General features: G+C 35.4%; 35 protein-coding genes, 2 pseudogenes and 1 riboswitch. Of the genes and pseudogenes, 19 read left to right on the forward strand and 18 right to left on the reverse strand.

What is annotated here, in order from left to right; all coding sequences use genetic code 11:
- From BW942_RS15365 to BW942_RS15380, 4 genes are all read left to right on the forward strand, one after another.
- The coding region (locus BW942_RS15365) for an integrase core domain-containing protein (protein ID WP_139325930.1) at nt 1-295 on the forward strand (295 nt) is incomplete at its 5' end.
- Nucleotides 296-349: 54 nt separating this feature from the next.
- Entirely contained in the window at nt 350-577 is a 228-nt protein-coding gene (locus tag BW942_RS15370; RefSeq protein WP_000130601.1) for a hypothetical protein, read from the forward strand.
- 142 nt (nt 578-719) lie between these two features.
- Nucleotides 720-1796, forward strand: a complete 1077-nt coding sequence (locus BW942_RS15375) for a hypothetical protein (RefSeq protein ID WP_001170562.1) — start codon at nt 720-722, stop codon at nt 1794-1796.
- Nucleotides 1797-2255, forward strand: coding sequence for a GNAT family N-acetyltransferase (locus tag BW942_RS15380; protein ID WP_001239008.1), 459 nt, complete (start codon nt 1797-1799; stop codon nt 2253-2255). It abuts the gene before it with no gap.
- A 216-nt stretch (nt 2256-2471) separates the two neighbouring features.
- Here BW942_RS15380 and BW942_RS15385 read toward each other — a convergent pair whose 3' ends face one another.
- From BW942_RS15385 to BW942_RS15405, 5 genes are all read right to left on the reverse strand, one after another.
- Complete coding sequence (locus BW942_RS15385; protein WP_082279649.1) at nt 2472-3332, reverse strand: hypothetical protein; 861 nt, start codon at nt 3330-3332, stop codon at nt 2472-2474.
- Nucleotides 3333-3872: 540 nt separating this feature from the next.
- Complete coding sequence (locus BW942_RS15390) at nt 3873-4640, reverse strand: DUF1554 domain-containing protein (protein WP_000636960.1); 768 nt, start codon at nt 4638-4640, stop codon at nt 3873-3875.
- Nucleotides 4640-5455: a fibronectin type III domain-containing protein gene (locus BW942_RS15395; RefSeq protein ID WP_000836523.1), complete on the reverse strand. Its 816-nt coding sequence runs from the start codon at nt 5453-5455 to the stop codon at nt 4640-4642. The genes BW942_RS15390 and BW942_RS15395 overlap by 1 nt, the downstream gene beginning before the upstream one ends.
- 4 nt (nt 5456-5459) lie before the next feature.
- Complete coding sequence (locus BW942_RS15400; RefSeq protein ID WP_082279650.1) at nt 5460-7028, reverse strand: hypothetical protein; 1569 nt, start codon at nt 7026-7028, stop codon at nt 5460-5462.
- Nucleotides 7025-9274 carry an adenylate/guanylate cyclase domain-containing protein gene (locus BW942_RS15405; RefSeq protein ID WP_000133839.1) on the reverse strand — a complete coding sequence of 750 codons (2250 nt, stop codon included), beginning with the start codon at nt 9272-9274 and terminating at the stop codon, nt 7025-7027. Before BW942_RS15405 ends, BW942_RS15400 begins: the two co-directional genes overlap by 4 nt.
- Nucleotides 9275-9421: 147 nt before the next feature.
- Here BW942_RS15405 and BW942_RS15410 point away from each other — a divergent pair, with 147 nt between their 5' ends.
- Together BW942_RS15410 and BW942_RS15415 are read left to right on the forward strand one after the other, a co-directional pair.
- Nucleotides 9422-10432, forward strand: coding sequence for a mechanosensitive ion channel family protein (locus BW942_RS15410; RefSeq protein ID WP_001104369.1), 1011 nt, complete (start codon nt 9422-9424; stop codon nt 10430-10432).
- A gap of 48 nt (nt 10433-10480) precedes the next feature.
- Complete coding sequence (locus tag BW942_RS15415) at nt 10481-11317, forward strand: LA_0991 family prenyltransferase-like protein (RefSeq protein ID WP_000499930.1); 837 nt, start codon at nt 10481-10483, stop codon at nt 11315-11317.
- On the opposite strand, the gene BW942_RS15420 is transcribed toward BW942_RS15415, so the two are convergent.
- Complete coding sequence (locus tag BW942_RS15420; protein ID WP_000846138.1) at nt 11310-12008, reverse strand: fatty acid desaturase CarF family protein; 699 nt, start codon at nt 12006-12008, stop codon at nt 11310-11312. The two genes, BW942_RS15415 and BW942_RS15420, sit on opposite strands and share 8 nt — an antisense overlap.
- Nucleotides 12009-12073: 65 nt before the next feature.
- On the opposite strand from BW942_RS15420, the gene BW942_RS15425 reads away from it, so the two are divergent.
- The 7 genes and pseudogenes from BW942_RS15425 to BW942_RS22245 form a co-directional block, all read left to right on the forward strand.
- Entirely contained in the window at nt 12074-12538 is a 465-nt protein-coding gene (locus BW942_RS15425) for a DUF2721 domain-containing protein (RefSeq protein ID WP_000243208.1), read from the forward strand.
- 743 nt (nt 12539-13281) lie between these two features.
- Entirely contained in the window at nt 13282-14427 is a 1146-nt protein-coding gene (locus BW942_RS15435) for a DUF4303 domain-containing protein (RefSeq protein ID WP_001071872.1), read from the forward strand.
- A 377-nt stretch (nt 14428-14804) separates the two neighbouring features.
- On the forward strand, nt 14805-16778 hold the full coding sequence (locus tag BW942_RS15445) for a WGR domain-containing protein (protein ID WP_001016431.1): 1974 nt from the start codon (nt 14805-14807) through the stop codon (nt 16776-16778).
- A gap of 102 nt (nt 16779-16880) precedes the next feature.
- A complete protein-coding gene (locus BW942_RS15450; RefSeq protein WP_001015838.1) occupies nt 16881-18386 on the forward strand; it encodes a WGR domain-containing protein in 1506 nt (501 codons plus the stop codon).
- Nucleotides 18387-18514: 128 nt separating this feature from the next.
- On the forward strand, nt 18515-20641 hold the full coding sequence (locus BW942_RS15455) for a WG repeat-containing protein (RefSeq protein ID WP_001982459.1): 2127 nt from the start codon (nt 18515-18517) through the stop codon (nt 20639-20641).
- 1048 nt (nt 20642-21689) lie between these two features.
- Nucleotides 21690-21788: riboswitch (TPP riboswitch) on the forward strand.
- A gap of 121 nt (nt 21789-21909) precedes the next feature.
- Nucleotides 21910-23397 (forward strand): phosphomethylpyrimidine synthase ThiC, encoded by a 1488-nt coding sequence (gene thiC / locus BW942_RS15460; protein ID WP_082279654.1) that lies wholly within the window; start codon nt 21910-21912, stop codon nt 23395-23397.
- Nucleotides 23398-23531: 134 nt separating this feature from the next.
- Nucleotides 23532-23738 (forward strand): annotated as a pseudogene (locus BW942_RS22245) (tetratricopeptide repeat protein); the annotation flags it as partial.
- Between the two features lie 24 nt (nt 23739-23762).
- Here the strand turns inward: BW942_RS22245 and BW942_RS21825 are convergent.
- Nucleotides 23763-23900 (reverse strand): annotated as a pseudogene (locus BW942_RS21825) (RNA-binding protein); the annotation flags it as partial.
- Here BW942_RS21825 and BW942_RS22250 point away from each other — a divergent pair.
- The gene (locus BW942_RS22250) at nt 23853-23975 is read left to right on the forward strand and encodes a hypothetical protein (RefSeq protein ID WP_000251564.1); all 123 of its coding nucleotides are present in this window, start codon (nt 23853-23855) and stop codon (nt 23973-23975) included. The pseudogene BW942_RS21825 and the gene BW942_RS22250 sit on opposite strands and share 48 nt — an antisense overlap.
- A 24-nt stretch (nt 23976-23999) precedes the next feature.
- Here the strand turns inward: BW942_RS22250 and BW942_RS15475 are convergent, their stop codons facing one another.
- On the reverse strand, nt 24000-25427 hold the full coding sequence (locus tag BW942_RS15475; protein ID WP_001081802.1) for an Lcl C-terminal domain-containing protein: 1428 nt from the start codon (nt 25425-25427) through the stop codon (nt 24000-24002).
- Nucleotides 25428-25792: 365 nt separating this feature from the next.
- On the opposite strand from BW942_RS15475, the gene ppnP reads away from it, so the two are divergent.
- On the forward strand, nt 25793-26113 hold the full coding sequence (gene ppnP, locus BW942_RS15480; RefSeq protein ID WP_000077234.1) for a pyrimidine/purine nucleoside phosphorylase: 321 nt from the start codon (nt 25793-25795) through the stop codon (nt 26111-26113).
- A 1396-nt stretch (nt 26114-27509) separates the two neighbouring features.
- On the opposite strand, the gene BW942_RS15500 is transcribed toward ppnP, so the two are convergent.
- The 6 genes from BW942_RS15500 to BW942_RS15525 form a co-directional block, all read right to left on the reverse strand.
- The gene (locus tag BW942_RS15500) at nt 27510-28367 is read right to left on the reverse strand and encodes an SDR family NAD(P)-dependent oxidoreductase (protein ID WP_000841176.1); all 858 of its coding nucleotides are present in this window, start codon (nt 28365-28367) and stop codon (nt 27510-27512) included.
- 9 nt (nt 28368-28376) lie between these two features.
- Nucleotides 28377-29138, reverse strand: coding sequence for an ABC transporter permease (locus BW942_RS15505; protein WP_082279651.1), 762 nt, complete (start codon nt 29136-29138; stop codon nt 28377-28379).
- Entirely contained in the window at nt 29135-30070 is a 936-nt protein-coding gene (locus BW942_RS15510; protein ID WP_001982953.1) for an ABC transporter ATP-binding protein, read from the reverse strand. Before BW942_RS15510 ends, BW942_RS15505 begins: the two co-directional genes overlap by 4 nt.
- Before the next feature lie 370 nt (nt 30071-30440).
- Complete coding sequence (recD, locus tag BW942_RS15515; RefSeq protein ID WP_000503851.1) at nt 30441-32294, reverse strand: exodeoxyribonuclease V subunit alpha; 1854 nt, start codon at nt 32292-32294, stop codon at nt 30441-30443.
- Complete coding sequence (locus BW942_RS15520) at nt 32276-35416, reverse strand: UvrD-helicase domain-containing protein (RefSeq protein ID WP_001103176.1); 3141 nt, start codon at nt 35414-35416, stop codon at nt 32276-32278. Before BW942_RS15520 ends, recD begins: the two co-directional genes overlap by 19 nt.
- Entirely contained in the window at nt 35406-38804 is a 3399-nt protein-coding gene (locus BW942_RS15525; RefSeq protein WP_000028769.1) for an exodeoxyribonuclease V subunit gamma, read from the reverse strand. The genes BW942_RS15520 and BW942_RS15525 overlap by 11 nt, the downstream gene beginning before the upstream one ends.
- A gap of 104 nt (nt 38805-38908) precedes the next feature.
- Between BW942_RS15525 and BW942_RS15530 the strand changes: the two genes are divergently transcribed.
- From BW942_RS15530 to BW942_RS15540, 3 genes are all read left to right on the forward strand, one after another.
- Entirely contained in the window at nt 38909-40357 is a 1449-nt protein-coding gene (locus BW942_RS15530; protein ID WP_000202873.1) for a RecQ family ATP-dependent DNA helicase, read from the forward strand.
- A gap of 708 nt (nt 40358-41065) precedes the next feature.
- Nucleotides 41066-43591, forward strand: a complete 2526-nt coding sequence (locus BW942_RS15535) for an extracellular matrix-binding protein Lp95 (protein ID WP_002084608.1) — start codon at nt 41066-41068, stop codon at nt 43589-43591.
- Nucleotides 43592-43933: 342 nt separating this feature from the next.
- Entirely contained in the window at nt 43934-44476 is a 543-nt protein-coding gene (locus BW942_RS15540) for an SRPBCC family protein (RefSeq protein ID WP_002145501.1), read from the forward strand.
- 382 nt (nt 44477-44858) lie between these two features.
- Here the strand turns inward: BW942_RS15540 and BW942_RS15545 are convergent, their stop codons facing one another.
- Nucleotides 44859-45137, reverse strand: a complete 279-nt coding sequence (locus tag BW942_RS15545) for a DUF3800 domain-containing protein (protein ID WP_000876132.1) — start codon at nt 45135-45137, stop codon at nt 44859-44861.
- 615 nt (nt 45138-45752) lie between these two features.
- Complete coding sequence (locus tag BW942_RS15550) at nt 45753-47852, reverse strand: thioredoxin domain-containing protein (protein ID WP_170870528.1); 2100 nt, start codon at nt 47850-47852, stop codon at nt 45753-45755.
- 66 nt (nt 47853-47918) lie between these two features.
- On the opposite strand from BW942_RS15550, the gene BW942_RS15555 reads away from it, so the two are divergent.
- Nucleotides 47919-49592, forward strand: coding sequence for a TolC family protein (locus BW942_RS15555; protein ID WP_000291493.1), 1674 nt, complete (start codon nt 47919-47921; stop codon nt 49590-49592).
- 985 nt (nt 49593-50577) lie between these two features.
- On the opposite strand, the gene gltB is transcribed toward BW942_RS15555, so the two are convergent.
- Entirely contained in the window at nt 50578-55074 is a 4497-nt protein-coding gene (gltB, locus tag BW942_RS15560; RefSeq protein WP_082279652.1) for a glutamate synthase large subunit, read from the reverse strand.
- A gap of 421 nt (nt 55075-55495) precedes the next feature.
- Nucleotides 55496-56821, reverse strand: coding sequence for a hypothetical protein (locus tag BW942_RS15565; protein ID WP_000016317.1), 1326 nt, complete (start codon nt 56819-56821; stop codon nt 55496-55498).
- Between the last annotated feature and the right edge of the window lie 850 nt (nt 56822-57671).

A 57671-nucleotide genomic window follows, 5' to 3' on the forward strand; every position in this document is an offset into this window, starting at 1 on the left:
TTTAGTTTTTCATTCGGATCGAGGATCCAATTATTGTTCGTACGAAACTCGAAGGTATCTGTTAAATAATAAACTCAGAAGGAGTAATAGTAGAAAGGGAAATTGTTGGGACAACGCAGTCGCTGAGTCCTTCTTTGGTTCTCTGAAAAGAGAAATGGAATATAATTACTTTTATAAAATTCAAGAAGCCGAAGAATTACTTTTTGATCATATAGAGGTTTATTATAATAGACACAGATCTCATTCGTCATTAGACTTTGTGAGTCCTGTGCAATTTGAAGTAAATGCTGCGTAAAAATGTGTCCAATAATTCGTCACTAGGTTAGGATTTGCGAGTGAAAAGCTAAGTATGACTGATCTTGAGACTTTTACTGCAATTGCACTTACTAATGAGCCTTTTAATTTAATAGAAGATATTGTCAAAATAAAGCTATTCGGTAAAGATCAAGAAGGCGCTTCAGAAGAAGATTATTATGAATCATATTTCAATGTAGATCTTAAAAATCAATGTGTTTGGTGGAATGAGAAAGATCCCAGTTATAGAGGTTCTTTAATTAGGGGATTGGCAAAATCCTAGGTCATAACAGCTACCAATACAACTACGCCTAACTGTCGGCTCTGACGCGGCGCTTCGAGATTGCTCCGCAACGCTCGCTCGGCTTGTAAGACGTTTGCTAAGACTCACTCAAACGTAGAGGAGACTTTTTCGTTAGACTACCATGCAAAAACTTTTCAGTATTAAAGATTACATACTAAATCATGAGATTCAAAAGTTAATTATTGAGTATAACCTAAAATTAAAAGAGGAAATTATCACAGAAATATTCCTTTTTATTAGTAAATTTTCAGAAGATCTAGACAACGAGCATCCAATTTCCCGGCATATCAAAGCAAATGGAATATATAACATACTCAATTTATTTCACCAAGGGTTAGTGATAAAAAGTTGTAAAGAAACAATTGGCTTAGGTCGTGAAATAGAAGGAAAACTTCGATTAAAGGACAAATTTTACTCAACCTTTAATGAGTTACTAATTTCTTACTACTTTATACAAAATAATCAGTCTGTTCGATTATTGCCAACGGGAACCAATAAGACTCCCGATATAGAAGTTAATTATCACGATTTCAAAAAAATAACGTTAGAGATCAAAACACTTGGGGCGAGCAGTATCAATAAAAATAGGAGAGATCTCTCTGATTTACTATCGCAAGTCATTTCAAGATTTGCATTAAAAAATAAGATTTCAAATATCAGATTCTTACCTTCTGATTTTATCGATGACATTGTTAACGGAAAAGTAATTGAAGACATTATTGCAAAATATGATTCATATTGTGACTGGCTATATGATTTATTGAATAGACAATTTAAAAAAGACAACTTATTTATTAAAATCCCATTGATAGGACATATCGATTATTTTTCATCAAGAGAAAAATTTGAAGGAATGAATGGGGAGATTATTGGCTTTTCGCGAAACTCTGAAAGTGACTTCATAAAAATTATTAAAAATGGTATTCAAGAAGCTGTAGCTCAATTATTTAATTATGAATCTCCCAATTGTATAATTTTTTGCGATTATCTTCCTCACCCTCATTTGATTCGCTCCATTCCATTGGATCTGAAGAATCAATTAGAGGGTCTTTGTTTTATTACATTTATATTTGATCGATATCCGAAAATTATTGCAAAGTATTTTCCTTTTCAAAGAAAGGAATCCACAAAGTATTTAAGAAATTTTTTTGCAAATTTACAGTCATTCAACGAAAAAATATTTTTGCACGTCGACTAATTGCGGCTTCCCGCGTCACCGAGGTATCTAGAAATGCATGTTCACGTCCGCAAAGCTCGCTCCGACGACCAGATACAGCTATTCCCGCTCGTTTCGGATTTTGCCACGTCTTTCCTACCAGATCCTTCTGCCTTCGCAAAAGCATTTGTCCAAATACTTCAACAAGACGATGCTGCGTTACTCGTAGCCGTTCACGATTCTCATCTGGTTGGCTACTGTCTGGCCTTCGATCATTTCACCTTCTACGCCAATGGTCGTGTGACCTGGATTGAGGAAATTATGGTTCAACCTGCGCTACGAAGAAAGGGCATCGGTCACATGCTGATGAAGGAAGCTGAAGCATGGGCTACGACTCGCAGTTCTAAGCTTGTCGCCTTAGCAACACGCAGGGCGAGTGAATTCTATGCCAGGATTAGCTACGCGGAGTCGGCTATCTACTTTCGCAAGATTTTAGAGTGACCCAGGAACTGCAACCCTTCGCTCGCCGAAATAGTTCTTCTACAAAAGCTTCGGGGCTGCGAGATAAGAAAAATATTCGTCAAGACCGGCGTGGTAATCTTTCGCCTCGACGATTGTTTTTAAAGATTCCAAATACCCGTTCATTCATTCGCTCGGGAGTGAACGTCGTATTACGACCACACTCGGAGACTACAACTTTTCTTTTGGATCGTTTTTTTACCGGAATGTTTCAATTTTCCAGTCGGCTTCCCGAATGGAACCTTCTCCCTCCGAAGTAGCATAGATATCTCCATCGAAAACGAACCTTGAAATCGATTTATCCTCTAAGACAAATCGATCCTTGTAAATTTCAAAGTATCGGAAATTCGTACCCCGATAGGATTCTGCCAAAAGATATCGATTCTTTCCCAAAGGAAGAAAATCAAAATCCGAATTGGAAACAAAAAAACAATCTACAATCTTCGATTCTCGAACCAAACACAATTCTCTAACATCCACGGTAGTCTCGTTCGAAAAAGCGGAATAAAGAATCACCTTCGTGCGAACATCGACAAAATGATCCATAAGCAATCGGATGGAAAATTCAGGATAGGCGACTGTTCTTAGTCTGATTTGTTTTTTCAATTCGGAATTCAAATCGGATCGTGTTATTTGCGATTCCGGTCGAATCAACTTCCGCCCTTCATTCGGGAAACAATCCTCCCAAGCGTCGCTCCTTCTAACTTCGTATAACGTGCGTTTGGTTAGAATGGGTCTACTCTTTAGCAAAATTTCCGCTTCCGCAACCCGAATCCATTGCCTACACGCCTCACAAGTGAAAAACGGATCCCGATACCAAATCGGATATCGAATCCTTAGAATCTGTTTTTCCGGATGATACGAATAGTCTCGGCCCTCGATCTCTATGGCAAAGGGAAGATTCTTATTTCCAGAAGCGGTAAATATTTTTCTAGAATCGAGATCAATTTTTTGGCAAGAATAAACGAATAACCCGAACGAAATCATCAACAAAAATGACTTTTTTACCATCCGAATATTGTGGAATTTCTCGTATCTGAATATGAGATTGTGTTTCATAAACTAAATCATTCCTAATTCTTCTTTAACAGCATAGTGATTTTTTCGCTCTTAAAAATTTCTTTCTGCGGAACTTCTATTCCAATGTCTTCGTACTATAAACCGTCTAATTTCTCAATGGGTAAAATAAAATTTCAGACTTTCATATAGTTTAGAATTACATTATACGAATTCCAATCACGAAAAATGAATATTTAAAAATTCATAATATGACTTAATCTGTGGATACTCTCACAAATCTAGATTTACGATAAAACTTTGAAACTCACACTTTTAGAAAAAATTCCCCAATTTCTCTTACGACCCTGCTCACGTTAAAAAAGAAAATTGGCAATAAACTCTTCCTAAGCTTGATAAATTTTTCATTAGCAACAGCGCATAACTTCATCTACACGCCACGTCCCCGCAGCTCTCGCGAAATTATTTCATTCTTTAATTTCAAAAAAACATTTAGTATTTATAATATACTCAATCTAATACGTTCACTGCTTTACTCATTCTCCAAACAAACCGCTCCAAGCTCATTCGTGTTTAATTCTTTTATTGCCTTACACAGACTAGTTTTCTAGAAATACTACAATCCAAAGTAAATCCTGATGCGATAGAAGCATTAGAAATTGTATTTCCGCTACCAAACTGCCCATTACTAATGACAGTTCCATCCGTCCAGTTGGCACAGTGATCCGGACTGGAAATCCAATTATCCTCTATTCCGGTCCACCAAGTAGTAGCCGCGTTAGAATCAATTGAACTGAGAGAAGGAAAAACTACAATCCCCGCAGAATTAGTGGTAAACACTTTTACGGGAGAAGTAACCGTTCCCTTATAATAATCCTGATTGGGCAATAGAACCCAATTCACATTTTCTGCAGAGTTTGTACAATTGGGAGTAGCATTACAAGCTCTTCGTATAGGAGCCAACGTCGAAGCAATCAAAGCCTTATAGTCAGTTCCATTTCCGGGCAAAGAAGTAAAGTTTGTATTTTTTTCGTTCGTACAAATAGTATCGGCTCCCGTCACAGTACCCGCGCCTATCTGCCCAGTTGTTCCTGTAACGGCAACAAAAATATATTTCAATTCAAGATTAGGATCGGAAACGTTATTTGTATTGTTTGCATTTAACAAAGGCAATAACAAAAGGTTCGAATTAAAATTTGGAAACGGAACCGAACAACGAGATACAAAACAAAACACAATTAAAAAAGAATATATTATTTTTTGAATATTTTTAATACAATTACCAAAAACATAAATCCAATTCCATAAAAAAGGAATCTTTCTAAAGAAACCAATTTTTTGCACGATCATTATAGCTCCTTTCGAAAACTAATTTCGAACCTTCCCAAAGAAAACAAAACGTTTGATTGCTGATAAGAATCATTTCCTCTGGACATACTTTCCGGTTTGGATTCTATCAAAACGGTAGTAGAATGAAAAGAACGTTTTTCCAACCATACGTTTAAGCCGTAGCTCAAAATAGCTAAAAGACCTATACTCACCTGATTATTTTGATGCCTTTCGTATTCTTTTTTATCTCCATCTCTTTGCTGAAGAAAATAGATCGATACCGGTAAAGGCGCATAAAAAGAAACTAATGTTAAAAACGCAGGATCATTTGTGGCGGATTGTGCAAAAGAATTACCCGCAACTCTTTCCGCGTTACCCGCAACTGCAAGCGCACCAAACCACAAAAAAATCAAAGAAGCCTTGATATATTCTTTTCTTTCTATCGGTAACAAACCAGGAACCCATATCTTCCAAGTAGAAACTCCCGCTGCAGTCAACTTTTTTTCCGCTTCCACCACACTTTTAGGTTTATCTTGTTCCACTTGAAAAGAAGACCACTGACTCCAAGAGGATGGTTTTCCAAAACGATTCAGAGCGGAAATTCTAAATTCGTATTCACCCGCAGGAATTAAAAATTCTAAACTACTAGTGACCGTTTTTTCTTCGGCTACAAGAATTTCAGGATTGGAAATTTTTCTAACTTCCACCTTATAACCGTTATTTCCCTTTACTTCGTTCCATTCTATATAATAGGTATACTTTCTTTCTTCTGAATATGCAGAATAACTAATAAATAAACAAAAAAGAACCGAAATTTTTAAGACTATAGATTTCAATCCGTCACTCCCCTTTTTTACCAGTTGTTTTCGTTTCGGGAGCGGCTAAGTCCTCTCTCAAAACAATCGTAAATTCAGACTTAGTTTGATTGGATTCGTTTCCTTCTTGAATCAAAGCCCACCTAAACTTTCCAACGTCCAAAATACCAAGATCTGTTAAACGAAAGGATTCTCCGTTTACAGATCGTTTGAATATAGACTTCCCGTTTTTTCCATAAAGATTTAGATTCCATTTTTCCATCTTAGAATTAGAGTTATGTTTCCATTTAAATACGATCGAATTACGCCCTGTCATATCCACAATCCCACCATGAATAGGATATACCAATTTAGGAATTCTCTCTATCTTATTTCCGTTGAGATCAACTTTAGAAACATTTTCTTTTTGAACCGTTTTTTCTATAGAAATAGTTTCAGAGCTTATCATAGACTTTATATTTTCTACAGAAAAAGATCTAACTTCCGATACAGAAGACGTACCTGATAAATTAGAAAAAGTTTTTACTCTCCAATGATACTTACCTACAGACAAAGGAATCGAAATTGAAGTTTTAAAAACCGTAATTTGTTTGAGTTCAGATTTAAAATCAGAGGATTGCGAAATTTCTAAAATATAACCGGTAGCCAACTGAGAAGGTTTCCAACGAAAAGATTGTAACGTATTTCCTTCCAGAGTTGTATTTTTCAAAGGAAACAACAAGGCCACAGGAGGATTGGGTAAAATTCTGAATTTACGAACTTCTGAAAATTTTTTTCTATCGGAAGAAATGAGTCTCCAATAATAAATCCCCTCCGGAAAACTCTCTTCTGTAAAATCTCCCTTAATTTCCTTTTTAAAAATCAAAGAATTAAAATTTCGATTTAACGAAATTTCTAATAAACCGACAAAGTGAGAATCAGACTTCCAACGAAACTTGATTTTGGCCTCTCCGCTTTCGGGAAAGATCCGATCATTATCTACAGGCTCCAGTAACTTCCATTCTAGCCGGATTGGTATAAGCGTATCTTTTCCTACTCTAACATTTTCTCCTTCCTGGATCAAACTTACATTTCCTTCTGGACCAATCCATTTTAGGTTTCCTTTAGTAGATTCCACCACGTATTCCGCGCTACTTTCGTTTCGCGTTATGCGAAATATACCGTGTTCATCACCGGACTTTAAAACGTTTTTTCCGGAAATCAAACTCATAGAATGATCTGTTTGTATTTTTACAGAACCTTCTTCCAATTTTAAAAGTTCATCTCCTTCCTTAAGATGAATTACGATCATAGATCTAGGATCTAACTCAAACTTAGTTCCAGATTTTAGAGTAACGATCGCTTCTGAAAGCTCGTCGGTTCTGACAGAATCTTGATTAAAAATAGGAAAGTTCTGTTCCACATCTTGCCAAATCATATGATCCGAAAATTTTCTCTGAGCGGTTCTGTATTTAAAAGTGATGTTTCCGACAGCCTCTCTTTTTCCAAAATCCACGGCTCCTTCTTTCCAAAAAAGAAACAAAGAAGCTCCTAAAACAAGCAGAGACAAAATTCCTACAAAAATCTCCTTGTTGAATTTAGAATATAAATTCATGCCAAAGACCGAGAAGGGTTTTCAGGATCCGGAATTCCGCATAACGTTCGTAATTCTTCCAAGGACTTAGGACAATCCTGATCGTCTTTCCAACCTAACACTGCATAGACGACTTGTGGTTTTTCCTTACCTCGAATCCAAACGGGTGGGAGCTCCACAAAATTAAAATGATCCTTTGCTTGTTGATACGTACTTTCTGAAATTAAGATGTCCGTACCGAATTCCTTATTTAAATATTCAATTCTAGAAGCAAGATTGACCGTATCTCCGATGACCGTAAATTCTAACTTCTTTTCAGAGCCGATCTGCCCAACGATCACCGGTCCAGAATTGATCCCACAACCGAAACGAGTAAAAGGACGACCGATTTCTTTTCCTTTTAAATTAAACTCTATCAACGCTCTTCTCATCAACAAAGCGGCGTTAATCGAATTTTTAGCTTCATTTCCATCGTAAACCAAAGCTCCCCAGTGGGCCATCACGGCGTCACCTATAAATTTATCCACAATTCCCTGAGTCAGATAAATACATTCCACCATTTCGGTGAAATATTGATTTAAGAATTCAACCACCTCTTCCGGTTTCATCTTTTCGGACATTCCCGTAAAATTTCTAAGGTCAGAAAAAAATACCGTGACCTCCCTATTTTCTCCGCCCAACTTTAAATCGGAAGATAACGCGCGTTCGGCGATCTCTTTATTCACAAACTTTCCGAATGTATTTTTAATTTTTTCTCTTTCTTCCAATCCCCTCGCCATTCTTAAAAACGAATTTGTTAGAACTCCTACTTCGTCGTGTGTAGTAGCACGAATATCCACCGCGTAGTTTCCTTGTTCCACTTTTTTAGTTGCAGAAAGAAGTTGAATGATCGGAATCGTAAGGGTTCTTGAAAAAACGAACACTACAAAAAACGCAACTGACAAAACAGAAATCATAATCCAAAAATTTTGTCTTCTGATCTTATACACCGCTTCAAAGGCAATATCAGCGTCTAACGTAGAAATAATTCCAAGACCACCCACTTCCAATTGTTGATAAGAACCTAATACTTCTCTACCTTCGAAATCGAATCGTTGAGAACCATTGTCCGAAGGACTACGTAACATATTTTCCACAAGAGGATGTTTTTTATAATCCTTTCCGGAAACCGCCTCTTTATCGTTAGAATGAGCGATCAAGTTTCCAGAAGAATCCACCACGATCATTTGAAAAAAATCGGTTTGTCTAACACTAAGAAAAGAACCTAAAAATTCGGAAGCGGAAAAAACCAAACCTGAAATTTCGACTCCAACCGGAAGCAAAACTGCAACCGCAGGGAAACCAAACTCATTAGAAACATTCAATATTTCTAATGTACCTGACAAACGGGAAAAAGATTTTTCCAACGCATTTTTTAGATTTGTAGGATCAGGTACAACCGAATTAGACTTTAAGAATTTTGAATTCCAAAAAAGGGAATCTATTTCCAAAGCGGAATTTACCGTCTTGTTTTTAAAACGTACGTATGCAACCGCGTTTGAATTGGTTCTAAAAAATTTTTCAGAATCTTCAGAACGAAAATCCTGAATTTTACGAGTGGTTTCTTTCAATTGTCCGCTCAATTGAATGCCTGTCATTCTAGCAAGAGATAGATTATATTCTTGAATTAGAATTTCGCTGTATTTCCTAAAAAAGTACGTAGCCATAGTAATCATCAGGCCCATACTAAGAGTGATAATCGCAGAAACGATAGAAAGTAGTTTTACACGAATTGTAAACCTGGACGGACGAAATGATTCAAATTTGTAACCGTGGAAATGATTAAGAAAATCATAATATTTTGATTCGATCTGAGAAAGTGCTAAATCCTCTGTCCAAACCAAACAATTTACATTTCTAGAACGGTTTTCTAAATAACGAAAGAATTTAGAAGAAGATTCTACGTTTGTGGAAAGTATTTTATCCTTGTCCGCAGATGAAATAGTAAAACCAGCTCTTTTAAGATCTTTTATAAGTTTTAAAAAATCCCTGGATTTTTTTAGAGATAGAGCTTGTTCTGCAGAAAGACAAAAAATGATTTCTCGAATTCCAAGAGAAAGTTTTTCCGAAATCAAACTTCGTATGATCAGATCCAAATCCTGCAAATCAGAATGAAGATTTGGTAGCTCTTCCCAACGAACCGATTTGTCATTTTTATCCTTCCATCGATCCAACATCCCACCTTCCTTAAGTCTGGAGCAGAATAAGAACGTTTTATCTTCTGTCATTCTAAAATCTAAAATTTGAATGAAGACCTAGGGAAGAATTTGAACGAAATAGACACGATATAGACTTGAAATCCTTAAACCTTACATCAAAATGAAATCAAACGATTTGATCTTGCACGATTAATATTTTAAATAAAAAATGTTCTCATGAATTGGAACGAAGTTCAAGACTGGTTCTCTAAAGACTTTCTTTGGGAATTAGGAAAAGCGACCGGAGTTTTTCTTTTTGTATTGTTTTTTGGCTATCTATTAAGCGACAGAATCAGTCCCAAATTGTTTGGAGTTTTTTTCGGAAATAAAATTCCAACTTCCCATCCGATTTACAAAGCGGGAAGAAAAATCATCCGTTTATTTTTTTTACTACTTTCTTCTTTTTTATTTCTTAAATTTTTAAAACTCACTTCGGTAGAATCCGTTTTTTTAGGTTTTAAAATTCTTTCGATCGTACTTTGTACAATTTCACTCTCTCATCTTTTTTCGGCAGTATTCGAAACCAAAACAGAAGGAATGGTTTCTTCTGCTTCTATCATAGGTAATGCGATCCGGATCATATTATTTACAGTTTGTATTCTATTGATTCTTCAATCTTTAGGAATTTCAATCGTTCCCATATTAGGAGCATTGGGAGTAGGAGGTCTTGCAGTCGCTCTCGGTTTACAACCTACACTTTCAAATTTATTTTCCGGTTTAGGAATCCTTCTCGGAAAACAACTTAAAAGAGGAGACTACGTTCGAATGCAGGGAGAAGGATTAGAAGGTTACGTTCAAGACATCACTTGGAGAAGTACTACAATTCGAAAACGTAACGATAGTGTAATCGTAGTTCCAAACTCTGTGATGGCTTCCTCTGTAGTCACTACTTTAGAATTATCTAAAAAATGTTTTTCGATTCCAATCGAAGCAAGTATAAATTCTCAAACCGATTTGGAAAAAGTAGAGTCACTCGCCATAAACATAGGAAATGAAGTCTTAAAAAAGTTTTATCCATCCGATTCAATCCGAGAAATTTCTTTCTCTTATCAAAAATTTGGACCTAATTCGGTAGGATTCCAAATGGATTTACCTTGTTTAGAATTTTCAGATCAATTTTTGATTCGACACGAATTTATCAAACAACTACATTCTAATTTTCAAAAAGAAGGAATCGAGTTTAAGTGATGATATACTTTATTCTCTGGCTGGTTTTGAAAAGAAAGGAACTACTCTATGTTTTACAGAATATTCTACTATTGGAATGTATTAAGTATTGATATAGTATGCGGAGCGGTTTCTTCAGCCTGGTTTGCTTCTTATGTTTTAAATTCGGATCTAAAAATGGAATTTTGGATATTACTTCCCACCACAGTTTGGGTAATTTACAGCGCTGATCATTGGATAGATGGTTGGAAACTTAGAGATAAAAGCACAAATCCAAGACATGAATTTTATTATAAAAACAGAATATTCTTAATTGTGATCACTGGTTTAGTCGCAATTTTTTCTTTTGTATCCGGAATAGCTTTTCTAAAAGAACAAATACTAATGGCGGCCTTAGTCATAGGAATTTTTACAGTGTTACACTTTGTGTTTTCTTATTTACAGGTTTCTTTTTTTTGGAAAGAATGTTCCGTTTCTATCCTTTATACCGCTGGAATTTGGTTTGGCCCAATTTTATATACTTCTAAAACGAGATGGGAAGTTTGGTGTGGTTTATTTTTTTTGACCACAATTTGTAATTCATTCGTAAATTCTTATATGGAAGTAGAGATAGATAAAAAAGAAAATGCTGAATCGATCCTAAGATGGATTTCGCAGAAGACATTGAAAAAATCAGTTATTACGTTATCCGGAATTGGAACGATACTCAATCTGATTTGGTTCTGGAAAAATCAGTGGGTAATTTTACCGGAATTCTTTTACCTCAGTATAGGTTACTTAATTCCGGTAAATATTCTATTTTTTGAATCTTTTTTTCAAAAAAGACAACTTTATAGAATTTTAGGAGAAGGTTATTTCATCCTTGCCTGTATCCCAGTTATTTTTCGGAAATTGTATCCTATCTGACAGCGGGAGGAATTCTTAATATCCAACGAAGAATTTCATAGAACTTTAAGTATTTTAAAATCGGATTTAACCAACCCGTAGTGATACAAAAATACGTATCGTGAGGTGCGGTATGATGAACTCCGTGGTGTTTTGGCCCCAAAATTAATTTATATTTTTGTAATATTTTTATAAATACCGCAGGAGAATCTTGATGCGCCCATTTATGAATTTGATTGGTGGCAAAAATCCCCAAAAGAAGAAAAAACCAAAAAGAAGCGAGCAAATAACTAAACGCTCCCGCAGACTCCCAAAAGAAAACATAATATACTAAAATAGGTAAAGAAACCAAACAATTATTTCCGTTAGTTTCGATAAAATCGTGTCTGGTAATTCCTTTAGGGTCCACATGATGATCTCTAAATGGAAATATAAATGCAGGCCCAAAAATTGGAGTGTTTTCCGAACCTACACTATCTCCTAAAAAATGAACGAGTCCCGAAAGAAAATCGGCTCCAAGCCAAGAAAGTAAAACTACAAGTGGGATCGCCCAAGCCAAATAAGAATGAACGATAAAGTAATCTAAAAATAAGAGAGTAAGTTGATAACCGAAATAAATCGAAAGTAAAATAAAAGCTACAACGCTTAATGTCTCGAAAATTCTGTGAATCGTTAAATTCGGTTTTTGAAGCTGAGTTGGTTCTGTTTTCATAGGACTGCCTGGTGTAGTCTTATTATAGACAAGAATTCAGGCGAGATTTTTTCAGGAAAGAGAGTATGGTTTTGAAAAAAAATGAAACTTTACGAAAAGATGATCTGTTTGATTCTTCGTCGCTTATGAATCCTCTTTCCTTCAATACACCCGGTTTATTGTTTCCAGCAATTTCTCTCTTGATGCTTGCTTATACAAATCGTTTTTTAGGTCTTGCGAGTCTTTCAAGACAACTCATCGGAAAGTTTCAAGAAAATCAAAATCCAGACTTACTTCCTCAAATCCGCAACCTTCGTTTTCGTCTTTCCCTCATTCGTCATACTCAGAGTAGCGGAATTTTGAGTTTACTTGCTTGCACTTCCTGTCTGACCGCGTTAGCCTTCGATTTTCAAGGAATCGCTTGGAGCCTTTTCGGAACTGCTCTATTTTTTTTAGTGATTTCTCTTTGTATCTGTCTCTTAGAAATCCATCTTTCTGTGCAAGCTTTGGATATAGAAATGCATGCGCTGTATAAACCGAACTCAAAGTAATTTATAAAATCTGAATATAAATCGTTAAAAACTTTTTATATAGTCAAGATATGAACTACGCCGTCAATTTCCGTTGAGAAAGGGCTTTTAAAGAAATAGATAAAATTGCAAAGCGAGACTCATTCTGACATGTATATATTCAGCTATTTTATTCGGCGGAAAACCAAAAATTTTTTTAGAGAAATTAATTTCCGGAAAAGTATCTCAGATTCTATTCTAACTGAAATAGAAAAAACACTTAAAGAACCGAAATTAAAACTCAATAAAGATTTTTTTTCGATAGTAATATCCGAAATAGAATCGATCGATCGCTCAGAGAACAGTCAATATTTCTCTAAAAGATGATTACCATATACTTGAAAGTGCAATCTCTGCAAAAGTTGATTATTTGATCACAGGGATAAAAATTTACTTGTTTTAAATAAGTTGAATTCTTTGAATATTGTTTCTGTCAAACAACACTTAGGTTTGGAGTTTAAACGGACAACGGATCAATAGCTGTTATGTTCACTAGTGGCAATTTCTTCTTTATAAATCGGGTAAAATTTCTACATCAAGAATAGAATTGTTGAAAAATTAATTCTCCATCTGTTTCTATTTTATGGAAACGGGCAATTGAAGCAGTTTTGTTAATCGGAACTAAGGAATTTTTCAACAACTCTAATATAGAAAAAGAATCTTATTGAAATAAAATAGCCATCCACTGCAATAGCTCCTCGTTAATCCGAAAAAAGAATCCTACAATGAATCAAATCAGACTGATACAAAAACACAACGTTACAGAGTGTATAGAATTGAATTTGGAAAAAGAACAAATTACGATACAACAATATGAGAATAACAATCGGATTCTTTCCCAAACATACGAATATGAAAATTCAAACGTAGCCAGCAAAGAACTTGAGGTTTTTATAAAGTGGAAAGCCTGGGAAGGTTATTACCCGGAAGAAGAAGGTCCCGATTATGCAGATCGATGGCGTAATTATTGGCTGAACAATTTTCCGGAAAAAAATATTTCTCCGAAACGTCCTACTTATCAACTTTTGATCGAAGCAGTAAATAATAGAGACATCGAATTTTTTATCGCAAATGAGGACACACCGGGAATAGAGTTAAAAACGAATTCAGCAAAATTCGGAGATCCAATCCTAATCTACGCAATTAAAACGAAATCGATTGCAATTGTAGATTATCTTTTACATACGATGTGGTTAGAACCTTCGGTAAAAGATCAAAACGGACTTTCTGCATGGGATCATATTTTCCAGGCAAAAGATTCTTTTTTAGGAAATTTATTTCTAGAAAACATTGTGCTCCTTGGAACCGAAGAAGAAATAAAAAAATACAGAATAGAACTGGGACTTCCCGCAGAAGAGGAAACTAGTTCTTTTGAAACCAAAGTAAAAGATAATCATAAACATGGATTTGACGTTGACGTTTTGACAAACTTCGCAATTCAAAAAATCAAATCCTTTGCAAAAGATCATGTCGATGAAACTTTTTACGGCTTTGCAATCGATGCCTCTTATATCAAGATGAATAGTATCGAAACCTTTGAAAAAACTTTAGAAGAATACCAATCCAAATGGCCAAACGACTATAACACTCCCGAAAAAATTCAAACATTAAAAAATAACATAGGAGACTGGAAATACACTCTAGCTGATTTTATAGAAACGTGTAACGAAAATGAAGACGGTTTTATGGAAGGCCCCTTTGACGAGGAACTCTATGATAAACATTATAACGCTAGCGACCTAGAACAAAAAGACAGCGAATATACAAAAGCAATGGATTCAATTTTAAATAATCTAATACAACAAGAGACTTTTCGAAATTTAAAAACCTCAATCGATTTTAGCTGTTTGAAAGCAGAACACAATTATTGAATCTTTAACTTGGACAAAATTAACCCTGGATCTATTGGGAAAATATAGAACTTCCCACAGACTGGTATTACTCCAATATCTATGTCTTTTTTGAGAAAAATAAACCCTAATATTTTGGAGTAAATTCAAAAGATCTTAGTAAGAATTACTTACTTAAAAAACGAAAAAAATACTGCCCTTAAAAATTTAGAACAGATTTTATAGAAAATCTTACTTACAATCGTTTTATACTGCAAAGTTTGTCTCAAAAAAAAACGACAGAAGATATAAGTATATAGATTCAACCGATTTTTCTAAATACCTTGGAAAAAGAATCAGACTTAAACCAAAGATATATTCATTAAATAGAATATACTAAATCAATTCTGGATAAAAATATGAACCATCAACTTACATTCAAAGACGATAAATCAGACAAATTCTGGAACATAGAAGTTTCCGGAAATTCTTTTACGGTTACTTACGGTAAAACCGGCACTTCGGGAACTTCTCAAACCAAAACTTTTGAAACCGAAGAAACTTGTATCAAAGAAGCTCAAAAACTCCTTTCGGAAAAATTAAAAAAAGGTTATATAGAAGGAAACATACAAACTTCTTCCCAAAAAGAAAAAACTTCCGTACAAACACCTAATGATTTCCATAAAGAATGGGAAAAAATTGTAAACTCAAAAGATCTACAGAACGATTTAACAAAACACTTTTCTTATCTGGCAGATTCTTCCGGATTTGAACCGGTCATACGTAAAATTTTTGAACATACAAATGTAGTAAAAATAAACGGAAATACTTTGATCGTAGAATTTAAAAACGGAAACACTCTTACAGCAGAATCTCCTGGTAACCCAAGCTCCTATAAAAAATTTCCAAAGTCTTTTTTAAAGCTAATTGAAAAACACAATACTCTAAAAACAAATCGATTAGAATTAGGAAAATGTTATTTCGATTTTGATATTTTCGACGAAGGAGATCGAGTGTATGAGATCTTCGATGGCAAAGAAAGTAACGTGCTCTGCCCTCTCAAGTTTATGGACAATTCCGATTGGATTTATCACCCAACTGAAAAAAATAAAGAAGGGGAACCCGCCATTTTTCCGATTATTCATGAATTAGAAGATGAAATCAATCCAGTATATTATAATATAGGCTCACTCTTTCTAAAACAACTTTGTGACGAATTTGAAATAAAGATTGAAATTCCAGTTGACGAACGCCCTGTAGACCCTTCTGCGGATTTAAAAACAAACTGGTGGAGTAATCTTAGCGATGCTTGGAAACAAGCTTTTCGGAATCAATTTGAAAACAAAGACAAGGAACCTACATTCGAAACGATATTAACTTTAGAAAGATTAAACTTAAACGATTCTACAATTTCAGATCTAAAACCTTTAGAAGCACTTCTGGCTGAAAAAAAATTCAAACTAGAAATCATCCGTTTAGCCAACACTTCCGTTTCCGATATTGCAGTTTTAGCTATGGCTAAAAAAAAGCTATTTAGCGTGGATATTTCTGGAACCCCGGTGAAAGACGTTTCTGCGCTAAAAGAAATTAACTTCTTAATCGCAAACAGATGTACCGAGCTAGATTTCTCCACCGTAGCCAAATTGAAAAAGCTGCGTCAACTTTCTCTACAAGACACAAAGTTGAATGACCTCGAGTTTCTACACGATTTTACAGAATTAGAACAACTGAATATCAATGGCACTCCACTTACCGACGAACAGATCCTAAAATTTCAGATACGTTTTCAGAAAGATCGATTGGAAAAGAACAAAACGGTTTCTTATGGACGTGATCCGTTAAAGTTGGATATTCATCCAGAAATTAAAGATCCATTGTTACGAGCGCTTGCGGACAATAGAGACTATAAACCAGAACTTGCTTTGGAAACCGGAGAAAAACTTCTAGCGCAAAGAGCAGAAAGAAAAGATATAAAACAGATTCTCAAGGATCTGATTTCTATCTGCGACCAACAATGGCGCAAGTATCTATACATAAAAACCCCAGAAGGTGAAAAAAAATACGAGTTCTTTAACCAAAAAGAAAAACGATTCCAATATATACTTGATACGGACGATTTTAGTATTCCTATTTCCATCACGAGTCTCTCCGATCCAATTTCAGAAATCATCACTTTGATTCCATTGATTTACGAAAACAAAAAGAAATACAAAGCCTTCTCCACTATCGAGAATAACTCATTTTACCACGTTAACGCCATTTTGAACATCATCTCTAAAACCAAATACTACGATGTAACTCTTGCCCAAATCGAAGAGGCTGTGAAAAAATCGGACTATGTGGAATATAAGATCAAAGAAAACGGAGATATGTATATCAAAGTAAAACAATAAAGACAATTCAAAACACAAAGGACATATCTTAATTAATTATAAAAATTATTAAATTCAAATATACTAATAAATCCCGATTTCAAAAAAACCAGGATTAAAAATATGAACCACAAACTTATATTCAGAGACGACAAATCGGACAAATTCTGGAACATAGAAACTTCCGGAAATTCTTTTACGGTTACTTATGGTAAAACTGGCACGGCGGGGACTTCTCAAACCAAAACTTTTGAAACCGAAGAAACTTGTATCAAAGAAGCACGAAAGCTACTTTCGGAAAAATTAAAAAAAGGTTATATAGAAGGAAACGATAGAACCGAAAAGTTGACTTCTAACAATGATAAAAAACACAAATCCAATCAACAAGAAGCGGATAAAATTGTAATTTCTAAATCTGAAGAGAAAACAAAATCTGCTCCACAAAAAGTTATCGAAGAATCAGAAAACGAAATCAAACAATCGTCCCAAACATCCGCAAATAAAAAAGAAAACTTAAAACAAAACTCGCAAACTCAAGAACAAAATTCAAATCCCCTTCCTTCAGAAAATTCTACAGAATTAAATAAAATTAGTCTCTATTATCAAGGAGACGGCAGCGATAAAGTTTATCATGTAAATATAGATCCGGAAGGAGACGGTTACGTGGTTCATTTTGCATTCGGAAGAAGAGGAAGCTCTCTTCAAACCGGAACCAAAACCTCAAAACCAGTATCTTACGAAGCCGCACAAAAAATTATGCGCCAACTTGTAAATTCCAAGATGGCGAAAGGATACACAGAAATAGAATCCGGTACTCCTTATTTACATTCTACAAAAGAAGAACGAGTAAGCGGTGTTCATTGTCAACTACTCAACCCTATCGACGAAGAAGAACTTTCCACGTATGTAGAAGACGACCAATACGGAGCCCAAGAAAAATTAGACGGCAATCGTATGATGATTCGTAAAATTGGAGACAACGTAGAAGGAATCAATCGTAAAGGTTTGATCATCGCAATTTCGCAAATTTTACATGACCACTCTCTGAGTTTTTCAGAAGATTTTATTTTAGACGGAGAAGTGATTGGAGACGTTTTTTTTCCTTTCGACATTTTTTCAAAAGACGGTAAAGACATTCAACACCTTCCCTATCAAGAACGTTATGCTATACTGGAATCTATTTTAAAAGATCAAGATGAGATCTTTCATATCGTAAAACTAGTCAAGTCTACAAAAGGTAAAAAAGTTCTGCTCGAAGAATTACGCGAAAAACAAAAAGAAGGAATCGTATTCAAAGATTTGAATGCTCCTTATAAAGCGGGACGTCCTTCTAGCAAAGGTTCTCAGATTAAATTTAAATTTTACGAAACCGCAACCGTAAGCGTAGAAACGGTAAATCTAAAACGTAGCGTTAGTATGCGTCTCTACAACGGAAACGAATGGGTTTCCGTCGGCAACGTCACCATTCCGGTTAATTTTGCAATCCCAAAGGAAAACGACATCATAGAAGTACGTTATTTATACGCCTACAAAGGAGGCTCCTTGTATCAACCTACTTATCTTGGAGCCCGTACCGATGCGGACGAAAACGACTGTGATCTAAAACAGCTTAAGTATAAAAATGCTTAAGGAAAATATAATAAAACTCGTTCTTGATTTTTATTAGGTGATAACTTTTAGAACCTATTTGATCTATACAAGAAAATTCTACATAAATCAATTTATAATTTATTTCATACTGAATAGGTTAAAAGTCCATGAAAAATCAATCTTTATTTCTTGCTCGTAGTTGGTCCAATGACAGAAAAAACTATAAATTAGGATATATTAATGCACTTGGCCAATGGGCAATCGAACCAGAATACGAAAAGGCAAATGAATTCCATGATGGATTTGCCAAAGTTGAAAAAGACAATAAAACTTTTATAATTAATAAACAAAATGAAAAGATATTCGAAATTCCAACCACAACACATTTAGGACAATTCCACGAAGGTCTTGCAATTGCTTATATCGAAGAAAAACGAGGTAAGTACAAACACGGCTACATGAACCCAAAGGGGGAACTTATAATTCCCTTTCAATACGAAAGAGCCGAAAATTTCAAAGAAGGACTCGGTTGTATCCAATCCAGCGAAAACAAAAACTGGGGGGCCGTAGACAAATCGGGACAATTAATCATCACTTGCAAATTTCATAATTCACTCTATTTCGAAGATCGGATAGCGGTAGCCAACGAAGACTATAATCTATATGGAGTGATTGATTTAAAGGGCGAATACATTATCCTGCCTAAGTTTGAATCGATTGACAAATTTTCAGACGGTTTAGCCAACGTAAGAGATAAAAAAACTAGAAAACATGGTTTTATCGATTTAACCGGCAATTATGTGATTAATCCTATATTCGAATATGCTAATGGATTTTCGGATGGTTTTGCGGCTATTCACGACGCCAAAAGTAAATGGGGACATATTGATAAATCCGGAAGAATAGCGATTCCGACAAAGTTCAGATCTACCGGAAATTTTTCAGAAGGTTTAGCCTACGCACTCACAAATAAATGGGGTTATATAGATCAAACGGGCGCTTGGATAATACAACCCGCTTTTACTTGGACCGATCGATTTTCAAATGGTGTCGCCGTTGTAGAAATCAAAAAGAAATACGGATTGATCAATACCTCAGGAGAATATATTCTCCCTCCGGTATATAATCATATTGATAATTCCTTACCGGAGTTGATCAAAGTCAGTTTTTCTCCGGATTCAAAAACGCCTAACTTTACTCAGTTTTTTACAAGAGATGGAAAGTTAGTTTGGACCGAATTCGAACCGATACAAATTTCAAATTCACAAATTGAAAGTAGTCCGAAAAAAAATGACATCGTCACTCCGGAAGATTTGATTACCAATTTGAAAACACATACACAACAAATCGTCACCGAACTTGGAAAAGGAAGTGAACCGGCGCGAAAAGCTGCCAGCGCACTGACAAATATTTCATGGGAAGAAGTTTTTATCGAAACCGTGAGTCAACTTGACGCTCATTGGAAAGATTTTAAAACCCAAACCGAAGAAGAGTTAAGCGGCGTACTCTTTTTTTGGAATGATTTAGAAGGTGACGTAGGTCTCTCATCTTGTTTTGTTACCGGCAATAATGATCCTAAAGATCTGCTCAACGAATTCGAAGGAGGTGAACCTGCGGTAGATTTTGATTTTGTATTTTCTAAAGTAGTTCCCACAGAAGCTTGTGAAGAAGATATACATTCTCGTGTCAGAAACGATTTGCTCGACGTCGTTTTTGAAAAAGCATTGTCTTTATCTTTGTCGCGTTCCGAGTTTTTAAAAATAAAAAAAACAAACCCTCTTTATATTTATCGATCCTACTCACACGATGATCATTCTCCAAAGCTCTTGTTCAAAGTAGGAAAAGATAAACCTAAAATTCTAAACGCGGAAAAATTTATTTTGCAGAGAGTTTTAAAAGACCATCCCTATTTTTCCCAAATTTTCGGACAAAAAGAATGGCTCGAAGTTTATGAAGACGAATTCAACGAAATATCTCAAGATGATCTTTCTGAAACTCTGAATCTTTTTTTATTCACATATCTCAAAGAAAGCTCTAAATCAGAATACATCCAAGCTATTGCCGAACGTTTACCTCGTTCACCAGAAACAGTAAACTCGAATCGTTTAACTCTGGCTTTAGCAGGATATTTCTGTTTGATACAAGAAACACAACTAGCATTACAACATTTGCATATACTTAAAAAAACGGAACATTTGAAAACTCATTTTTTGTGGGCAAGAGAATACTTTACCTTCTTGGAAGAAAACTCAGAGTTTCAAAAAATTGTACAGTGGATTAGTAATTCTGCGTAAGAAAACCGGGACAAATAAAAAATTCAATGCGACGACTCTCTAAACGTCGATTCTTAGGAGAGCATTCGCTTTAGTTTTCCGGATCGTCGTTGTAGCTCACGAATTTTATAGCAGACTAACTTGCGAACTGAAACGTTTTCGTAAAAAGCGTTTCATTAAGTTCTTTTTGTTCCAATGGCTTCGGAATTTTTCAAACTCAATGCTGTTATCTACGGAACGTATAATAATCGCTTTCACGTTATACCGAATTCACATTATTTAAAAACTTAGAATGTAGGATCTACTTTAAAAAAGTCGATAATTCTGTGTTAGACGCAATTTTTGAAAACTTGCATATTCTTGTAAAATCGACAATTCATTTCGGGTATTATTTTCATACGTCTGGAGCAGTAAAAAATTCAAAGAAGCAAAAGAAATGGCTGAAAAAATTTAGAATATCATCTTTATAATAAACGTGAATTCAATGTAAGACATTTATTTTATAAAACCTGATTTTTCCGCAAAAAATAAAATGTGGGAACTACCACCAAAAATTCAATGGCAAAGGTCTGCTCAAAGACGATAAGAGACGTAACCTGTAGGAACTTCTTCCCACAAATCTAAATTTCACAAGGAGACTTTCAAAACTCAGGCATTTTCCGAGTAAAGTAATCTGAACAACGTTTTTTCTGAATAGGTTCTAGTATGAGTTCCTACACTTTCAGAATTTGTCCGCAAAATCGTGCATTGTGGTAGTTCCCACATTTTAAAAATAAATCTGCAAAATTCAAACTCCAACTTTTTATAAGAAAATGAATCATGGATTCCTTACGCCTAATTCGTGTTATTTAGAACTTGTCCCAAAACATCAGAATGTAAGAACTCCTAGGTAAGTTTAAAACAATAAAGTCTATTTGAAACTGCCAAAATCGTGGGAACTCCTTCGATTTGTGAAAAATGGACGATACTATTTCATCAAGGTTTTGGGATAAATTCTTAACAGAAAAAATTAGGACATTCATAAAAACTTTTTTGACTTGTCTTAAAATATCTAAGAACAAAATATTTACTTGGACGTTGGGGGTGGGATTCACTGCGTGAATCTCTGAGAGAGTCCCCGGAACCTGATCAGGATAAGACCTGCGTAGGAAAACGGACCTGTAAAATTTATATATTCAAATTTTTGAATAGATTTTCAAATTTTGTCTATATAGAATTTTTGCAAAACCTTGTTTTTAAGGTTTTCTTTCCGCTTCGGTTCCAACTCCAAACCAACTCCAGGAGAATCTATGGAACCTGTTCAAAAATTACAAATTCCTTATAAATCGATCCGACTAAGCGACGGAACCGAATACCAATCCTATCACACCGAAGGTGCCCTCTCTGGAAAACAACCTGCGGATTATAAAAACGGAATTCCAGCTTTTAGAAAAGAATGGATTCAAAAACGTTTCAATCACTCAAACCATTCCCAAATGTATTTTGCTAAAAAAGGAATCATCACGGAAGAAATGCGTTATGCCGCATTTAGGGAGAATATGGAACCAGAATTCGTTCGTTCGGAAATCGCCTGTGGTAGAGCCATCTTACCTTCCAATCGGAATCATCCTGAGCTCGAACCGATGGTTATCGGTAAAAATTTTCTAGTAAAAATCAACGCAAATATAGGCAACTCCACATTTAGTTCTTCGATCGAAGAAGAAGTCGAAAAACTACATTGGGCGATCAAATGGGGTGCAGACACAGTTATGGATCTTTCTACGGGAAAAAATATACACGAAACCAGAGAATGGATTTTGAGAAATTCACCCGTTCCAATCGGCACCGTTCCTATATATCAAGCCCTAGAAAAAGTAAAAGGAAAAACAGAAAATTTGAATATTCAAATTTTCTTAGAAACGTTAGAAGAGCAAGCAGAACAAGGGGTAGATTATTTTACAATTCACGCGGGAGTACTTCTAAGATATATTCCGCTTACTACAAATCGAATAACCGGAATTGTTTCTAGAGGAGGTTCTATACTTGCAAAATGGTGCCAGGCACATCACAAAGAGAATTTTTTATATACTCATTTTGACGAAATTCTAAAGGTAATGAAAAAATATGGTGTTTCCATTTCATTAGGAGATGGCCTTAGACCTGGTTCGATCGCAGATGCAAATGACAAGGCCCAATTTTCAGAATTAGAAACCTTGGGAGAACTAACCCAACTTGCTTGGAAAGAAGACATCCAAGTTATGATAGAAGGCCCCGGACATGTTCCTATGAATTTAATCAAGGAAAACGCAGATCTTCAAACGAAAATTTGTCAAGAAGCTCCGTTTTATACGTTAGGCCCCATCGTAACAGACATAGCTCCCGGTTACGATCATATCACTTCTGCGATCGGTGCTGCTATGATAGGTTGGTACGGAACAGCTATGCTCTGTTATGTGACTCCCAAAGAACATCTTGGTCTTCCAAATAAAGAAGATGTCAAACAAGGAGTAATCGCATATAAGATCGCCGCCCACGCTGCCGATTTAGCAAAAGGACATCCCGGAGCAATTGATAGAGATAATCTTTTAAGCAAAGCTCGTTTTGAATTTCGTTGGGAAGATCAGTTCTCACTTTCCCTGGATCCCGAAACCGCAAAAACATTTCACGACGAAATGCTTCCACAAGATCGAATGAAAACGGCTCATTTCTGTTCGATGTGTGGCCCTCATTTCTGCTCTATGAATTTAACTCAAGAACTCAGAAAATTCGCGCAGGAAAAAGAAATCCAAGAATCCTAAGCGATCCAAGTAGGAATTGGAGGAAAAGTCGAAAGAATTTTTGGAACGAAGAACGGAGATCTACGAAAATTCTGAAAGAGTTTATTTTTAGGATCGGTGTATATCACTGGAAGAATTCGTTCCAACAAAATTAATCCACCACCGAAACCTATTTCAATTTAGGAATCGTATATTCCCGCACCGGAAATAAAAAGCAGGCGATCGAAAGTTAATCAGAAGCCAAAAGCCGCTCCCACGAATCGCAACAAGACGCAAGAGCGAAAACAGAAGAGCGGAAGAAAATATTACTGATAGGGAAAAATATTGAGTTAGAAATCGGTCCCGGCTCAGCTTTTTTGTAAGAAAAAACCGGCCGGGGCCTTAGATTAGAATCTGTCGTTTTTCGGTTTTGTTACGTTTACTTTTAGGTTACGAGTGAGGACATTTTTACCGTCCAAATCCTTGATCGCCTTTTTTTGGTTCGGCATTTCTATAAAGCCGAAACCCTCGAACTTTCCGGAAAAATAACGGTTCCGACCAAGTTTAAATCTATCGGAAATTTTTCTGGAGGTTTATCCAACGCACTCACAAATAAATAATGAAATTTTAACCGGAAAAATTACTCAAGGACCATCACTGACACAGCGTAAATAAGTTTGGGTGCTCAAAGTGGTGGTGCTGATTGTAGCATCTTTAAAGTTAACTTTAAACACTTGTGCATGTGGAATGGAATTGCTCGTAATATATTGTGATACGGCTGGAGTATTCGGAAAAGCAACCGGATCAATTTTCGCGCCTGTCGAAGAAGAAGAAAAATCCAATAAACTCCTCAACTCGTGAACGTTAGGAAGCCTCCAAGCACGATCCGCTAAATTCAAACTTTGGCATGTATATAAAGCCGAAACAAAATTATGAATAGTCGCACTTCCTAAAGTACAATCGGGAGAATTAGGCGACCAGATCTGTCCAACGGAACACTTCTGCCAAACTAAATTGGTTCTATCGTCTCGAACCGCTCCATTATTTAAATCGGAGTAAATTTGATCAGGCATTCTACCACCAGAAACACAACGAACATTCATATTTGAAGAAACCGACTTATCCGTAGAAGTGTTAAGTCCAAAATCAAAACGAAATCCCCAAGCTTCGTTCGTATTGAATGCGTTTGTTGTATTTGACCAAAGTTGTACATCTCCTAGAGGAAACTCACTTAAATTGATATACGCTGCGGTGGGAGTTTTATAAGTACTGAGAGTCATCAACTCTTCAATTTCAGGAAGTCTCCAACCTTGAATACCAGCATATCCCAGCCCCGCATTCATCTGATTTAGATTGGTACAATAAGAAACTGCAAATGATTGAGTATAATTATAAGGCATGGAACAAACAGTGCTACTTCCACCAACAGGGCAATATCTCCAAATCAAACCAGTTTGCCGATCAAAAGTCACAGGCTGTGGAGTATAACCTGGCATAATTACATTGGATTGAAAATTGGCAGGAACCCCCGTAGAATAATCCGCATCCTGACCAGGATCATCAAAACAAGATGAATAACAACTAGTCTGTCCCGAATCCGTTAGACGAAATATAGGAAGAGCTTGAACCGTATAATCTCGAAAACTTTCATCACTTGCAATTACTCTATAAATCAACGGAGAAGAGAAATCATTTATTGTCTGTCCACTGGATTGAGGAACACCGTTTACCTCTACTCTTACTCCCGTGGTTACGAAAGTAGCTTTTAAACGAGACACCGCCCCAAATGGAACCAAAATCGCAATTCTATTTTCGGAGACTTCTCCTACAAAATCGGTGACAAAAAAATGATCTGTGGCTTGAAAACTAAAAGAAGTAATTTCCTTTGGTTCTCCGGAAATAACTGGAGAATCGTTCTGGTTTTGATTTTCCGTTAACAAGGCCTCCATACTACCTTGAAAAAGAAGACCAGCCGCTGAAGAAGAGTCTATACTGATCCGATCGGCTTGAGAACAATATACAAAGAACGATGTTACTGCGAACATCAAAGATAAGCAGAGACGCCGATTCATAAAAAGATCATTTTCCTTTAATAAGAAAACTATAATTGGTATTCCAAAATAAATCCTATCAAGTTATAAGCTAATCAATGAAAGAATTCGAATCTATAAGAATCAAATAGGCATTTTTTTACAGAAAACGAACACAAATTTAGATCCGAGATTTTTAAATTTCCGAAACTACCGCCTGGTCCATTTTCCAATTCGTTTTTGATAAAAATCCGTAAAAAACTCAAAAACATTCAACCGTCTTTAAAGTTATGTTTCATCATAAAATTGTATCTTTCCTGTTTTATTTTGTAAGTCTTGCGAAAAGAAACTTTCCCAAAAAAGTTTTAGATTCTTTTTAAAATTTATTTTCGATCCATGGAGTAAATATGTCACAGTTTGAAAACGTAACGATTATAAAAAAAGCGAATGTATATTACGATGGTAAGGTGACAAGTAGAAGCATCTTGTTCCAAGACGGTAGTAAAAAGACCCTTGGAATTTTAATGCCAGGTCAATACGACTTTGGAACAGACGAAAAAGAGATTATGGAAATTTTAGACGGTGAGCTTTTAGTGAAACTACCAGGACAAGAAGTTTGGTCAGAAATCAAAGGTGGTCAAAGTTTTGAAGTTCCCGCAAAATCCAGATTTCAAATGGATGTTAAAAAAATTAGCGACTATTGTTGTTCCTACATTCAAAATTCCTAATTCTGAAAACAAAAACGTTTCCATTCTAATTTAGTAGTTAACTCAAATTCGATGTAATAAAATCTTGAAGAATAAAAACTCAATGTTGCTCTCAGAACTCAAACGCATCACTCTTACTACTCGGACGCATGAATAGAATACTTGAGTTAGATTGTTTCAAAAATTTGAATATTTTGGCCCTGCTTTTAAATGCCATAATCTCGAATTTGCGGCATTCTTTAAGTACCGCTATTTTTTTCGTAAATTCGGCCGTTAATAACTTGGTACTATTTTCATGCGTCCGCGTAGTAAATGCCAAATCTACTACCCGTATTTGTTGAGTTCAAAGTGTAATCCGCTGAACTTCATGATCCTTTAATTCGATAAAACTCTCTCTATGGATCGATCGCTCATGAAGTGTATTTTTACATTGTTATATCGAGTTTGCGTGAGTTCAGGGTAAAGAACCCATGATTCTGAAAAAAGTTGGAATCCGAACTTTACAGTTCAATTCCTGAAATGTGGGAACTACTACTCATTTCTATTTAAAGCTTGTCCCAAAACCGTCCAATGTGGGAACTACTACGAAAATTTGATGATATTAGAATTGCTCGAAAGTTCGCAAAATGCGACTTAATTTGTAGGAACTACTACATTTTATTAAAAATTTCTAAAGGGTCATCACGTAAAATTTTTTGAGGTTTTGAGACAAACTCTTAGAATTTATACAATTCCCGCCTGCCTGAGTTTGAGAAATCACATGAATGATCCTAAATAATCTTAGAACGTGGGAACTATACAAAAATCAAATTCTAAAAAGATAATTACAAAATGATAAACGGTTTCTAAGCGACAGTTTCTGTGGGAACTCTCACAAAACTTAGATTTGTCTATAAAATGATGTGGGAACTCTCACCAATTACGGCTTTACAAACAAATTCTTAAATTGTAGGAACTACTACTTTTAGAAAATTTTTTCTTAGGTCGAACTCATATTAAAATGGAATTTAAGTTTTGATGATGGTCGCAAAACTGCAAAAATTTAATTGGACGATGATTCTTTTTATATATCCTAATAGTTCCAACAATTTTCAAAGCTTAACTGTAAACCCACGATCTGTGAGAGTTCCCACATCTATTTTTTACGAAAAAATTGCCTAGGAATCAAACGGATTTCTCCACGAATTCACGTTAGTTAGAAAAAAGATTTATAAATAAAAATCATATTCTAAAACACTCAAATAATCTCCCGCCAAGTCCTTCAATATTAGTTTCCACAGATTCGATCTCTTTGCATCTACGAAATAGTTTTATTCATTCGTTTAAATGAAGAAATTCATTTTTTAAAAATTCTTTCTAAGGAGATTGAGATCGATTCTTTTAAATATAAAATTAAAAATACTTTATTATACAGAAATCAGTAATTATTTTTTTGTTCTAATCTTTTTTGTGCGGCCCTAAGTTCAGCATCTGCAATCCTTAAAGTCCATTCGGGAAAATGTCTCGCTAAAAAATATTGAAGCCAAGAATCCCAGGTAGCGTAACCTAAAAATTTCTTTTTAGGAAACCAATTCATAAATGAGTTCACTACTTTTCCTACGGAATGAACCGAATTGATCGCTGAACCCATTTCCATTTCTTTTACGAGTTCTGGTTTATCCCGATTTTCTTTTTCTAAACCGGGAGTATCCGTAGTAGGAGGAAGAAAAACTTTTACTCTAACTCCGTGAAACATCATTTCTTGTCGCAAAGATTGTGCAAAACCAATAATCGCAAACTTACTAGCAGAATACGCTCCGTAACCGTAAATAGAAAACGTAGCAAGCATGGAAGAAACAAGAACAATATCTCCAAAACCTTGTTTAAGAAAATGAGCGTGAAAGGCACGAACGAAGTTCACATGTCCAAAAAAATTCACCTCCATCAGTGTTCTAAAATCCGATTCGCTTAAATCCTCAACCTTACCCACTTTCGCATAACCACTGTTACATATTAGAAGGTCTAGACCTCTTAAAATTTTGAGAACCTTCTTTGCGACCTTTTGAATTTGCAAAACGTTAGAAACATCCGCGACTACAAAATCAAAAATCGCGTTTTTAAAACCGATCGTTCTTAATTCGGTAACAGTTGTTTCCAAAGCTTTTTTATTTCTAGCAGCAATAACTACGTTTGCCCCTTGTTTTGCAAACTCCAGTGCAAGTCCTTTTCCAATTCCAGCCGAACCGCCAATAATAAAAACGTTTCTACCTTCAAATCTCAAATGATTTGATTTCATATTCAAAATTTATTTTTTAATTTTGTAACCGGTTTTAAAAATCATCCAAACCAGACACAAACAAATCGAAAGAAAAACAAAAACCATCGTAAGACTTACTCCCACGCTTACGTCAGAAATCTCGTAAAAACTCCAACGAAATCCGCTCACTAAATAAAGAAACGGATTAAAAAAAGTTACCTTTTGCCAAAAAGGAGGAAGCATATTCGCAGAATAAAAACTTCCACCTAAAAATACTAAAGGAGTTATGATGAGTAAAGGAATCACTTGCAATTTTTCGAAACTATCCGCCCAAATCCCTATGATAAATCCGAACAAACTAAAAGAAATTGAAGTTAAAAGAAGAAAAAGAATCATCACAAACGGATGTGCAATTTTAATCGGAACAAATAAAGAAGCAGTGGCAAGCATAATCGTTCCCAAGATCACTGATTTTGTAGCCGCAGCGCCCACAAAACCAATTACTATCTCTATCATAGAAATCGGCGCCGCTAAAATTTCATAAATTGTCCCTGTAAACTTAGGAAAATAAATTCCAAAAGAAGAATTAGAAATACTCTCTGTCAATAAAGACAACATAATTAAACCAGGAACGATAAACGAACCATAACCTACTCCATCCACTTCTTGGATTCTAGAACCAATTGCAGAACCGAAAACAACGAAGTACAAGGAAGTAGAAATAACGGGAGAAGCAATACTTTGAAAAAGTGTTCTCCACGTTCTGGACATTTCAAAAATATAAATGGATTTGATCGCGTATAGATTCATTTTGATACCAACTGAACGAATATTTCTTCCAAAGAACTTTGAGTAGTATTTAAATCTTTGAAATCAATTTTAGCTTTTTTTAAATCTTGAAGAAGAGTGGAAATTCCGGTCTGTGCTCCGTGAGAATCATATGTATAAAGAAGTTGTTTACCATTTCCAATAATCTCCAGTCCCTTTGATTTTAAGGTCGCTGGAATTTTTTTTAAGGTTCGACTTAAATCGATCGTGAGCTGTTTTTTTCCCAGCTTTTGCATAAGTTCTTTTTTATCTTCTACGAGAATCAACTCTCCCTTGTTAATCACTCCAATACGATCTGCAATCTCTTCTGCCTCTTCTATATAGTGTGTAGTCAGAATGATAGTGACTCCGTTTTCCCGTAGATTACGAACTATATTCCACATATCTTTTCTAAGTTCTACGTCCACTCCCGCGGTTGGCTCATCTAAAAATAAAATTCTAGGCTCATGAGAAAGTGCCTTTGCAATCAAAACTCTACGTTTCATCCCTCCAGAAAGTGTAAGTATCATCTGATCTTTCTTATCCCAAAGAGAAAGTGATTTTAAAAGTTTCTCAATATAATCAGGATTAGGTGATTTTCCATACAAACCTCTCGTAAAACTTACAGTAGCCCATACAGATTCGAACGCGTGAACACTGAGTTCCTGAGGAACAAGACCGATTTGAGATCTGGTAAATCTAAAATCTTGTAAAATGTCTTTTCCAGAAACATGAACAAAACCTTGGCTTGGATTTACAATTCCACAAATGATCGAAATTAAAGTCGTTTTACCCGCTCCGTTTGGACCAAGTAGAGCTATAATTTCTCCTTCTTGGATTTCCAAAGAAACGTCTTTTAACGCTTGAAATCCGTTTGCATAATATTTGGAAAGACGATTTACGGATACAATAGGCGATTTCATTTTCGGTTTCATATTCTTCCTTATATACGAACGTCTTCGAATCGAATCGATAGAAAGTCCAAAATACACAAAACATTTTCTTCGTACAGCATGATTTTGTTTTTTTGAATCGATTTTTATACTCTACTTGAAACTTAAAATTGATTTATAGCGCCTTGGCGAATTTGAACACAATTCGTAAAACAAACAATAAAAATCTACGCATAAAAGTCGCCAAGAGTTTGAACTTTCAGAAAATTGAAGTTTTTTAAAAAATAGAAATCAATTATATTCTAATTTACTCACAACCCATCTCAAAAAACCTAATTGTACTTTACCAAAAAGCTCAAACCTAGTAATTAACGTCTTGCTTCTATTGGCATTACACTCAATTCATTTTAATTTAAATTCTAAACCCAGTATTTCTATTTTGAAAATTGGCGATTCCAATTTCCCAGGTTTGCGGATTTCCAGCCAAGATCACTTGTTTTTTAGCTCTTGTAATTGCTGTATAAAGAACTTGACGATTGAGTAACCCATTAGATTTTTCCTCTTCTATAGAATCTGGAAGATAAATTAGGATTGTATCATATTCTGATCCCTGACTTTTATGTACACTCATTACAAACGCAGGTTCATGCTCTGGAAGAGTGTCTAACGCAAACTGAAAAAGTTTTCCTTCAATCGGAAACACCGCCCTAAGTTCTCCGGTAGATTCCGTTTTTAATACGATTCCAATATCTCCGTTAAAAAGTTTTCTACTTTTATCGTTTCGAGTAATTAAAATGGGAAGACCTACAAAATAAATTCCCTTGGAAAGTCGTTTGGCAAAAAAGTTCCCGCCCTTTCCAAAAAAAAGATTTTGAGCAGCCAAATTCATGATCTTTGTTTGAATCGCATCCACTCCCCAATAGCCACTCCTAAAAATCGTAAGACAACGAAATCGTTTTAGTTCCTCTTGAAATTTTTGAATAAAATCTGGTTTATCAAAACAAAAAGAATCCTGAATTTTCCAAGAAGAGATTCTATCAATTTGAGGATAAAAAATTTCTTTCCAAAGTTTTTCAACTAACTCATCTCTAGAAAAATAATCGGAAGTGCTACTTTCAATATTTTGCAACCATACAACTTCACTTTTGTATAAAATATTCTCTTTAATTTGATTCGTTTTTGGAAAACTTTCATCTATCTTAGTTCCTAAGTTTAGATTTTCAGGAGAATATTTTAAAATTTCTTCTGCGAGTGTGACTATCTTTGAAACTTCTCCGTTTGTATTTGGTTGCTGACGATTACTTTCTTCTAATTTAGAAACAAAATGAAATCGTTTAGATTCTAACACGGATAAAAAATCGCTTAACACGGCACCTTTTTCTACAGAAGGAAGTTGATGTGGATCTCCAATCAATATAAACCGAAACGGAATGGTTCCTTCTTGAATCGTCTCATTTTTAGGAATTGAATTCCAAAGAGAAAGCATCAGATCTAAATCTACCATAGAAACTTCGTCCACGATAATTAGTCTATGTGGAAGGTATCTTTCTCGATTATAATAAAACCCACCTAACGACTGTTTGTAGTTTAAAAGTCCGTGAATCGTTTGTCCTCTTAGAAATCCATTTTCGAGAGACGTGGAGATTTTTTTTAAATTTTCTTGAACCGATTCCGTTAACCTCTGAGCCGCCCTTCCAGTCGGTGCAACAAGTGCAATTTTTTCTGGAGAAGGAAGTTGCTTTAGTTCATTCAAAATTTGTAATAAAAACGCTACTATGGTTGTTTTTCCAGTACCAGGTCCTCCACTTATAATTTGGAAAGAGGAGTTTAAACAAGAAAAGATTGTTTTTTTTTGATTTTTTTTCAGTGAAAAACTTTTCGATTCCAGATCCTTTAGAATTTTTTCAACTCGATCCGTATCCACATTAACCGAAACATCATTTTCGATTCTTTCTTTTAAAAGACGTTCCAATTCAATTTTAGAACGATACGTTTTTTCAAAATACACCCATTCCGTATTTTCAAACCGATCTACGACAAGACCGGGGAGCTTTATTTTTAAAATTTTCTTCCATTCTTGTTTTACAGGAACACATAAACTTCCTTCCTGAGTAGCCTCCCAAATTGAATTCAATATTTCTAATATATAATTAGAGTCCTCTTCTGATACTTTTATTAATTTTTTCTTTTCGAATTCCGATGACTGAATCAGTTCTAAAATATCCGTCCTTAGTTTTTCAATAAAAATCAATTCGATTTCTCCCATCGAAAAGTCGTGGATTCTAAAACAGTTTTACGGATAGATTCGATTCTTTCCAAACTCCAAAAAAAATCTGAATAAATTCCAGAACTTTCTCCATAGATCATTCCTCTTAGAAAAAAATAATATACTCCACCGATTTTTTGTAATGCTTCCTTTGGACCAAATAAATTCTTTAAATATTCATAAAGTACTAATGCGTAAATATCTCTTTGAAGATCATATCTACTTTCTAAATTTTCCACATTTCTTTTTAAAGAGATGGTAGAATAATCTTCAAGCAAATTAGACTTATAATCCGCTAAATAAAATTTATCATCAATCTGAAATACTAAATCGATGGAACCTCTTAAAAAATTTCCAGGATTAGTATCTAGATCCAAATAAAAATCCATTTCAGAAACCCTATTTTCTTTGGGAAGGTCCACAAGGCGAAATAAAGCCCCTTTCTGATCTAGAATATTTGCGTTCAGTAGATTCCATAAAATTTCTACCGTCCTTTTTTGAACCGTTTCCTTTTCTAAAATAAAACGGCCCTCTTCTCTTTTTAAAATTCGAAAGTAGTCCAAATGAAAATCCATTCTGGAAATAATTTTTTCGTTTTTTAAAAGTTCTTTAGATGTTGTAGTTTTAAAAATGGAAAAATCTAATTCTTCTAAAAGAGAATGTAAAAAAGAACCAATAGAAGCAGAAGAAGGAAGTGCGTCTTTGATTACCGTTTCGGAGTTTTCCACATCGTCTGACTGTATACGGGTTTTTTCTTCTAGTACGGAAAGAGATACTTCTTCCGAAAAATTCATACTAGTTCTCAAAGAAGAATAACTATTAAGACGAATCGTTTTAGAAGTTTCCGGTTCTTCATAGAGTAAAGGAGTAAAACATATTTCTGAATCAAGATTCCAATCAATTCGTTTAGGATCGGTAGAATCAAAAGGTGTAGGGGCCCAAGAAACCACGTGAAATAAATCCGTATCAATTTCATTTTCCAATATACTTTGAAGTCTAGGGTAAAGAATTTTATAATATGCCGAATCTCTTGTTTTCCAATTGTTCAATGGAGTATAAAATGGAAGATAAATCCTTACCTTGGACCGAGTGATTCCCACGTATAGAAGCCTTTTATTTTCGTTCAAGGATTGATTAGAATATATTTCTTTACTAATTTTCTTTTCTTCTTCGTTATCCCAAAGACTCAATTTCCAAGACAGTTTTCCGTCCTTATCCACAAAAGGATAGTCGTAGACTTCTGGAATATAATCTCCAGAAAGATTAAACAAAAAAACGACAGGCCATTCCAAACCTTTGGAAGCGTGTAAAGTTAGTATCTGAACCGCATCTTTTTCGGTTTCTTTTTCGAATAAAGGAAGTTCCTCTTCGTTTTTAAAACTTTTTTGTAGTAGTTTCAATTCTTCTAATATTTCTTCTAGATCGGCTTGATTTGCAATTTGAAACTGAAGAAGCCTTCTAAAAATCTGTCTGTAATTGGTTCTTTTTCTTTCCCAGTCTATATCCGTTGCGTCTTCGGTCAAAAAAATCCTACTGTCTTCTTCGATAGAACGGAATAACTCAGAAAATTTACGATCCATAGAAAGAGTTTTCCAACGATCTAATATACTTTTCTCATACGAATCGATCGAATGTTCATCAAAATAAGGAAGATGCGCCGGATGAATTTGAAACAAATCTCCCAGCAAAAGTTTTCTATAGGAGGAAGGTTTATTTGGATCTAAAAGACATTCAAATATATTAGAAATCTGATAGGATTCCGCCGATTGATAAATCCCTTCTTGTTTATAAAAAGAACAAGGAATCCCTCTAAGTTTTAAAAATTGTTCCGCAAGTTTTCCTTCGGACTTACTTTTTACTAAAACGGCAATTTCACGAAGTTTCAGTTTTTTTTCTACATAATACAAATCACCTTCAGCAACTTGATAAGTAAATGGGTCCTCTTTGTGAATGAGTTTTAAAATTTCCTCCGAGATAAATTGTCCCCAAGCATTTTTTGCGTCTTGAGTGTTCCAAAAATCTTTTCCTGTAAACCGTACAATCTGAATCGGACCTTGTTTCTGTTTATCGCTTAATAAAACTTTAATATTCTCTTTAGGAGCAAATACAGGCTCATATTGAATCGGAATCGATTGTTCTAAAATCGGGAAAAAACTCTGTTTCCCAGATTTACCACCAAAGATCTCATTATAAGCTCGGATCAACTCAGGAACCGATCTATAATTGACGTTCAATGAAATTTCTTCTGCTTTATGTTTTTTTAATTCTTCTTTTGCTTGAAGATAAATTCCTATGTCCGCTCCTCTAAATCCGTAGATAGATTGTTTCGGATCTCCGATTAGATACAACGCTCTGTCATCGTTAGATTCTAAAAAAAGTCGTTTGAAAATTTCATACTGTGCTCCATCCGTATCTTGAAACTCGTCCAAGATCCCTACTCTGTATCTACTTTGAAGCGCTTTTCTAAGACGAGAATTTTCCAAAGAATCTCTAGTTTTTAAAATCATCTGGTCGTAACTCATCCACTCCGAAGTTTTAAACTCCTTTAAAACCATATCCGCAATGATCAATGCAGTCTTTTGAAGAAAAGTCTCCGAGGTCATAGTAGTTGTCTCGTTAGAATACTCATACTTTTTTCCGCTTAAAAGCTTAGATGCAGAAATTAGAATATTTTCTTTTTTGAATCTATATTTCGAAGATAAAATAAAATCTTCTAATTTTTCTGGATCTACCCAAGAATTCCATTCCTCGTGTTGAAGTTTATATAAGGCAATATTCAACCTTTCCAGAGCATCCGTTAAGATCCAGTTTGTATGAGTTTCCGTTTCCACCGGATATTCTTTTAAAATCGCATTACAAAATCCGTGTATTGTAGAAATCGTTACCTGATCCAGTTCCCTGGCCTCTTTGGTAAGTCCGGAACTGATCAGTTTTTTTCTAAGCCTTTCTTTGAGTTCTCCCGCCGCCTTTTCTGTATAGGTCAAAATTAAAATCTGAGTCAAAGGGATCTTATGTTCTAAAATCAGGTCTATTACGATTTCCATAATCGTATAAGTTTTTCCAGTTCCAGCGGATGCTTCTATAAAACTGGATTTGAATTTATAAGTACGACTAACGTTCATAAATCTTTTTCCAATTCAAGAGAGGTTTGTAAAAATATTTGGCCCATCGGATTCGGGATTGTAAAATTAATTCAGGTGTTTTGGGATACAGTTTTACCAGTGGAGATAAGTTTTCCTTAATTCCGTTCAATTCTTCTTTAAGAAAACGAATCCAAACGCTTTCGTCTTCAAATTTTGACAAGTCTTCGACAGTTTTATTTTTACCAGAACTTACTTGTATATTTTTAACGTAATAACTTAGAAATGCTCTACGAGGAAAAAAGATAGGTTCTTCTTTTAAATATTCCGTCACTATTTTAGTAAGATATTCCATTCCCAAAGAAGAGCTTTTTATATCATATTCAAATTCTAGAATATTCTTTTTTTTAGATTCTTCGGAAGGCCTAGGCTTAAAAGAATAGATCTTAAAATTTTCGTTAGAAGATGCAAATGCGACTCCGGTTAAAAAGGGAAAACTCATCACCTTCCAATAATCCTTATAACCAAAATAATCCTCGCTAGGTTTTTCTTCTAAACTTTTAGAAAACAACCAGTATAAATTCCCTTCTTTTTCGATAACGTGTTCCCATTCTCCTTGAAGAAAAAAATCACCAGATTCTAAAGGAACCTTTAGGGCAGGAAGTTTTTTACAGATCGCATCCGGCAATCCTGTATCTCCTAAACTTAAATACGGATAATACTTCCCTCCTTGAAAAAGAGGTTTCCATTCCGAAAGGTGTTCACTAGTTTTTACTAAATATTGAACCAAATCAGCTTCTTGTATTTTTCCAAATACGGACGCAGGGAACTTTGCAGAAAACTTTTCCTTTTCTAAAATCGGAGTAACTGCTTGAACGATTTTTTCTTGATCCCAAACCCAAGGCTTTTCTAAAACTAGATCTGGAATCATCAGTGCATGCACTTTTTTTAATATATGAGTTTCTTCAATCGCATCCAAATAAAAAGGTTCTTTTTCGTTTTCCTCGGCATATTCTTCTTCTAAATACATCGCCAGTTTTCTTTTGAGATACGTGTCCAAAGGGTCGCTTAAAAATTGAGAAAGTTCTTTTACGTCAATTGTAGAACGAGAAAGATCAGAATGATTTTTTATCAGTTCGTCTGGATTCTGAAATCGATCCAAAACAGGATGATCCTTTCGTTTTCCGTTAACCCAAACTCTTGCAAAATCATAACTCACCAAACCTTGTTTTAACTCTCGAAGAGTATGTTCGTATTTTATACTATACGAATGTAATGGAAGACGAACAACATCCTTAACTTCCAAAAATTCCATGATTTCAAGAAAGTGAGAACAAGGTTCGAACGTTTTATCCTCTTGCAAATTTTTACCTACATAACTGAAAGTGATCGACTCCTTTGCAGAATGAATCGTTTCCCATAAAAGGAATTCTTGAATTTCTCTTTTGGAAATATCCCATTCTTCTCGAAAATGTTTTCTTAAATTTAATTGTGAAATATCGTCAGAACCTGGAAACTTTCCTTCTCCCAATCCTAAAACGTAAATATGTTTAAAAGGAATGGGACGCATTGGTTGTAAAAGAGAAATCGTAACTCCTCCAGTAAGATAAGCTCCTTTACGATAAGGTATTTGATTGAAAACTTGTTCCGTGAGAAATTTCAAAAGAGAAATTCCTTGTTCTGGATTTTGTAATTGGATTCCTTCCCATTCAGAAAGCGATTGTAACCAACTGTGAAAAAGTTTGGCTTCTTGTTCATATTCTTCTGAGAACTCAAAAAGTTCTTCGATAGAAGTTTGTACTACTTTTAGATATTCGGAAGTCCATCGAATCGTTTCGTTTGCAAAAAAAGAAAGAATATCTTTTTTTACTTTGAGAACCGTTTCCCAGAAAAGAGTTAGGTGCAAAGAATATTCTTCAGATTCCAAAGGAATCTGAGAAATTTTATATTTTGTCCAAGCGGCCTCTTGAGAAAGAATTGAAGACAATCGAATCCTTTTAAGTCCATTCGAAATTTGGAATGTATCATTTTCTCTTCCGGATTCTTCGTATCTGACTCCAGAAGTTTCGATCAGCTTTTCCAGTTCCTGTACATCTTCAGAATGAATACGAATCTTTTTCTGCAAAAGAGGATTTCTAAGAAGTTTTAAGAGATCGTTTTTACGAACGAAATTTCCAGAACAAATTTCCCAAAAGTTCATCAAACCTCGATACAAAAGAGAAGCTTCGTTCGCGTTGATGTCCGTCAAAGAATATGGAATTTTTTTTCGAATCGGGTCTGCGTCCACTTTAGTTTGTAGAAGAATTCCTCCATCAAACACCCATTCTACGGCGGGACGATAAACCTTCATATCCGTGACCAAAACTGCAAAATCTAGATACGTTAGTGTCCGATCCTGATTCATCTTATAGAGAATATCATTTGCGACCGATTCTATTTCTCGATAGGAAGAAGGAGCATTCCAAAAACGGACCGAAAAGTCCCCTGAAAAATTTTCTACGTTATGCCCTCTTATCTCTCCTTTGAGCAAATTTTTAAGTGCGGAAAGTTTTTCGGGATATATACGAGTATCTTCTAGATTTTTAGAAATAGTTCCTGGAATAGAAACTATTTTAGAAGAGATATGAATCTGAGGATTGGACCATCTTTGTGGCCCTAAAGATTCCGTCTTAGTAGAAGCGCCAGTATGAAATTGATAGAGATAAATAGGAAGTTTATCCTTTTTAGAAATGGATTCTAAAATTCCTAAATATGTATCTGCAAGATTAGAAAGACAAAAAAGATGTAAAGAATCTTGAGGGGAACGCCTAGGGTTTTTAAAAACTTCTTTGAGAAAAAATTGAATGAGTGTACTCGGTTGATTCGAATTCAAAAAAACTTTTTGATATAACTTCTTTTGAAAAAGATAATATTCGTCTTCTTTTGGGAACGGTGTCGGTCTATGAGAAATAGAAGGAATATCTAAACCCTTTTCGTTTGCCCAACTCTGAATCCAAGAAGATCGATTTAATTCGTAATCTTTATAAAGCGAAGTTAGTTTTGCACTTAAAGAAAACGCGCGCGGAATACTTTCTAAAAAAGAACCTAAAAATTTAGTTTCTTCAGAATTTAAATTTTCGATTAGAAAGGTTAAAATTTTTCTCTGAATCGCATCTTGACTTGGAAACGTTCTTTGAAACGGATCATAATCTAAACCCGCTCTAAAATGAAAATACTCTTCAAGCGCTTTTTCTAAAAACAAAAATCTAAGATTAGCACAAAGTCCGGAAATACGAGCAAGGTTCAGATTTAACCAAGACCTCATGTTCACGCTCGGAACTACGATCGTAATAGAACGAAGTGGGAAATTTTTTCTTTCCTTAAGTATATTCTGAGAAAGTTCCGAAGTTATATCTTCAAGAGATAGACTTGTAATATGAGTGATCGACAAACAATTTTCTCCGGTTGAAATACGAACATCCTAAGAATTCGACCTTGTGGCAAGTAATTACATTTTATCTTGCACTCGACGATCATTGACAAATCCTGATCGTAATGACCTCTCTTTCCGAACTCAAAACCCTTTTCGGAATTTCTTCTTTTAGAACCTCTCAAGAGAAAATCATTACGGATGTTCTCTCTGGAAAAAATTGTATGGTGATCATGCCTACCGGAATGGGAAAATCGATCTGTTATCAAATTCCAGCGCTTATTTTAGAAGGATTGACAATCGTAATTTCTCCTTTGATTGCGCTTATGCAAGATCAAGTGTTAAAACTGAAACAACTCGGAATCGAAGCGGGCTATATCAATTCTTCTCTTTCCAAACAAGATAGACTTCAAAGTTATCAATACCTAAAAGAAGGTAAATACAAAATCATATATGTTTCTCCGGAACGTTTTCGTAAAAATGAATTTTTAGATTGTCTTAAAAACAGAAAAATTTCTCTTCTTGCAATCGACGAAGCCCATTGTATCAGTCAGTGGGGACACGACTTTAGACCAGATTACACTAAGATTTCTGAGTTTCGTGAAATTTTAGGTAAACCAATCACGATTGCGTTAACCGCAACTGCTACAACCGAAATTCAAAAAGACATGATCCTTCAGATGGGGTTAGAAAATTCGGAAATCATAATATACAACGAAGGAATCTGTAGACCAAATCTATTTTTAGACGTAAGGACATTTGTAGACGAACCTTCTAAATCAAACGCAATTCTAGAACTTTTAAAAAAACAAAATGGAAGTACTATCGTTTATTTTAATCTCATTCAGAATTTGGAAAAATTCTGTGAAAAGTTAGACATTCAAAAAATCGAATATCAAGTTTATCACGGAAAATTAACTACCGACCAAAGAAAAAAAGTACAGAACCAATTTTTAAAATCGAATGATAAAATTCTGCTCGCTACAAATGCGTTTGGAATGGGAGTAGATAAACCAAATATTAGAACGATCATCCACGCGGAACTACCCTCTTCTTTAGAAAGTTATTATCAGGAAATTGGAAGAGCGGGAAGAGACGGTAAACCTTCTGATTGTCATGTTTTCTATAACCAAGACGATCTTTCTGTATTAATGGATTTTATAGAATGGCAAAATCCAGACGCGGCGTTTATATCTCGCACATTTCAAACCTTGAAACGTTTGGGAGAAGAATTATCTTCGATTGATTACGAAGATTTACAATCTAAAATTGTTTTTAAAAATAGAGGAGACCACAGACTCCAAACCGTTCTCAATCTATTTGATAGATACGGAGTTACTTCTGGGGAATTAGAAAAAAATTCTTTAAAATTAATTTCTACTTTGCCCGAAGCGTTGTGTTCTGCGGAGTTATTAGAACTTAAAAAGAAAACCAGCCTAAAACGTCTATATCAAATGCTTCTTTACTTAAAATCAGAAAAATGCAGAAGAGAATTCGTCTACGAATACTTTGACGCCAAGTTTTCGGAATGTGGGAACTGCGATATTTGTAAAAATTCTAGTGAGTCAAAATAGAACTTTTTATATATGGAGAGAAATTCTTAGTTCGTTAACCTAAGTTCATTCAAAAGACAGAATGCGATTTTACTCTTTAGAGCGTGTCTAATTGTTCCTTGATTAAACTTTTAAATTTTCTTTTTCGCACTTATCGCGTCGTTAGACTTCTATAACAAATCTTTAACTAAGGCTTGTTTCAAAAGTTAAAATAACCGACAATTTCGGATTAGAAATAATTTTTGAGAACTTCATCATCTCTGTAAAATCGCCCGTCTATTTTTGTATCATCTTCATACGTCCGAGTAGCAATTAATAGAGTTGTTGAAAAATTTCTTATCTACTATTACAACTCATTTCAAAAATATTTTATTTCTGCTTAAAATGCCAATTCTAATCATTCTAAAATATTTTGAGACGGTTTATAGTAAAATAGAATTTTCCGTTCGTTCCGATGAAAAAGAAACCAAGGAGGATTAATTTTTCAACAACTTTAATATTTAAGAATAGCATTATATAGTTTAAACTATCTATCACCCGAACATCGATCAGAGCAAGATATCATCGTTCTTTTTATTACATTTCCCTCAAGACGGATAAAACCATTTTTTCATTTTATTTAGGAACCAAATAACCGACCGATTTTTGAAAAAATCGGCAAATTCTTAAAGTTGAAATGTTAGTAAAATTCAATTAGAAAATTTAAAAATTCTAATTTAGGAGAATGAAATGAACTATATACTTGTATGTATTATGACCGTATATCTAGTGTTAGGTTGTAATACAAAATCTCAAAACAACCCTTTTTTCTTTTCTAACTTCGCGGACTCAATTTTAAATCTGGTCCATAATCCGTCTAACACACATCTTTCGAGCTTTGACTGCGCCCCTTCTTACGATTCCTCCAAAGGATACGTTTATATCCTAAATTCTTACGGACTTTCCTGCGAACGTCTTTCCGTTCCTTCCGGTGAACAACTCAGCGTTTTGGCCTACCCACCGGCTAACGCAAGATTTGCGGACTATTTACTAATCTGGAAAGATCTTACGCCCCAAGAACTTTCTAACTATCAAAACGGTATCCTTCCTCCTCAAACCAAACACATGGACTCAAAAGACATTACGGAAATTTCCGATCTAAGACCTACGGGATCCGCCTATCAGATGAGTATTTCCACTCTCAATTGGTCTCCAGGAACTTATACTCTTGCGATGCAAGGGGATCCACAAACTCAGTACCCGACCGTCACGGAAAACGTCACCATCTCTTCCGTTGTAGATTCTACGTTTAACAACATTATCAACGATATGATCACCAACAATCGAGACGCATATATTTATTCAAACGGTAATCCGGTTTCAAGCTCTTCAAAACTTTACCGTGGAAATACTTATATTTTTGCTTTAAACCTAAATAAAATCAAAACCGTAAAGAACGAGGTCTCGGTGGATTATATTAAGCTGTTAGGTGAATTCACGCTTAATTCTGGAATGCTTAAGTTACATTTGGTTCCCACTAATAAAAAATCAAGAATCAGCACGGAATGTTCAACCACTTCCGATTTCCCGGTTTCCATTTCCAATTATCCTCAGGGAATTCTTACAGTCCGTTTTCAAACTCCTCCTTCTATTAAATTCTACCATGCAGATGAAAATATCTTTAGTTTCAAGATTTATCATAACGCACCTTCGGACTGTTCTTCTGGCAGTAATAAAACTACGGAATTTTCAAGAAACATCATAGACCTTCATACTGCCGAAACTCCCATACCCGTAAACGCGGCGGGACCTCTGGATACGATCAAAATCCGTATCGTTCGATTCGGAGATACTCAATTTACTACAAACGATTCCTTAACTTCTTGGGGAAATATTCTCACTTCTGAATTTTACGAAGCCACTAAAAAATATTTCAAATTGGAAATCCAAGGGATCCAAAATTTTTCTATGATTCAACCGGATCTCAATCAGGCCTTAGTTGAAAACTGGTATAACACAAGACCCAAAACTCCTGGAAAAACTCCTCTCAATTTGAACAACCCGGATGAACGCCTTCTGGCTACGATGTTGTATTACGAATTCAATCAAACAAAATTGCTCACGGATTTAGAGATCCTTTATCCCATTCGCCAAAATGGAGAAGACGTTACCCTATATATATCAGACTTTTCTAAAATCCAAGGAGGGGCTTACGCAACTTCCAACGCTCAATTGGGACAATCAATTGTTCCTATTACGAATGTTTATTTAGCGACGTATTCGGATGCAAACATTATAGATACGAGAGTTTTCCATACTATAACAAACGGAACGACTACCTTCCACTTCGATCCTACTTTCTATCAGCCTTGTTTAGGTTGTCCTCCAAGCGTTGCAAACGCAACGGAATACGTAGAAGTGATGAGACAAAGAAATCTACAATACACGTCCCAAAATATTTCAATTCACGAGTTAGGTCATACTTCTTGGCATCATAAGATGGGAGGAATCCGAGTGGGTGACTTCCCAGAACCGGGTAGACCGTTTGACCAACATTACGAAGGTGCAAGACTGATGGGCTCCGTTTACGATGACAATTCGATCGACTTTTTTAGAAATATGGAATATATGTCCTCGAAAAGGTTGAGGGAAATACTCAATCAAACATACGGAGATATTTTAATCGAAAGATTACTTTCTAGGTATGGAGTAAACTTTCGAAGCCATAAATATACTTTCGTACCGACAAACCCGCATAACGCAAACTTTGGAGGAATCACACAAGCAGATGGTTATTGCAATCTGGATTCCAATAAACCCTCTAAACTACTTTCTTTAGGAGGTGGGTATAAGGCGATGCTCGTCGGAGATACTCGTAGAGCTTCCCTAAGTCCAAACGCGGGAGACGGACAAATAGACTGGGTACTCAAACCTCTCCAAGAATATAGACGTTCGGATGATACAATCATCGGAACGACAAATTCTGTAGGACTTTTTTCATTTCCATTCCAAAATTCTTTTGCAGGAAACTATGCGATTTGGACCGGACTAGATCAAACTTGGAAAAATAAAGTTATTTCCGTAAACCAATTGAATTGTCTCAATTGGACTTCTTCTAGTACCAATGAATTAGGAGCGTTCGGGTTAGCAAATTGGAAATATGGAAACTCCATTTTTGTCGGTCAAGGAATTTGCTCAAAGACTTCTTTACCCGATCATACAGATCCATACAACTGGAAAGATGTTCCTGCTAGCATTCTTTGTGTGGAACAATAGTTTTATCAATTGAAATCAGGTAAGTGTTTTCATTGTGAACTATGACGCTTGAACGAGACGGGACATTTGGGTTGTGCTGACTCGTGTAGTAATTTACTCCCCGAATACAATGGGCTCCTAGGAAACTCAAAAAATTGTTTCCTAGGAGTCACAATTCAAAGAATTTTATGAAAGTATTTCATTCACACTTTCGTGATTACTCTAGACTTCGACAAAACTTCTTACGCGGAACTTACCTTAAATGTGGAAAAATTAAACGGAAACATAAAAACTATTTCTGTTTTTTCATTTACAAGATTGTATTTTAAGCGTTTCTATCTTATAACAATAGGAGAATTGAATATGAAAATTTTATCATATATTCTAGGTGGATTTGTGGCATTGATAATAATCCTTGCGATCATTTCTCCCAAGGAATTTAAATTAGAAAGAGAAGTTATCATCAATCAACCCAAAAACGTAGTTTTTACAGAACTTAGATTTCTGAAAAATCACGAACAGTGGAACGCATGGTCTAAAAAAGATCCTCAGATGAAAAAACAATTTAAAGGAACAGATGGCAAAGTCGGATTTATTTCTTCTTGGGAAAGTGAACATCCAGAAGTAGGAACGGCAGAACAAGAAATTACAAACATCGTAGATGGGGAAAGACTCGATACTCAAATCCGTTTTCAAAAACCTTTTGAAGGAAGTTTTAATTCCTATATTACGACTCAATCTGTAAATGAAAAACAAACAAAAGTTTTGATCGGCATGTCAGATAAGATGTCCTTTCCTATGACAGTGATTAGTTTTATAGTTAATGTTTGTTTTGATCAGCAACAGAAAATCATTCAGAACTTGGATGATAGTCTAAATAATCTGAAAGTTCTTCTGGAAAAATAACGACCTATCTAAAACACTTGCGCGCTGGGATTACACAAGGTTCAAGCAAGCGATTTGCCATTAGAAAAACAGAAATCAGAGCAAATAAAATAAGTTAGACAATTTTATAAAAAAGGTTAATTAGGTAATCTTTATATTTTAATTTTATAAAGTTTTCTTAAAGAAAATCTCTTTTTATTTTTTTAAGCAAACTTTATATATTTCGGATAACGTAATAAAATTTCTGACATTCGTAGTTCTGATGCGCTTGTACACAACGAGATAAAAGGTTTGTTTGTCTTTAAACATCAAAGGTTATGTATAAAGACCGTAATAATTTTCAAGCGGGACGCAAATGGAAAACGAAGTAAAGAAAAAAAGCATCCGTTACTCCACCATTGTTTTAATAGGGAAAAATTCTTGTAAAAATACATTTCTCTTCAATAAGCTCAAATAAATTATTTTTATTTTTCATTTGATTTTTTAAAACTCCAGCAATTAGATCGGCAACTTGTATAAAAGGATGATCGCTACTTTGAAACATTTCTAATTGTTCAACCTTTTTGAAATAATATTCAGTATTCTTTTTCGTAATGTAATCTTTGAATTCTTTTTGAAATTGAGAATTTTTACCTGAATACTCATCGAAATAAAGATTTATACTACCTCCTAAATATTTCACAAGCTCTTTGAACGCCTTCCAAAATCTAGACTATAATTCTTTAGAAATTTCTAATAATTGCGTGAGTTCCAACAAGAACCGTCACATCCAGACATTTTACGAACTTTCCAGTAATTCTTTATCATCCAATCTCTGCAATCTTTAAGGTTTTAGAGGTTCTATGTAAAAAACGTGAGTCCGAGGTAAGAAATCCTCTTTATGAAAGTCAATCTTTATGCAAGAAATAAAATGAGGAACTACTACAAATCTAAATTTTGCAGATGAATTTCTAAAATGTAGGAACTACCGCAAATCACGGCTTTACAAACAAATTCTATATTTGTGAGAATTCCCATTTTCAATTTTTTTACGGAAAAATTTCCTCACCCGCCCACGTTAACCAAATTAAAATTTTACTAAATTAACGTAAATTCGGCATAACGCGAAAGGGATCGATGAATGAACTCAGCACAACGCTTCCTATGAGGCGCGTTGTAAGGTTAAGTTATTGGTACTTTATAAAAATTGAATCTAGTTCTAAAATTTTACAATAACTTGACCAGAGCTGAGAGCCCGGTCCGGCTGCCTATGACAGCCGGATTCGCCCAGATTTTTAACCATCGAACTTGCGTTAAATTAAGAAAGTCGCATACATTTTTCAAGATCAGAAACGTTATCAACTGGAAGTTTACAAGAAAAATTCTCACAAACATAAACGAGAGCATTTCCACCGCTATCCCTGGAATCAAAAAGAGAAGAAAGTTTTCTTGCCTCCTCTAACTCGTCTTCGTTGACCACCGCAAGAAACGAGTCAGGTAAAAACCGAGACTGAATCCAGGCGAGCATATCTTTACCCTCTTCTGAATTTTTGCGAATCAAAACGATTTCCCTAAAATGATGTTTATAGGACCAATAAGCAGAAAGCAAAAACGGATAGCTAAGAGCATAAGAATATAATTCTTTTCTAAAATATAAGAAGATCGATTCTGCAATTTCACGATAATAGTTCGAATTTACTCCCAAAAAAGATAACCTTACCAAAGAATGAGCAAGAGAGCTATTCGCAGACGGTTCCACACCGTCATAACCGTCCACACTCCTTCTTAATAAAACCTCGCCGTCGATTCCGGTATCAAAGAACACACCCACAGGAGAACGAAACAAACGAATCGCTTCTTCCATCCAAAGAACCGCGTTTTGCAAATAACGAACTCCTCTACCCGCCTCGAACAATACAATCGAAGAAGCAATCATCTCTGCATAATCATTCGAATATCCTAATATTCCAGATTCTCCTTCCCGAAATCTTCTCAAGATTCTACCGTTAGAATCGATTAGATTTTTTTCGATAAAAGAATACGTTTCCTCAGCAAGTTTTAAAAAGTCTTCTCTCTGAAATGCGATTCCAGTTTTTACAAGCGCTTTGATATAGAGACCATTCCAAGAAGTCAAAATTTTATCGTCTCTAAGTGGACGAATTCTTTTACTCCTTCTTTCCAAAAGTTTAACCTTTCCTTTTGCCAAAGCTTTATCTAACTGTTTTAATTCTTCTTCTGTAAAATTGGAGCCACGAAAATTTTCATGCAGTATATTTTTACCCTCAAAATTACCTTCTTTCGTAACGTTCCAAAATTTTTCCAAAAGGAAAGAATCCTCTCCACAAACTTCTCTAAATTCTTCTAAATCCCAGATATAAAAAAGTCCTTCTTCTCCTTCAGAGTCCGCGTCCTCTGCGCTACAAATTCCACCTTCGTCCATTCTCATGTCCCGATGTAGATAAGAAACTATATCAAGTGCAAAAGATTCGGCAGAAATTTTTTTCGAAACCAAAGAATACTCCGCCAGAATTTCTAAAAAAAGAGAATTATCATAAAGCATCTTTTCAAAATGAGGAACCAACCATCTTGGATCGGTAGAATAACGACAAAGTCCCCCGCCGATTTGATCATAGATTCCACCTCGTTTCATAGCGAGAAGAGTGTTTTCTACCATTTCCAAAGCATTTGGATTTCCAGAAGAATGATAATATCGAAGTAAAAATCCAAGTCCCATACTAGGAGGAAACTTATTAACTTGATTAGTTTTAAAACCTCCGAACTGAGAATCATAATAATTTTCATAGAGTAAAAATCCGGAATCAAAACAATTCTCCGGTGGAAAATCGGCTTCTTGTTTTTCTTTTGCCCTACTTTCTCCAGAATCTTTTAGATATTGGGAAAGTTCCGAAGCCGCAGCAATTAATTCCGATCGTTTTTCTGTCCAAACTTTTTGAATGATATTCAAAACTTCTAAAAAACCTTTTCTTCCGTATCTGGATTCCGGAGGAAAATAGGTTCCACCTGTAATTGGTTGTCCTTCAGGCGTCAAAAACATATTCAGCGGCCAACCTCCTTGCTGTTCCATTGCGTGTAACGCGTCCATATAAATCCGATCTATATCCGGTCTTTCTTCTCGATCCACTTTGATCGATACAAAATGAAAATTGAGATAATCTGCGATACTTTGGTTCTCAAATGATTCTTTTTCCATTACGTGACACCAATGACAAGTAGCATAGCCAATAGATAAAAAAATAAGCTTATCTTGATCTTTTGCTTTGGTTAAGGCTTCTTCACCCCAAGGAAACCAATCCACCGGGTTATAAGAATGTTGTTGTAAATAAGGACTTTTCTCTTTTGAAAGTCGGTTGGGATTACGGGAATTGGATTCCATTGAATTGTTCTCTTTTAGACTCATAAAATCTATTTTTCGATTTCTAAAAAACTTCCTACATTCAACCATGTCCATTCAGTAGGCACTTGTATGTATTACAAAAAGAAAAGGACATTAGAAAAATTTCTCGTTTTCGGAACCATTCTACTCACGATGATTCAGCCTACTTGGAGTGAGGACATACTTCCGGAAGAAACTGTTTTAGAAGAGAATAAAAAATCTCCCGTTGAAAATTTAGGTGACTCCAAAAAAATATTGAGACTGACTTTAAAAGACGCAGTCAATTATGTTCTTGAAAAGAATATTACAATCCAAAACGCTAAAATGGAATATGTAAAAGCGGACGGTGGAGAACTTAAAAACGAATCCCAATTTACTTGGAATCTAATCGGTGGAATTACCGTTTTCAGGACAACTCTCCCTGCCAATAGAAATAACATCTTTGCCGGAACCAAACAAAGCCAAGATAAATTAAGCGTCGGAATTGAGAAAAATTTTAGAACTGGAACGTATGCAAAATTAGAAGCAAGTACTACTCGTTTTGATACGAGCGCTTTCGAAAACCCGTCCACAACTCCTTCCAACTTAGCGGCGCTTGCAATTCCTCCTTTATATACAGGCGCTTTGACCATCACTTTAAGCCAGGAAATCTTAAAGTATAGTTTTGGAAAAACTCAGAAAGAAAGAGAAGCCATTTTAAGACAAAATACTGTAATCAAAAGAGAAGAATTGATTTATGTACTTTCGCAGCTTGTAGCACAAACATTGATTCAATATTGGAGTTTAAATATCTACGACTCGAACGTAAAAACGCTGCAAGATTTAGAATCCAATACTAGAAACATCAGAGATTTGACCGTTAGAAAACGAAACTTAGGGCTTTCGGAAGGTTTTGAAGTCAATCTATGGAATTCTATTCTTTCTCAAACAGCAGGTAATTTAGAAAAAGCTAAAGTGTCTCGTAAAGAAGCAGAAAGAAATTTAATTCGGATTTTAAACGCGGATCCTTCTTCTAAAATCGAAGGTGTTACTGATCTTCAAGAAAACGTTCCTTTAGATTTTAACGTGGAAAAGGATTATATCTACGCACTTGATCATAGAACCGATCTAAAAAATCTTCGCAAACAAAGGGAAATCGCAGAATTAAATCTTAAGATCAAAGAAGCAGAAGACATGCCTTCTTTAAAACTTTCAGGGGCCTATTCTACAAGAGGACAAAATATTGTTTCTCCTCAACAAAATCTCACGGATGGAAATAGAGGAGTCGCCTCTTTTAAATATCCGGAAGCATACGCGGCTTTTCAATTTTCTTATCCTCTTTGGGATAAAGGGATCAAGGCAGATATTCGAAACGCAAAATTAGACGTACAGAATCTAGAAAAAAAAGAAGCTGAGTTAAAACTTTCCATCAAAGAAGAATTAGAAAATCGTTATGCTGCCATCGTTGCCGATAAAGATATTTTCGAAGGTGCTAAAAAAAGAAAGGAAGAAGCAAATAAATTCTACAAAGGTCTTTCCGAACGTTTTCGTCAGGGAAGATTTACCGCGGTCGCGGTTAAAAACGCCTTAGACAACGTAATTCAATCTGAATTACAAGTTACCCAGGCAAAAATTCAACTGAACATAGACATTCTTCGCTATGAATTGGCAAAAAATCATATCTTCGAAAGGTTCGGCGTGAACGTAAATGACATCATCGATCGACTGATGAAGATGGTGGATATTGCACAATCCAAATCTTCTACGGAAACTTCCGAAAAATAAATCTTCCGGTTCTACTTCTTTTTTAAGTTGATAGTTGATCCAAGTTCATTGATCTCAAAAGTTCTTTTTTATTTAACGTGAGTTCGGCGGATTCATTATGTCGAACTCAAGTTACTTGGAACTTGTTCCAAAATCTCAAAGAATTTTATGCGATAATTTTTTAGAAATTCTTAATAAAATGTAGTAGTTTCTACAAATTAAGTCGCATTTAGCAATTTGCGAACTTTCAAACAGTTTTACTCATAACTATATAATAAAATACCTAATATTTTGCATGGAATCAGTGTTTTGTGATAAAATTAACGGTACTCAATTTTATGGAGATCAGTAATATTATTAAGTTTTCGTAATAGTTCCTACATTGATTTGATGTATTGAATATTCGATTTCCCAAAACTACGATTCTGATTTCCCAAATGGTTTTAGTTATTTCATAAATTTGTAACCAACACTTTAAAGTTGTATTCAATAAAACTCTACAATGAAGTTCTTTCCAATTTTATAACGTTATAACTAAATTAACGTGAGTTCGGCGAAATCCAATACGAAAGTGATTGAAGCCGTCGGGAGACTTTTAGCAAAACGCTCTTTAAAACCAACGTCTCGCTTCTTGAACTCAATAAAACGCTTCCTAAATTGAATGCCGATTTTTAGAGGTATTCGCTGAGTTTTCTGAGTCGCTCATCCGCGTTTTATAATCAATTGTAATTCAAGACAATATATTGCATTATGTTTCTTTCATACAATTTAATTGACTGGAGCTGAAAGCGCGGTCCCCGGATTCATCCTCTATTTCCTTACTCTGAATCACGTTAAATTATAGCAGTGCACTATCTGCAAAAAACGAAAGAATTTAAACTATCCGATTTTCAACGAAGTTAAATACTCAAAAGATTATTAAAATGTCGTAACTATTATAAAAAAGAGGTGTGAGTTTTAAAACTCACACCTCTTAACTTGAAAAACAAAACCAACTTTAAAGTTTTTATTTCGGAACAACTTTTACGAAATAATTTTTGTTCGCTTCGAAATCCTTTAAAATTCCTTCAGAAAGGTCAGAACTGGTCAATTTAGAATGTTCAGAGATTAGATTTTTGATGATCTCGTAATCTACGTTTTCTAAATCTACGGTCCTCACATATTCTTTGTTGAGAAGAGGTTGAATGTCCCATCCCTTCTGAAAGAAATACGCAGTTCCCCCAGTCATACCAGCTCCCATGTTTTTACCGACACTTCCAAGACAAACAATAGTTCCGCTGGTCATATATTCAAGGAAGTGATCTCCGGCTCCGCCTACAACCGCTTCGGCTCCAGAATTACGAACTCCAAAACGTTCTCCGGCTCTTCCGGAACAAAAAAGTTTTCCGGAAGTTGCACCATAAAGACAAGTGTTCCCTATAATTGTATTTTCATAGGCTTTGAACTTAGACTTACGATGTTTTTTGATTACGATCACACCACCACAAAGACCTTTACCAACGTAATCATTTGCATCTCCGTGTAAGGTGATCTGAACTCCCTTAACAAGCCAAGCTCCCAAAGATTGTCCTGCGGTTCCTTCCAAAATGATTTCTAACTTTCCTGGTAGCCCCTTAGAACCATATTTTCTAGCGATCAAACCGGAAATCTTAGCTCCTACGGTTCTGTTCGTATTGCGCACCAAGTACGAAAGAGCCATAGAAGATTTTCCTTCGAGCGCTTTTTCTGCGTCCTTGATAATGCGATCATCCAAAACTTCTCCGACTGGCTCCTTGCGAATCGATCTGTCTTTTTTCTGTTTTGTAGGATCGTAAAACAAAGGCAAACGAACCAAAATCGGATTGAGATCGAGAGAATCCAAACGATCCCTTTCATAACGTGTAATTTGTTTTAATAAATCGGTTCTTCCAATGATCTCGTCGATAGATCTAAATCCGAGCTCCGCAAGATACTCTCTTACTTCCAAAGCAAGACAAGTGAACAGATTCACAAGTTGATCCGGAGATCCTTTGTATTTTGCACGAAATTTAATATCCTGGGTCGCAATCCCCGTAGGGCAATTGTTCAAATGACACTTTCTAGCCATGATACAACCGAGTGCGACAAGGGACGCAGTTCCGACCCCGTATTCTTCCGCACCTAAACAAGCCGCAATGATCACATCTCTTCCAGAAACGATTCCACCGTCGGTTCGGAGAACAACTCTATCCCTTAGACCGTTCATTACTAAAACTTGATGTGTTTCAGAAAGCCCCAGTTCCCAAGGAGAACCAGCATACTTAATCGAGGTAATCGGAGCCGCACCCGTTCCTCCAACATGACCAGAAATAAGAATTACATCCGCGTTTGCTTTAGCAACACCGGCTGCGATCGTTCCCACTCCCGCTTCGGACACGAGTTTTACGGAAACTTGCGCCTTGTGGTTTGCCATCTTCAAATCGTAGATGAGCTGAGACAAATCCTCGATCGAATAAATATCATGATGAGGAGGAGGAGAAATCAAATCGATTCCCATCGGAGTATGACGATTCGTTGCAATCTCTTCGTTATTTTTCTTACCTGGAAGCTGACCACCTTCTCCCGGTTTTGCGCCTTGAGCGATTTTGATTTCTATCTCAGTCGCAGAATTTAAATATTCGGAAGTGACTCCAAATCTACCTGAAGCAATCTGTTTGATGGAAGAATTAGCAAGATCCCCTTTTTCGTTCACAACATAACGAGAGGGATTTTCTCCACCTTCTCCCGAAGAAGACTTAGCACCTAACCGGTTCATAGCGATCGCAAGATCCGTATGAGCTTCAATCGAAAGCGCACCATGAGACATCCCCGGAGTTAAAAAACGTTTTTGAATTTCAGTGACGGTCTCCACTTCCTCAATCGGAATCGGTTTTTTAGCAACGAAGTCGAATAAATCCCTTATGTTAATCGGATCACTTTCTTTCAAAATTTTGGTGGCTTCTTTAAAAGCTTCGTAGTCGTTATCGACAGCAGCTTTTCTTAAAAACTTAACAACTCTAGGAGACCAACGGTGAGGCTGATCGTCCTTCTCAGAAATAAAGTCTTCCGGATTGATTTCCTTATAAAAAGCTTGTTCGTGGTTTCGGAGAATATTTTGTTCGATTCCACCGATTCCAATTCCAGAAATTCTGGAATACGTTCCGGGAAAATATTTAGAAACAAGGGTTCTAGAAAGACCAATTGCTTCAAAAACCTGACCACCTACATAAGAAGATAGAATGGAAATTCCCATTTTAGACATGATTTTAAGAAGTCCATCGTCTACACCGTAGCGATAATTTCCACAGATCTTATAAAATTCCGGACGAGCTCCATCTTCTCCGTCAAATTCTCCTTTTTCCCAAAGATCAAATAACGTGTCCCAAATTAAATAACTGTTAACTCCGGAAGCTCCATAACCTAACAACACTGCTACATTATGAATTTCGAATGCAGATCCTGTCTCTACTAAAATAGAAACTGCAGAACGAGTTTTGCTTCTAATTAAATGATTATGAACCGCCGCCAATGCAAGTTCCATCGGAATAGGAGCTCTTTCCTTTGAAAGTTTCTTATCAGAAAGAATTAAAATATTCGTTCCGGAAGTAGCGGCCTTAAGAGCCTGATCCAAAAGTGCATCCAAAGCGGTTTCAAGATAATTTCTGCTTTGACTTGCCTCCGTTTCCAGATGCGCTTCAAAGGTTGCGTCTAACGTTAAAATTTTATAAGGCTTTCCTTCCATTTCTCGGATTCTTTTTAAATCCAAATTGGTAAGATATGGATGAGAAAGCACCAAACAGTTCTGAGGTTTTTCGTCTCCAAATAAATTCATCTTTTTAACAAGACGAGTGTAAAGAGAAGTTACACCTTTTTCCCTCATATAATCGATTGGAGGATTGGTTACTTGAGCAAATCTCTGACGAAAATAAGTATAAAGACCAATTCTAGAAAGCATCAAAATCGAAAGAGGAGTATCGTCTCCCATAGAACTAATCGCTTCTTTTCCCTGATGTGCCTGTGGTTTGATCACTGACTTTTGTTTAAAAGGAGAATAAGCAAATAAGATCTGCCTTCTTCTTAGATCATCCCCCTTGTAAGTGATCGTTTCATTGATAGAAGAATCTAAATCTTGATTGAGATAGGATACGTTCTCTTTAGACCATTCTCTGTAATCATATTTCTTTTCAAAAAGAGAGTTAATATCTTCGTTATAATAGAGTTTTTTCTCTTTTAAATTGATTCCTATCATTTCTCCGGGACCAAGACGTCCTTTTTTAATCACGAGTTCCTCTTCCACTTGAACAAGTCCAGCTTCTGAACCCATGACCAAAAGACCGTCTTCCGTAACCGCATAACGTGCGGGACGAAGTCCGTTTCTATCTAAAGCACCCCCAATCCAATCCCCTTCTGCAAACGCAAGCGCTGCGGGTCCGTCCCATGGCTCTATTAGAGTATTATTATATTCGTAAAAACTTTTCAACTCTTCCGACATAGTCAGGTTTTTAGACCAAGCATTGGGGACGAGCATCGCTTTTGCTTGTAGAACATCCTTACCAGAGCGGACAATTGCTTCCATCGCATTGTCTAAACTTGCAGAATCGCTCATATGAGGACGAATAATCGGATGAATTTCTTTTTGGTATTCACCCCATTTTTTACATTCTAGTTCTTCTTCCCGAGCAAGCATCCAGATTCTATTTCCAGCGATCGTATTGATTTCACCGTTGTGGGCTAAAATTCTAAACGGTTGTGCTAAAGCCCAAGAAGGAAACGTATTTGTAGAATATCTTTGGTGAAAGATACAATAAGGAGAAACCATCTCTTCCGAATTTAAATCATCGTAAAACTGGGAAACCTGATTTCCGTTGAATAATCCTTTAAAAACGATTCTTTCAGACGAAAGAGAACAAATATAAAGATCTCCCGCAAGAGAGTGACGATCCGCGTCTCTCATCAATTTTTTCTGAATCAAAAATAGTTTAGTCTCGAAGTCTTCGTTCGACATCCCTTCCGGTTTGCCGATAAGAACCTGCTCAATCTGAGGTCTGGACTGGTTTGCCTTAGGTCCGAGTACTTCCGGATTTACTGGAACGTATCTCCATGCATAAAGTTTAAAATTGAATTCCATGAGCGCGGACTCTACGAGACTACGACACATGTCTTGTTTATCTATATCTTCTCGAGGAAGAAAAATCATTCCTACTCCGATGGAATCTTCATCAGGTCTTCTGTGACCCATCTCTTCTATGTAGGTGGCAAATAACTTTTTAGGAATCTGGATCATGATACCGGCTCCGTCTCCGGTAACCATATCTGCATCTACCGCACCTCTATGTGTCAGGCAAGCTACAGCCTTAAGCCCCATAGACACAATTCTGTGACTGTTTTCTCCCTGATAGGAAGCAACAAATCCCACTCCACAGTTATCATGTTCAAACGACTTTTCATAGAGTCCATTTTCTTCCAGATACTTTTGAAGTTGTAATTGTTCTTTTAGATCGTTCATCTGCCAGATCCCTCTTCATCCAATTTCCCTGGTTTCCATATTACGTCGGGTTCGTCTATGGTCGAAATTTCAGCAAAATTCCCCAGTTACAGCCAATAAATTGAGAGTTGAGTAAATTGAAAACATTCTTTTAAAAGACTGGATTGAAATAAGAATCTTTCGGGACTCTACCATACAAACAGGACTATCGTTCTTCGTTGGATCCTTCTTTTTCAAAAAATTTTCTCACTCCTGAGTATAACACAATTGAAAACACCGTTCCAGATCTAAAAAGGAAATTTCCCTTCTCTAAAATGTGGGAACTATTACAAATTGTGGATTTACCAGTTAAACTTTGAAAAATGTGGGAACTCTCACAAAGTTAAAATCAGATTCTATTTTGAATGTATTCTAATAGTTATAACTGAAATAAAAAACTAAATCAGAGTTTTTGAAGAAGAGGAAGAAATAGATCGGAAAATTTTTTTCTCAGAGTTGCATCCGGAATTTTACTAAAAAGTTGATCTAACTTTTGGTGCAAAGAAGAAGTATTTGGGTATTCTTCGAAGATTTTGAGAATATGAGGCCAGGCTTTTTTTACAAGTTCTTCCATTCCTGGACCAGCAGTTTTAGAAGATACAAAAGCCTTCTCCAAACCTGCCCTGAGTTCGGCAAAAATACGGGTCAAATCTAAAACCTTCCAAAGTCTTTTCTCCGTTAATCCCATTCGGGAAGAAATCGAGGAAAGAGTAGAATTCCAATCCAAAGGTTCGTTTTTCATTTCCTTTAAAACAAAAGAATGAAGTTGAACAAGTGCACTGAGTTCCGGAGGAAGAGCCATCACCCATTTTTTATATGCGTCCGGTTGACCGTCTTTTTGAAACTGTCGAACACGGTTTATACTTTCCATATATTTAGAAAACGGAATATTCACAGGTGGCTCTTCCGGTTCAAACGAAGTATCTTCTAAAAAAGTAGGCTCTTCGAAACCTTCAAATTGAAGATCCTCTACTTCGGTTAACAATTCTTCGTTACCACCAACTGCAATTTGATTGGTTATTTCCGCTTCCTCAAACTCTTCCTTTTTTAATTCTAAAACCTTTCCGGAAAATTCAGAACCAAATTTTTCCAAGATCTCAGTAAGAATCAATTTCTCAGTCTGCTTTTTCAAAGGCACGGCGGGGGTAGAAGCTTGTGGTGCTGTTTTTTTAACGACACCCGGCGTATTTTCCTCGTTCGTTTGTTTAGGTGTTTCGCCGAAAGAAGAAATAGAAGGTTCAAGATCTTTTCCAGTCGCATCGTCCCTAAGGACTACATAACCTTCCATTCCGATAAACCTTTTACCTGGAGGAACCAATTCTCCGATCGTTTCCAAAATTTCTTCCGAAATGCGGGAATATCTTTTCTTTTTAGGTTTACCTATGTTTGCCTTTTCCTGTTCGATGAGTTTGTTTTTGATCCCAGCGTGCGTGTTCATGAAGTTTTTCGTCATAAACGCGGAAAGATCAGATTGGGACATTCCTAGAAATTCTGCGAACTTAGGCAGGTGATCAAAAAATTGTTCCGTCTTTTGGATATTACTTACAATATAAGAACGTACTTTTTGTTTAAGAACTTCCTGGTCTGTGGGAGAAATTTTCTTACCAGAGATAAGACCGTTAAAAAGTTGAATATGAGTATGGAAATAACTTAAGAATTCTCCGTAAGCTGTTAGTTCAAATTCCCCGTGAGAATTTTGTTCTAGAATCTTTTTATCATTTCCGGACATAGGATCAATTTGCGTTTGTTAAGTTCAACAAGACGAACTTACGCTTTGATTGGACAGTTTTCACTCACTTTTCAGGAATTCAAGACATTTCGAGCGACTCGTAAAGAACAAGAAAAGCCAAAAGATGGAATTTGTGAAACGATCACCTTACAATAGCAACGTGCGAAGTTTTTTGATTTTAGCAACAAACGACAAATTCTGAGTTTAAAAAACCAACCAAACAGATGCCAAATACGTAAATTGAATCCTATTTTTTAAAAGCTGTTTTTGTACTCATGACTATATAACAAAATACACTATATTTTGCTTTAGAATAGGGTCTTGTGATAAAAATTAAGATTCTCAATTTTATTAGTAATCTAATTCCAAAAATAGAAAATACTTTTTAAAGGAATAAGTTTTTAAAATTATTTTGTAGCAAGAATTTTTATAGAACACAATCATTCAAACGTTTCAAAAAATAATAATAGATTGTAAATTGTTATAAAATCCAAAGGTAGAGAATTTCAAATCAAATCTGTATATAAAATTTTTGTTTTAAAAACCGTAATTAGATTAAAAATTCATTTTATATAAACAACTGATAAATCTTACAAAATCTTTCCTACCCATAAAGACAGGTCGTTTAAAATTAAAAGTATGAATTTATATAGATTTAGAAGATTAAAATATTCTATATAATTAATTAATAAATAACTTAGCCTACTTTTACTTAAAATGGATAGATTTAATTCCTAAATTTAAGAAAACTTATAATCTAAACACAACAATTGTCTTATCTATCTTTACGTAAAATCACTTAAAGGACATTCAATTTATTCAAAAAAAAAAACGATGGATCCGTAAACAA

This window comes from Leptospira interrogans (assembly GCF_900156205.1).
Classification (GTDB): Bacteria; Spirochaetota; Leptospiria; order Leptospirales; family Leptospiraceae; genus Leptospira; species Leptospira interrogans.

Excerpts from the sequence above, each read along its gene's own strand:
- BW942_RS15370 (WP_000130601.1), top strand. The coding sequence starts at position 350 with ATGACTGATCTTGAGACTTTTACTGCAATTGCACTTACTAATGAGCCT.
- BW942_RS15375 (WP_001170562.1), top strand. The coding sequence starts at position 720 with ATGCAAAAACTTTTCAGTATTAAAGATTACATACTAAATCATGAGATT.
- BW942_RS15385 (WP_082279649.1), bottom strand. The coding sequence starts at position 3,332 with ATGAAACACAATCTCATATTCAGATACGAGAAATTCCACAATATTCGG.
- BW942_RS15390 (WP_000636960.1), bottom strand. The coding sequence starts at position 4,640 with ATGATCGTGCAAAAAATTGGTTTCTTTAGAAAGATTCCTTTTTTATGG.
- BW942_RS15400 (WP_082279650.1), bottom strand. The coding sequence starts at position 7,028 with ATGAATTTATATTCTAAATTCAACAAGGAGATTTTTGTAGGAATTTTG.
- BW942_RS15405 (WP_000133839.1), bottom strand. The coding sequence starts at position 9,274 with ATGACAGAAGATAAAACGTTCTTATTCTGCTCCAGACTTAAGGAAGGT.
- BW942_RS15410 (WP_001104369.1), top strand. The coding sequence starts at position 9,422 with ATGAATTGGAACGAAGTTCAAGACTGGTTCTCTAAAGACTTTCTTTGG.
- BW942_RS15415 (WP_000499930.1), top strand. The coding sequence starts at position 10,481 with ATGTTTTACAGAATATTCTACTATTGGAATGTATTAAGTATTGATATA.
- BW942_RS15420 (WP_000846138.1), bottom strand. The coding sequence starts at position 12,008 with ATGAAAACAGAACCAACTCAGCTTCAAAAACCGAATTTAACGATTCAC.
- BW942_RS15425 (WP_000243208.1), top strand. The coding sequence starts at position 12,074 with ATGGTTTTGAAAAAAAATGAAACTTTACGAAAAGATGATCTGTTTGAT.
- BW942_RS15435 (WP_001071872.1), top strand. The coding sequence starts at position 13,282 with ATGAATCAAATCAGACTGATACAAAAACACAACGTTACAGAGTGTATA.
- BW942_RS15445 (WP_001016431.1), top strand. The coding sequence starts at position 14,805 with ATGAACCATCAACTTACATTCAAAGACGATAAATCAGACAAATTCTGG.
- BW942_RS15450 (WP_001015838.1), top strand. The coding sequence starts at position 16,881 with ATGAACCACAAACTTATATTCAGAGACGACAAATCGGACAAATTCTGG.
- BW942_RS15455 (WP_001982459.1), top strand. The coding sequence starts at position 18,515 with ATGAAAAATCAATCTTTATTTCTTGCTCGTAGTTGGTCCAATGACAGA.
- thiC (WP_082279654.1), top strand. The coding sequence starts at position 21,910 with ATGGAACCTGTTCAAAAATTACAAATTCCTTATAAATCGATCCGACTA.
- BW942_RS15475 (WP_001081802.1), bottom strand. The coding sequence starts at position 25,427 with ATGAATCGGCGTCTCTGCTTATCTTTGATGTTCGCAGTAACATCGTTC.
- ppnP (WP_000077234.1), top strand. The coding sequence starts at position 25,793 with ATGTCACAGTTTGAAAACGTAACGATTATAAAAAAAGCGAATGTATAT.
- BW942_RS15500 (WP_000841176.1), bottom strand. The coding sequence starts at position 28,367 with ATGAAATCAAATCATTTGAGATTTGAAGGTAGAAACGTTTTTATTATT.
- BW942_RS15505 (WP_082279651.1), bottom strand. The coding sequence starts at position 29,138 with ATGAATCTATACGCGATCAAATCCATTTATATTTTTGAAATGTCCAGA.
- BW942_RS15510 (WP_001982953.1), bottom strand. The coding sequence starts at position 30,070 with ATGAAACCGAAAATGAAATCGCCTATTGTATCCGTAAATCGTCTTTCC.
- recD (WP_000503851.1), bottom strand. The coding sequence starts at position 32,294 with ATGGGAGAAATCGAATTGATTTTTATTGAAAAACTAAGGACGGATATT.
- BW942_RS15520 (WP_001103176.1), bottom strand. The coding sequence starts at position 35,416 with ATGAACGTTAGTCGTACTTATAAATTCAAATCCAGTTTTATAGAAGCA.
- BW942_RS15530 (WP_000202873.1), top strand. The coding sequence starts at position 38,909 with ATGACCTCTCTTTCCGAACTCAAAACCCTTTTCGGAATTTCTTCTTTT.
- BW942_RS15535 (WP_002084608.1), top strand. The coding sequence starts at position 41,066 with ATGAACTATATACTTGTATGTATTATGACCGTATATCTAGTGTTAGGT.
- BW942_RS15540 (WP_002145501.1), top strand. The coding sequence starts at position 43,934 with ATGAAAATTTTATCATATATTCTAGGTGGATTTGTGGCATTGATAATA.
- BW942_RS15550 (WP_170870528.1), bottom strand. The coding sequence starts at position 47,852 with ATGAGTCTAAAAGAGAACAATTCAATGGAATCCAATTCCCGTAATCCC.
- BW942_RS15555 (WP_000291493.1), top strand. The coding sequence starts at position 47,919 with ATGTATTACAAAAAGAAAAGGACATTAGAAAAATTTCTCGTTTTCGGA.
- gltB (WP_082279652.1), bottom strand. The coding sequence starts at position 55,074 with ATGAACGATCTAAAAGAACAATTACAACTTCAAAAGTATCTGGAAGAA.
- BW942_RS15565 (WP_000016317.1), bottom strand. The coding sequence starts at position 56,821 with ATGTCCGGAAATGATAAAAAGATTCTAGAACAAAATTCTCACGGGGAA.